The sequence below is a fragment of the Bacillus cereus group sp. N31 genome, from assembly GCF_016483245.1.
Taxonomy (GTDB): Bacteria; Bacillota; Bacilli; order Bacillales; family Bacillaceae_G; genus Bacillus_A; species Bacillus_A toyonensis.
Genome location: NZ_JAEHCH010000023.1, coordinates 1 through 57416 on the forward strand (window position 1 = coordinate 1; position 57416 = coordinate 57416).

Genomic DNA, 57416 nt, shown 5'->3' on the forward strand with positions numbered 1-57416 from the left:
TTCCGCAGTAGCTCAGTGGTAGAGCTATCGGCTGTTAACCGATCGGTCGTAGGTTCGAGTCCTACCTGCGGAGCCATGGCCCGTTGGTCAAGTGGTTAAGACACCGCCCTTTCACGGCGGTAACACGGGTTCGAATCCCGTACGGGTCATAAAGAAAGAGTCAGCAATATGCTGGCTCTTTTTTATTGTGTATAATCCTCTTTTTTATCATCTTATTTTCCTCAAATAAATAAAGGAATTTAGGAAAAACTATGGTATGTATTAAAAGGAGGAGATAAAAAATGACGCAAGTTAGAGACTTTATGAGTACTCATATTGTACATTGTACACCGTTAGATAATGTATATGAGGCTGCTGTAAAAATGAAGGAAGAATCAGTTGGATTGATTCCTGTTCTTGAAAATGAACAAGTCGTTGGGCTTGTTACTGATCGAGATTTAGTTGTTCGAGGGATTGCTGAAAAACATCCTGGGTCTAATAAAATTACAAATGTAATGACGACAAACATTGTTTCGGTTTCTCCAGATGATTCTATTGAAAAAGCTACAGAATTAATGGCACAGTATCAAATTAGACGATTGCCAGTAGTTGAGGGCGGTCAACTTGTCGGGATGCTAGCATTAGGTGATTTAGCTATAAGAGAAGCGGCAGATGATCAAGCTGGATTCGCTTTAAGTGAAATCTCGGAACGTACGGAATAAAGTTAAACTTTAATTAGTGAAAGTGTTATTGTCCACAAATAGTGGGATAAATGATGGATAAAAATCAGATACATTATTCTAGTATATGTGGATTAAACTAATATATTAGCGTGATGTATCTGAGACATTATATAATAAGTACATAGTTCAGGTTTTCGACAGTTTATTTAAATTTTTCATTCCTAATTTTAAATAAGAGAAAAAGTGATATACTGATAGATATAAGTATTATGATAGGTTTTGAATATAACAATATTTATTTTTAGCGTTGTAATAATGAATTAATATTTCCTACGTAGATAAAGTGAAACTTTAATTATTGGGGGTTTTGTCCATCCTCCAATGATTATTCGTTGAACCAATCGGGCTTTTACCGGCAGTTTTATTTCCCACCTAACTTCCTCGCATTCACTGGATTTTGAGGTGGGCGTCTTACTGCGCGGCAAATAGCGGGATAAAAAGGGAAGGGGAATTATATGAGGGCTGTACAGGGCGATCCAAATTGGAATTTGGTTACAGATACATATATAGAACCAAATAATTTTGCTGAATTATTATCTTTACTTGTACCTTGCCACCCAAAAGGTGAAGGAAAAGAGCGAACTATATTAGCATGGAAAGAAAAAGAATTTTATAAAGAAGAAAATTTAGCAGCAGTTATCGTTTATGGAATGAATAGAGTAAAGAATTTACCACAGTTTCATAAAGATGAAATTCCAACCTTAGTACGTATTCTTCGTTTATGTCAAGAGATTGGTTGGTATGAAGAGGCAAATACTTTTATGGTAACACAAGGGCTAGCTGAATTTGTCCAAACTTCATTGGAATATGAAACATGGGATCTTTTGACACAAGCAGTTGCTTTAAACTATTTAGTTATTAAATATCGTGTCGGGGAATTAACAGATGGGGATGTAGAAATTTGGGATAGAGTTAAATTTAATGAGAAATGTATAACAAATTGTAAACATCTATTATCTCAAAAAGAAATATTAGAGTTTACATTCTTCTATATGTGTAAGAGGGCTAAAGCACAGTCAAAAGAGCAGCTGAATAGTGATATGATGAGTCTAGCGATGTATTGTAATACTTTTGTGTATGATTTATATACACATGACTTATTACGAAAGTATCGTAAGTGTACAGATTTTCTATCATATTATGGACCTAGTCAAGTAGTTTTAGCTTGTCAAAGAGCTGTACTTTCTCAAATTTCAGATCGATTAGACCCACTAAAGACAACTCATGTAGATGATTATTTATATGTGATGAAAGAAATGATGGAACATATGACAATAGGGATAATGGATCGATATAACCATTTTATCGGAAAGTTATTATCATACGTGCCATTTTTCGAAATGATTCAAGTTCCACAGCATGCATATTATTGTGAAGAATTACTGTATATTTGTAAGGGCATTGAATATAAAGAGGAAATACTACGCAATTATATATTTATACAATTACATGATTGTTTACCGTCATTCTTTAAACTATTTCTTAAAAATAAGCGTTATGCGACGATTCATGATATTCTTTTCTATTGGTGTGACGATGAACAAAGAATGGGTTTAGAGAAAAAATATAATCTTAGTTTTATTTATGAAAAATATGCTTGTGGCTAAACAGTATTTTACATATGAAAAATTAATATAAATTAAAAAGGATCTCAATGTTATGTGAGATCCTTTTTTGTTAGTAAAACAAGGAGAAAGTGATTAAGATGAGAAATAACATTCCATATAGGAGAAGTTGTGCAGTATAACTTCCTTGTATACCAAAAAAAGTATTTAGTTTTTCGTATAAATTCAATATATATTTCATTGTGTTATCTTTGAAAGATTGGTACACAGTGTCTCCTCTTTCTAAGCTTCTTGTTCATGTTTTTTATTATTAGGGACATTAATGTATCTAGCTATGAATAATAAAACAGCCATAAAGAATACGGGAATTATAGTAGATAAATAAAAGCCATTACTAATAACATTTGTTATAAGGGCACTTAATAGAAAAATAGCATTATAAACATGGGCAACTTTTTGCTTTAGTCGCACTTGAAATGACTCCATCATAATTTCTAGAGCAACAAAAGCAATGATAATAGATAAAAATACAGTGTTTGTATTGTAAATTATTAAACAACAGATTAAACCTAAAAAGGCTAAGTATTCAATGAAGAGAGGTATATTGCGTGGCATACAATTTACCTAACTAAATACGGCAGTGGATTTACTGCATTTGTTTTTTCAAAATTCCATTCTCCATTATGTAATTCAAAATGGAGGTGTTGTCCGTATGAATGACCTGTGTTACCCATATGACCTAGTAATTGTCCAGTTTGTATTTGATCACCAGCTTGTACAGTGCGATCTTTCATATGAGCATAAACTGTTGTATATAATTTCCCGTTTATTTGATGGGCGATGAACACTACATTGCCATAACTAGCTGAATAATATGATTTAATAACTTTACCTGCAGCGGCAGCTTGAATGGAGACGTTACCTTGTGCTGCAATATCTATTCCATAATGCATTTGTTCCCAGCGTATATCAAAGGTTGAGCTGATTTTTCCTTGAGTAGGGAATTTGAAAACTGCTGGAATAGCTGAAGATTGAGCTGTTTGAGCTTGTGATTGCTGTTGATTTTGTACCACATAGTGTTTGGCCACATACCCGTATCCTGTGCCAAAACGAATTTTATACCAAGTTCCTACTGTTTCTACTACTTGTACCTGTGTACCGTTTTGTAAAGAACCAAGTAGAGTGCCATTTGTGCTAGCATTGCTACGTACATTTAATTTAGGTGTTGCAACAGTATATTTCGTATCATTTTGAACTGTGATTCCTTTTACTAAGGGCTGCGAACCATTAGATACGAATGCTTTTTGTACATAACCTGTTTGACCGTTATGTGAAATTTTATACCATTCGCCTTGTTCTCCTTGAATAGTCACGAACTTACCATTTGGTAATACATCTAAAATGGAAGATTCTAAATTAGGTTCAGAGCGAACGTTCAATGCATTAGCATTGACGATGTATTGATTAGTAGATTGAAGTTTGTTTTTTTGCAGAATAGCATCTTTTTGTACATAGCCTACTTTATTATTAACAGATACTTTATACCAATCCTTCGTTGTTTTAAGTATGTTAACTTTCGTATTAAAGCGAATTGTATCAAGGGATGTGCTATTTGTATTATCTTCTTTATGTAAGGCTACTTGATCGACTTTGACATATCCAGTTTTGACATTAGATAATTGTTCAGCGTTTGCTTTTTGTACATTTGTTTCGCCCATAGAAGGAAGTAATGAGGCGATTGCGACAGTAGTTGCTGTTAGAGCTGTAGCTTTCATATTCATATAATAGAGACCTCCTCTAGTTGTATAGTTAGTTGTAATTTTATTATAGTATAAAGATATAATATAGTGGGTGTATTCACATAAATGTAATATGAAATCAATATAAAAATAAATTTTTTCAGGATAATGATTCCTTTTTATAGAATTAATTGGGATTTTATTTTACGAAATAGAATAATAAGTATTATATAACTCTGTAATTTTGTTGACAATTGGGAAAATTAAAATAGTTGATGATGTCTTATTAGGGTGTTATACTGACAGTGATAATTTTATAGTTTGCTAGGAGAGCTGGTGTTGCCAGCTGAGAGTAAGACCTTAAGTCTTTGATCCTTTTCATTACCTGATCTAGATTATGCTAGCGTAGGGAAGCAATTCGGACACTAATGATGAGTCCCCGTTTCTTTGCGTATAGAAACGGGGCTTTTTTATTTGAAAATTTTATATTGAAACCACTAGGGGTGCTTTTCGTGCTGAGAGAGGAATAATCCTTAACCCTTACAACACCTGATCTAGGTAATACTAGCGAAGGGAAGTGGAACAACGAATAAGCTATAATTTTATTTGTTGTAACCACTTCTGATTATAGAAGTGGTTTTTTATTTAGATACATATATTGAAGGGGGAAATAGAAATGAAATTTTGTAATAGATTGTTAGAAACTGTACAACCAGTTTGGGAGATGAGTCATAATCATCCATTTGTAGTAGGGATGGGGGATGGCACGTTAGAAAAAGATAAGTTTCAGTATTACATTATTCAAGATTATTTATATTTGTTAGATTATGCAAAGCTATATGCCATCGGTGTTGTAAAGGCAACGAACCCACAAGTAATGGGAAAATTTGCTGAACAAATTGATGGAATATTAAATGGAGAAATGACGATCCATAAACAGTATGCAAAAAGGCTTGGAATTTCTATAGAGGAGATAGAATCAGCAAAACCATCTGCTAAAAATTTAGCTTATACAAATTACATGATGTCTGTATCTCAAAATGGCACACTTGCGGAATTAATAGCAGCACTTCTTCCATGTATGTGGAGTTATTGGGAAATTGGAAAGCGTTTAAATGATATTCCTGGAGCGAGAGATCATGAGTTCTTTGGTGAGTGGATTCAAGGATATAGTTCTGAAGAATACGGTAACCTTTGTATTTGGTTAATAGATTTATTAGATGAAATGGCAATTGGAAAGTCAGAGCGAGAGCTAGAAAGATTAGAGGAGATTTTCTTATATTCCAGTCGATTTGAATATTTATTCTGGGATATGTCCTATCGTAAGGAGATGTGGGGATTTGAGGAGCAAGAACATACTACAGTTTCATAATGTTTCTTTTCATTATGATGAGAAGCCAATCATCGATGAATTAAATGCTTCTATACAAGAGAAAGAGTTTGTAAGCATTATTGGGCCAAGTGGCTGCGGGAAAAGTACTCTATTTCGTCTTATTACAGGCTTAGAAGAAGTCAGTACTGGACGGATAGAGCTGACAGAAACAAAAAGTCATCCTGTAGGGTATATGCCTCAAAAAGATATGCTCCTGCCGTGGAGAACAATTATTGAGAATGCTGCTTTGCCACTAGAATGTCAGGGTGTACAGAAGAAAGAAGCACAAGTAAAGGCAAAGGAACTGTTACATAAATTTGGTTTACAAGGATACGAGGGAAAATACCCGAAAGATTTATCTGGCGGTATGAGGCAGCGCGTATCTTTTATCCGAACATTATTAACAGGAGGAGAGATATTATTGCTAGATGAACCGTTTAGCGCATTGGACGCTTTAACGAAGGCATCTTTGCAAGAATGGTTGTTTGAACAATGGAAAGAGTGGGAAAAAACAATTTTATTTATCACTCATGATGTGGAAGAAGCATTGTTTCTTTCGAATCGAATTTTAGTGGTGGAACAGCAGCCGATAACTACTTTGACTGAACGGATTGTGCCGCTTGATCATAACAGAACACGAAAAGATTTATATAAACCGGATGTGTTAGCGCTGAAAGATGAGCTTCTTAGTATGTTACAAAGGCAGGTACTCGTATGATGAACCGATTGAAAGAATTAGTTCCTGCCATTACACTTTCTAGCATTTTACTCGTTATGTGGGAAATAGGAGCAAGAATTGTAGATGAAATGTACATTTTACCGTCACCGTCAGCAATTGTAATGAAGATATGGAAACTAAAAGACATATTATTTACGGTTCATTTACCGGCAACGTTATACGTCGTTTTAATAGGTGTTGTTATTTCTATCGTATTAGGTGTAGGGCTAGCGATGTTAATGAATGCGAGTACATGGATGGAAAGGGCATTTTATCCATTATTAGTTGCCTCACAAACGATTCCTATTACAGCGCTTGCTCCGCTTTTCGTTTTATGGTTTGGATATACCATCTGGAGTAAGGTTGTTGTTACAGTTTTAATTACGTTTTTCCCTATTGCGGTCAATACGTATGACGGACTGCGTAGTACGAAAAAAGAATGGGAGGAGCTCTTAGTTACATATGGAGCAACGAAGAAAGATGTTTTTCTTAAGTTAAAGTTACCGTCTGCTCTTCCTTATTTTTTTTCAGCTTTAAAAATTGCAGTTCCGCTTAGTGTAATTGGGGCAGCAATAGGTGAATGGCTCGGTGCACAAGCTGGGCTTGGTTATTTCAGTAAGAGAATGATGACACAGTTAGATGGAGCTGGTGTATTTGCACCCATTGTATTGTTATCATTATTAGCTATTTTCTTCGTCATACTTATTTCCATATTAGAAAAGAAATTCATTAGTTGGAGGAAGCATTCATGAAATTTTTAAAACGCATCTTTGTGTTTACATTATTAGTTGCAATGATTGCAGGGTGTTCGAGTAATTCAGCATCAGATAAAAGTAAAAAAGAGAAAGAAATAACGGTTATGCTCGATTGGTACCCAAATGCGGTACATAGCTTTATTTATGCAGCAATTGAAAAAGGCTACTTTAAAGAAGAAGGAATAAAGGTAAATATAAAATTCCCTTCTAATCCAACTGATCCATTAACTTTAGCTGCAGCAGGGAAAGTAACAGTTGGTTTGTATTATCAGCCAGATGTTGTTATGGCCAGAGCAAATGAACAAATTCCAGTGAAATCAATTGGAGCTGTCGTACGTTCACCGTTAAATCATGTCGTATCGCTGAAATCAGCAGGTATTCAATCACCGAAAGATTTAGAAGGAAAAACAGTAGGATATTCTGGAACTCCTTTAAGTGAAGCATATTTAAAAACGATGATAAAAGAAGCTGGTGGTAATCCTGATACGGTGAAAGTAGTTGATGTTGGCTTTGATTTAGTACCAGCGTTAATTACGAAAAAAGTGGATGCTGTAACAGGAGCATACATTAACCATGAAGTACCTGTTATGCGTCATGAAGGCCATGAACCAGCGTACTTTAATCCAGCAGAATATGGTGTGCCGAATTATCATGAACTTGTTTTCGTAACAGGTGATAAAACGTTGAAAAAAGATAAAGAAGCATTGCAAGCCTTTTTACGTGGGGCAAAAAAAGGGTATGACTTTATGAAGAAAAGCCCTGATGAAGCATTAAATATTTTATTAAATCATCAAGAAAAAGAAAACTTCCCGCTTGTACCAGAAGTTGAAAAAGAAAGCATGAAAATTTTATTAGAGAAGATGGAAACGAAAGATGAGCCATTTTTATCAGATTCAAAAGATTCATGGGAGAAACAAAACAAATGGTTGAAAGACAAAGGAATGACGAAAGAAATTGTTCCTGCCGATGAATTATTCGAAAACATTTTAAAGTAGGCGAATGAATATGAAAAATGAGCTCCATGTAATCTCAAATGGCCATATGCCATTCGAAGAGTTAGTGAATGTAGCGATGCAAATTGAGAGTGAGATTGATTATTTGCATATTCGTGAGCGTGAGAAAAGTACGAAGGAATTATATGAAGGGGTGGAAGGTCTTTTGAAAAAAGGCTTTCCAGCATCTAAGCTTGTTATAAATGATCGAATTGATATCGCCATTTTATTAAACATTCCGCGTGTTCAATTAGGATACCGAAGCGCAGATGTAAGGTTAGTGAAAGAAAAGTTTTCTTATTTGCATGTCGGTTATTCAGTACACTCGTTAGAGGAAGCGATAGTAGCATTTAAAAATGGAGCGGATTCACTCGTTTATGGTCATGTATTTCCGACAGATTGTAAAAAAGGTGTGCCAGCGAGAGGACTTGAAGAAATTTCAGACATTGCAAGCTGTTTATCTATACCGATTACAGCGATTGGAGGAATTACCCCAGAAAACACAGTAGATGTTCTTACTAACGGTGTAAGCGGTATAGCAGTTATGTCCGGAATTGTAAGTAGTAGTAACCCATATAGCAAAGCGAAATCTTATAAGGAATCAATAAGAAAGTGGGCGGAAAAACATGTGTGAGAAGTATGATGTAGCGATTATTGGCGGTGGTGTAATTGGTAGCTCAGTTGCACATTTTCTAGCAGAAAGAGGACATAAAGTAGCAATTATAGAGAAGCAAAAAATTGCATCGGAAGCTTCTAAAGCAGCTGCTGGCCTGCTTGGTGTTCAAGCAGAATGGGATGCGTATGACCCGCTATTTGAACTTGCTAGAGAAAGCCGAGCTATATTTCCACAACTTGCAACAGTTTTACGTGAAAAGACGGGTATTGATATTGGATATGAGGAGAAAGGGATATATCGTATTGCACAAAACGAAGATGAGAAGGAAAGAATTCTTCACATTATGGATTGGCAACAGAAAACAGGTGAAGATTCATATTTTCTAACGGGAGACCATTTACGGGAAAAAGAGCCATTTCTATCCGAATCCATTATAGGAGCGGTATATTATCCGAAAGATGGTCACGTTATTGCACCAGAGCTTACGAAAGCATTCGTGCATTCTGCATCAATTTCCGGTGCGGATATATATGAACAGACAGAAGTGTTTGATATTCGTATTGAAAATAATAAAGTGACTGGTATTGTTACGAGCGAAGGTATAATCACATGCGAAAAAGTGGTGATTGCCGGTGGCTCATGGAGCACGAAGTTACTAGGTCATTTTCACCGCGAATGGGGTACATATCCAGTTAAAGGAGAAGTAGTAGCGGTAAGAAGTAGAAAACCACTTTTAAAGGCACCTATTTTCCAAGAAAGATTTTATATTGCTCCAAAGCGCGGCGGACGTTACGTAATTGGAGCAACGATGAAGCCGCATACGTTTAATAAAACTGTACAACCGGAAAGCATTACTTCTATATTAGAGCGTGCTTATACAATATTGCCAGCTTTAAAAGAAGCAGAGTGGGAAAGCGCATGGGCAGGATTAAGACCACAATCGAATCACGAAGCTCCTTATATGGGAGAACATGAAGAAATAAAAGGTTTATATGCCTGTACGGGCCATTATCGAAACGGCATTTTATTAAGCCCTGTTTCTGGTCAATATATGGCGGATTTAATAGAAGGAAAGCAGGAGAATCACTTGCTAGATTCATTGCTTTCTAAAACGGTTTAGAAAGGGGATGGAAGTTTGAATTTAAAAATTAATGGTAACCAAATTGAAGTACCAGAGAGTGTAAAAACAGTAGCTGAGTTACTTACACATTTAGAGTTAGATAACAGAATTGTAGTAGTAGAGCGTAATAAAGATATTTTACAAAAAGATGATCATACAGATACATCTGTTTTTGATGGAGACCAAATTGAGATTGTAACTTTCGTAGGAGGCGGTTGATTATGTTAAACATTGGACCATTGTCATTTCAGTCTAGACTTTTATTAGGAACAGGGAAATTCCCTGATTTTGACGTACAGCAAAAAGCAATTGACGCTTCTGAAGCTGAAATTTTAACGTTTGCAGTACGTCGTATGGATATATTTGATGCAAAGCAACCTAATTTATTAGAGAAGCTTGATGTGAAAAAATATACGTTATTACCAAATACAGCTGGAGCAAAAAATGCTGAAGAAGCTGTTCGTATTGCAAAATTAGCAAAAGCTTCAGGGCTTTGTGACATGATCAAAGTTGAAGTTATTGGTGATGATAGAACGTTGTTACCTGATCCAGTAGAAACGTTAAAGGCATCTGAAATGTTACTAGAAGAAGGGTTTATCGTACTTCCGTACACATCTGATGATGTTGTATTAGCACGTAAATTACAAGAACTAGGTGTGCATGCAATTATGCCAGGAGCATCACCAATCGGTTCAGGGCTTGGTATTGTAAATCCGTTAAATTTAAGCTTCATTATTGAACAAGCGACAGTACCGGTTATCGTTGATGCAGGTATTGGTAGCCCAGCTGATGCAGCGTTTGCGATGGAATTAGGAGCAGATGGTGTGTTATTAAATACGGCTGTATCAGGAGCAAAAGATCCTATTAAGATGGCATACGCAATGAAGTTAGGTATTGAGGCAGGTCGCATAGGCTTTGAAGCGGGGCGTATTGCACGTAAACGTTGTGCAACTGCAAGCAGTCCTTTAGAAGGAATGAGTGTAGTTGAATAATCGATATTCTCGCCAAGAACTATTTTCTCCAATTGGGGAAGAAGGACAGCAAAAGATAAGAGAAAAGCATGTGCTTATTATCGGCGCAGGCGCACTTGGTAGTGCAAATGCAGAAATGTTTGTAAGAGCTGGTGTTGGGAAGATAACAATTGTTGACCGTGATTATGTCGATTGGAGTAATTTACAAAGACAACAATTGTATGCAGAGAGCGACGTGAAAAATAATCTTCCGAAGGCTATAGCGGCTAAAAAGCGTTTAGAAGAGATTAATAGTGATGTAACAATAGAGGCCCTCGTTCAAGATGTAACAGCTGAGGAGCTAGAAGAACTTGTTACAAACGTTGATGTAATAATTGATGCGACTGATAATTTTGAAACACGTTTTATTGTGAATGATATAGCACAAAAATATTCTATTCCATGGATTTATGGTGCATGTGTAGGCAGTTACGGTCTTTCTTACACAATTCTTCCTAGTAAAACACCATGTTTATCATGTTTATTACAATCGATTCCGCTTGGCGGGGCGACATGTGATACAGCGGGTATTATATCACCTGCTGTATCTCTTGTCGTTTCTCATCAAGTAACAGAAGCTCTTAAACTGTTAGTAGAAGATTATAAATCACTTCGAGATGGACTTGTATCGTTTGATATGTGGAAGAATGAGTATTCATGTATGAATGTGCAAAAACTTCGCAAACATAATTGTCCTTCGTGCGGAGAGAATGCATTATATCCGTATTTAAATAAAGAGAATACATCGAAAACAGCAGTTTTATGCGGGAGAAATACAGTTCAAATTAGACCACCTCATAAAGAAGAAATGGATTTTGAACAATATAAACAGCTACTAGAAGGCCGTGTGAATGATTTAAATGTAAATCCATATTTACTATCTTTCTCTGTTGAAGAAAAGAGGTTAGTTGCCTTCAAAGATGGCCGTGTACTTGTACATGGAACGAAAGATATAAGCGAAGCAAAGACGATTTATCATCGCTATTTTGGATAGAAAAGGATGAGTGAGATGGAAGTGAATAAAGCTTTAACAATTGCAGGATCTGATAGCGGCGGTGGTGCTGGTATTCAAGCGGATTTAAAAACATTCCAAGAGCTTGGTGTGTATGGGATGACGGCTATTACGGCAATTACTGCTCAAAATACGCTTGGCGTTCAAGGGGTATATCCTGTTCCATTAGAAGGTATTACGGAACAGCTGAATTCAATTGGTACGGATTTAACACCAGATGCAGTGAAACTAGGAATGTTATTTAGTAGTGAAATTATTCAAATTGTGGCAGAACAGATTAAGAAATTTGGTTGGAATAATATTGTGCTAGATCCTGTTATGATTGCAAAGGGCGGAGCATCATTATTACAGCAAGAAGCAGTTCAAGCATTAAAGGAATATTTATTACCAGTAGCAACAGTTATTACACCGAATGTTCCAGAAGCTGAAGTGTTAACTGGGATGGAGATTCATAATATAGAAGATAGTAAGAAAGCTGCGAAAGTATTGCACGAATTAGGTGCTAAATATGTGCTTATGAAGGGCGGACATGCGGAATATCAAGGTAATGAAGTAATTGATTTACTCTTTGATGGAGAAGAGTTTATTGAATTTAGAAGTGAACGAATTCCTTCGAAACAAACGCACGGAAGTGGCTGTACATTTGCTTCAGCAGTTACAGCTGGACTTGCGAAAGGATACTCAATGGACGAAGCAGTTCAAGAGGCAAAACGATTTATTAGTATAGCAATTGAAGAGCCATTGAATATTGGTAGTGGTCATGGACCGACGAATCATTTTGCGTATAAATTGAATAAAGCATAAGCATGAAGAATGAAAAGGCCAGTTTTACAACTGGCTTTTTTTGTTTACTTTTTCCAAATACAAGAGTAATATATCAGCCAGAATACATTTTTTGTAATACGCTGAGTCCAAATATATGGAGCGGAGGAACCAATTTTGTGCATCGTCACTTGGGGTGAATCTTTCAGTTTTGAAAGTAGGGCTACTCTCAAAGCCCGAATCCGACAGCTAACTTCGTAAGCGTTTTGAGAGAGGACGGTGCCATGATGGATACATCACTTCATCGATCCGATTAGTATAGGGGAATATCAATCTACGTTTGAATTCTTTTATGCTAAGGAGGATGAGGTACATGGAACTAACACTTATTTGTGTTGGAGAAAAAAACAAGGTAAAGAGTTTAAGAGAGCTAGTAGCATTTCAGCATGAGTTAATTATTTTTACAGCCAATGAAGAGATAGCGGCTGAAGTTAGAGATTATGGGTTTGAATCAGCTTATAGCTGTAATAAGGAGAAAGATTTTACTAGTATGTGCACACGAATTAAGAAGGTGATTTTACTAGGGGATGAGCTTCCAACAGTTAGTTTCTTCACAGAACACATTCGTTTTTCTTTTCAAGCGCCTATTACTGTTGTTACAAGGAATAAACGATATCCAGCGCGGCTCTATGAAACAATTGGAGCTAAATTTGTCGTGTTTACGAACTGTGATAATATTTCGTTTTTATTTTTTGAATAGGGCGGGGGAAGAAATGATGAAGGTACTATTACTTGGAGATATAGCAAATCGTTGGGCAGTATCGGTAGAGCGAGTTCAAGAATTGATTCAGATTGATCCCCTTTTTCCAGGGCCATATATTATATTACCATCAAAAGATGCTTTGTATTTAGAGATGGATATTACCGAGTATGAGCAGCTACATGCAGAATTGACACAAGTTTATATTCGCGGGAGAAATTTACGTGCATTTTTACGTGGTAAATAAATTCTGAATGAAAACGAGAGCGAATGTTAAGTGTGCCTAAGTGGGGTGCTTATATACATCCGCTCTTTTTTTATATATAAAAGGTCATTTCTATGAAAAAGAAAGAAAAGACAAGAAAACAGATGAAAGAATATTAATAATACTCAATGTAAGCGTTTAAATAGCGTAATATTTTCTTATTTTAAGTAATTTACCTCTTTACAAGTGAAATATAGAGGAGTATATTTACTCTCATAAATCATTTATCAAATTTCCAAAAAAAACCTAAAATCGCTGAGTTCCAGAAATGGAGCGGGGGAACCAATTTTGTGCATCGTCACTTGGGGTGAATCTTTCAGTTTTGAAAGTAGGGCTACTCTTTAGGCCCGAATCCGACAGCTAACCTCGTAAGCGTTTAGAGAGGAGGTTTACTTTTTGTTGTTCATTTTTTGAACACTGAGTAGAGCTCAGTGTTCTTTTTTAATATTTTAATGGTAAATTTTAACATTTAAAGTGAGGGATTGTTATGTTAGATGTTGTGATGATCGGGATTTTTGTTGTATTAGTAGCATCGATGGCAAGTCTTGCAAGTTGGTCAGATAAAGTTGTGAAAGAAGGGAAGCAATCATGATGATTGCCTTATCGGTTATTGTTGCAGCGATTACGGTGTACTTAGTATACGCATTATTAAATCCAGAAAAGTTTTAATTAGGGGGAATCATTCATTATGATTTGGGTTGCAGTCATTATTACAATGCTCTTGTTTATTTTAGTAGCAAAGCCAACGGGGATTTATTTAGAGAAAGCCTTTCAAGGTAGCAAAATGCTAGATAAAGTATTCGGGCCTTTTGAGAAACTTATTTTTAAAATTACAGGTGTAAAAGGATACAATCAAACGTGGAAACAGTATGCATTATCATTAGTTCTACTCAACGGATTTATGATTGTCGTTGTATATTTCATTTTTAGATTACAAGGTGTATTGCCATTAAATCCAGCGCATATTGAAGGGATGGAGCCTACGCTCGCTTTTAATACAGCGATTAGTTTTATGGCTGATACAAACTTACAACATTACAGCGGTGAAAATGGTTTATCTTATTTATCACAATTAATCGGGATTACATTTTTAATGTTTGCGGCACCAGCAACGACGTTAGCGATTGTTATGGCTTTTATAAGAGGACTTGCTGGAAAAGAACTTGGTAACTTTTTCGTTGATTTTACGAGGGCGTTAACGAGAGTGTTTCTTCCTATCGCATTTATTGCAGCGTTAGTCTTTGTCGCACTTGGTGTACCACAAACGTTAGATGGGGCGGTTACAGCACAAACGATTGATGGAGCAAAACAAAGTATTTTACGCGGGCCTGTTGCATCATTCGTTTCTATTAAGGAACTTGGGAATAACGGCGGTGGATTTTTCGGGGCAAACTCTACACATCCTTTTGAAAATCCAGGACAAATGAGTAATATTTTGCAAATGATGCTTATGATGTTATTACCAACAGCACTGCCATTTACGTACGGACGAATGGTAGGAAATAAAAAACAAGGGCGTATCCTTTTCGTTTCACTATTCATGGTGTTTTTACTAGGATTTATAACGATTACGACATCTGAACTAAACGGGAATCCGGCATTAAATGGAATGGGTATCGAACATGTACAAGGAAGTACAGAAGGGAAAGAAGTACGATTTGGAACAGTATTTTCTTCACTATACGCAACAGTAACGACAGCTGCTGAAACAGGGGCCGTTAATACGATGCATGATACGTTAACGCCAATTGGCGGTTTAGTTCCACTCGTAAATATGATGTTGAATACAGTATACGGCGGTGTTGGAGCGGGCTTTATTAATATTATTATGTATGCAATTATTGCAGTTTTTATATCTGGGTTAATGGTCGGAAGAACACCAGAGTTTTTAGGTAAAAAGATTGAAGGTAAGGAAATGAAATTAATTGCAGTAACGATTCTATTTCATCCATTACTTATCTTAGGATTTTCTGCATTAGCTCTTTCAACAAGTTTAGGAACGGATGCGATTTCTCATTCCGGTTTTCACGGTTTAACGCAAGTTGTATATGAATACACATCGTCAGCTGCGAATAATGGATCTGGATTTGAAGGATTAGCAGATAATACACCGTTTTGGAATATTACGACTGGTTTAGTTATGTTTTTAGGACGCTATTTCAGTTTAATTACGATGCTAGCTGTAGCAGCTTCATTGAAAGAGAAGACGGTAGTACCAGAAACAGTCGGAACGTTCCGTACGGATAATGGTTTATTTGGAGGAATCTTTATTGGAACGATTGTAATTGTTGGTGCATTAACATTTTTCCCGATGTTAGTACTTGGCCCAATTGCAGAATTTCTTACATTGAAGTAATGGAGGGTAAATAATGAGACCGGTAGTAGTAAAAGAAAAACAATTGAACGATTCACAAATACATGCTGTAGAAGATGAAGTTAGACAAGCGAAAACGTTGGATCGTGATATCGTGACGCATGCGATGAAACAATCCTTTGCGAAATTGAATCCGAAAGTAATGATAAAGAATCCGATTATGTTCATTGTGGAAATTGGGTTTATCATTACGTTCATTTTATCTTTTCTCCCAAGCAGTTCTAGTAGTGTACCAGGATGGTTTAATATAACAGTTTCTCTTATTCTATTATTTACAGTTTTATTTGCTAACTTTGCAGAAGCGTTAGCTGAAGGCCGTGGTAAAGCGCAAGCCGATTCTTTAAAACAATCGAAGAAAGATGTGTTTGCAAATGTCGTAAAAGAAAATGGAGACATTGTTCAAGTTTCAGCAACTGATCTGAGAAAAGGTGACGTTGTTATCGTAAAACAAGGGGAAATGATTCCAAATGATGGTGAAGTAATAAAAGGGTTAGCGTCTGTCGATGAATCTGCAATAACAGGAGAATCAGCCCCTGTTATAAAAGAAGCGGGTGGCGATTTTTGTTCCGTAACAGGCGGAACGATGGTCGTAAGTGATGAGATTACAATTGTTATTACAAGTAATCCTGGAGAATCATTTATTGATAAAATGATTTCATTAGTAGAAGGGGCTGCTCGTCAAAAAACGCCGAATGAGATTGCTTTAAATACAGTATTAACGAGTTTAACGCTTATTTTCTTAATCGTTGTTGTGACGTTGCCAATTTTCACGAATTATTTAGGGTTTCAAATTGATACAGCTGTACTTGTAGCATTGTTAGTTTGTTTAATTCCAACGACAATTGGTGGGTTATTATCGGCAATTGGTATAGCTGGGATGGACCGCGTGACAAAGTTTAACGTGTTAGCAATGTCAGGGAAAGCAGTAGAAGCTGCGGGCGATATTAATACAATTATTTTAGATAAAACAGGTACGATTACTTTCGGGAACCGAATGGCACATACACTGCTTCCAGTAGGAAATGAAACGATTGAGCAAGTTGGAAAGTGGGCTGCTATTAGTTCTGTTTTAGATGAAACACCAGAAGGTCGATCTGTTATAGAATATGTGCAAACGAAATCTATATCATATAATCGAGAACTTGCAGAACAAGGGGAGTTCGTTCCGTTTAAAGCAGAAACAAGAATGAGTGGTGTCGATTTACAGGACGGAACGAAAGTGAGAAAAGGTGCTGTAGGTAGCGTGATTGAATGGGTTCGATCACAAGGTGGAAAGATTCCAAAAGATGTGAATCAAAAAGCAGATTTCATTTCAAAAGAGGGTGGAACACCACTTGTAGTGGCAGTAGATGATCGTATTTACGGTTTAATTTATTTAAAGGATACGGTAAAACCTGGTATGCGTGAGCGTTTTGAACAATTACGTCAGATGGGGATTAAAACGGTTATGTGTACAGGGGATAACCCATTAACAGCAGCAACAATTGCAAAAGAAGCAGGTGTAGATGAATTCGTTGCCGAGTGTAAACCAGAAGATAAAATTGCAGTTATTAAAGCAGAGCAAGATAAAGGGAAGCTTGTAGCGATGACAGGTGATGGTACAAATGATGCGCCGGCGTTAGCGCAAGCCGACGTTGGATTAGCGATGAATAGCGGTACGACAGCTGCAAAAGAAGCAGCAAATATGATTGATTTAGACTCGAATCCAACGAAAATTATTGAGGTTGTAGGAATTGGTAAGCAATTGTTAATGACGCGCGGGGCGTTAACGACGTTTAGTATTGCGAATGATATAGCAAAATATTTTGCAATTATTCCAGCGATGTTCACACTTGCGATTCCGCAAATGGAAGCATTGAACATTATGAAATTAACGTCACCACTGTCAGCAATTTTATCAGCATTAATATTTAACGCTGTTATTATTCCATTACTTATTCCATTAGCGATGAAAGGAATCGCATATAAACCGATGAGCTCTAATGCATTGCTTAGCAGAAACTTACTCATTTACGGGCTTGGCGGGGTTATCGTTCCGTTCATTGGAATTAAGGTAATTGATATGATTGTCGGCTTGTTCATATAAGGAAGAGGGGAAAAAGATGGCGAAGAAACAAAGTATACTATCACCAATTATTCGTATTACTTTTACATTTTTAGTTTTGTGCGGCCTCGTATACCCGCTTATTGTAACTGGTATTGCACAAGCGGTAATGAAGGATAATGCGGATGGAAGTCTTATATATAATGATAAGGATGAAATAGTTGGTTCGAAATTAATCGGTCAAAATTTCACAGATCCACGTTATTTTCATGGACGTGTCTCTAGTATAGAATATAAAGCAGAAGCATCTGGTTCAAATAACTATGCACCGTCTAATCCAGATTTAGAGAAACGAGTAGAGAAAAGTATGGAAGACTGGAAGAAACAAAATCCAACCGTTCCAGTTACAGAAGTACCGATAGACTTAGTGACGAATTCAGGTTCAGGGCTTGATCCTGACATTAGTCCAAAGGCAGCGTCTGTGCAGGTAGATCGTATCTCTAAAATAACGAATATTCCGAAAGAAAAGTTAAATCAATTGATTAAGGAACAAACAGAAGGTGCTACCCTCGGTTTATTTGGAGAAGATCGCGTAAACGTCTTAAAGTTAAACTTAGAATTACAGAAATTAATGAAATAGTAACAGTACTACCTCAATCTAACGGATTGAGGTAGTGTTGTTTCGCAAGAAGGGTTGTGAGTGTTTTGTATGCGGATGATTATAAACCGACGTTTCAAAGGCGAACGCCAGAGGAATATTTAGAATACATTCGTCAACAAAATCGTGGGAAATTAAAGCTATACGTAGGGGCTGCCCCAGGCGTAGGGAAAAGTTATAAAATGCTTTTTGATGCACGAGAGATGAAAAAAGACGGCATTGATATTGTAATTGGTTTAATTGAAACACATGGTAGAAAAGAGACGGAAGAAGCAATTGCTGATTTAGAAAAAGTTCCTTTAAAAGAAATAGAGTATAAAGGAAAAGTATTTTATGAACTTGATGTAGCAGGAATTATAAAGCGTGGCCCGCAAGTAGTTGTAGTGGATGAACTTGCACATAGTAACATTCCTGGGTCTAAAAATAAGAAGCGTTACATGGATGTGCAAGAATTGTTAGATGCCGGTATATCTGTATTATCTGCGTTTAATATTCAACATTTAGAAAGCGTTCATGACATTGTAGCTCAAATTACGAATGTAAAAGTACGGGAACGTATTCCAGACTTTATTTTACAAAAAGCAAATGAAATTCAGCTCGTTGATGCAACGCCCGAGGTATTAAGGAAGAGATTAATAGATGGAAAGATATATAAGGAAGAAAAAATTCAGCAAAGCTTACAAAATTTCTTTACGCTTAATAATCTAGGGGCACTCAGAGAGTTATCGCTTCGTGAAGTTGCCGATGATATGGACGAGAAAATTAGCCAAACATTAATAGAACCGATTGGCGTAAAAGAAAAAATTCTCGTTTGTGTACAATACAGTTCAACAGCAGAGAAATTAATAAGACGGGGATGGCGCATGGCTGATCGGTTAAACGCTGAATTGTATGTGCTAAACGTTGAGAGGGAAAATGTAGATTCTCTTTCAGCAAGGAAAAAGCAAACAATTGAAGAGTGGAAGTTGCTAACGAATCAATTTGATGCGAGTTTTGTATTAGAAGAAGCAAAAGGAAGAAAACCAGCTGATGTTATTATCGAAGTTGCCCAGAGACTACAAGTAACACAAGTTTTACTCGGACAATCAGCGAGAACAAGATGGGAGGAAATACGAAAAGGGTCTATTGTAAATGAAATTATGAGACAAACGAAGCATATTGATATTCATATTGTTGCGGATCAAAGAGCTTAAATAGAGCCCACCTTTCGGGGGCTCTATTTTGCCTTTTGTGCGGTAGAGAAACGTAACATTTTTATTGCGTATAAAACTATAAGTAGAAATGTAACTGCTCCTATAAAGAAAATCCAAAAGTAATTTTGATTAAATAAAAGAAACCCACCTACAATAGGCCCTGTACCCATACCAAGATAGCGAATGAAGTTGTACATACCGATAGCTGTTGCGCGTTCTTGTACGAATTCTTCCGTTAATAAAGTAGTGTGAGTTGGCATAGAAAGTCCCATGCTAAAACCGTATAAAGAGGTAACGATAATGACGGTTGGGATATTGTTGCTATATGCGAAAGAGAATAAAGTGATACATATAATATTGAAGAAACTAGTGATGAATAAAGCTTGCTTTGTTGTGAACTGTTTTTGCAAAAATTTGTAGCAATAACTTCCTAACATAATAGAAAGGGACATTGGTACAAACATAAGACCAATTTCACTTGCGTGTAGATGATATATATTTGTTAATATGCTAGGCAAAAAAACGAGGAAACAGAAATACATACAAAATTGAATAAAGCCAATAAGTGTAATAGAAAATCCAGTTTTATTTTTTAAGATAAGCCAGTAATTCTTTTTTGCTTTAGGTTGTTTAATTACATTTGGTTTTGTTTCTGGAAGTAGTGAAATGTTTATAATTAATAAGATGATGCCAATTGTAGATAAAAACAGAAATACAGATAAGTGGCCGTGTATACTGCCGAGATAACCACCTATAAGAGGGCCGATCGCAGGTGCGAGAGCAAGTAACATTTGATAAAGGCTCATCGCTTTTCCGCGTTCTTTTCCTTCAAATAAATCACCGATAATCGTTGCTGCAACTACAGGTATAGCCGCTATTCCTATAGCTTGAACAGCTCTAAAAAATAGAAATAAGTAAATGTTTGGTGAGAAAGCACAACCAATTGAGCCGATTGTACTAATAATTAAACTAGGGATAAGGACAAATTTTCTTCCTTTTGTATCAATTAAAGGTCCGTATATGAGCTGCATAATCGCAAGAATGAATGTGAAAAGTGAAACGGTTAAACTTACAAGATAAAGAGAAGTATGAAACGAATTTTGAATCATCGGTAAGATCGGTGTGTAAATATTTTGAGCGAAGGAACTGAGTAAGGCACTCATACAGACAACATATAAAATGAAATTCAGTTTGGTTTTTTCCATAATTGCTAACCTCCTTATTTTTAGTTTCTTAGGAAACTAAATTTATTTTAACATGATTTTCTCACTTGTAAAGATGGAGAAATGATTTTAAAATGGTATATAGTTAAATTGTTTCTTTGGAAACTTAGGAGGCGAACGGATTGGAACGTACAGCGAAACAAATGGAAATAATTTCGGATATTCGTACACTTTTTCATAAAAAAGAAGAGCATTTGAAAGAAAAAAATGAGAAGTTTCTTCGTGAGACAGGTGTAAGTGGTATGTCTTTATCTGAGTTACATGTTATCGAGTGTATCGGACAAAATGGTCTCATGAATGTAACGGCTATTACGACAGAAATGGGAATGACGAAGGGCGCGATCTCTAAAATTTGTACAAAGTTATTTCAAAAGCAGTTCGTTGAGAAGATGCAAATGTTAGATAATCAAAAAGAAATTTTCTTCCGCTTAACGGAAAGAGGAAATGAAATATATAAAGCTCATGAAAAGTTGCATAAACAAGCGGAAGAAAAGTGGCTGTTACTTTTAGATGGATATACGAAAGAAGAGCAAGATTTTATTCAAAGGTTTATAAAGGATGTCTCTGATCATTTGGAAATATAATTGGAAGAAAAAATACTTTTTTCTCAAGCCTTTTGAATATAATTTCTGAAAGAACTCATATATAATAGAAAAAGATACTTAACATAGTGAATAATTAAAGAGTCAATATATATAGAGGAGAGAGTAACATGCTTGAAAATACGGGGTTAGTATTAGAAGGCGGCGGTATGCGTGGTGTATATACGGGCGGGATATTAGAATATTTTATGGAACAAGATTTATATTTTCCATATGTGATTGGTGTATCAGCTGGTGCTTGTCATGCAGCGTCGTATCTTTCCAGACAAAGAAATAGAAATAAAACAGTCAATATTGATTATGCATCACATCCACAATATTTATCGTATAAAAACTTGTGGAAAAAACGTCAACTATTTGATATGGATTTCATTTTTCATGAAATTCCAGAAAAGCATGTGCCGTTTGATTTTGAAACATATTTCAATAGTCCAGAGCGTTTCCTTGTAGGGACAACAGATTGTGAAACAGGACAATCTATTTACTTTGAAAAAGAGGGAACGAATGATGATGCGCTAAATTTATTACAAGCATCTAGTTCATTACCTTTCATTGCACCAGTAGTAAATTACCGTGGTAAGCAATTGTTAGATGGCGGGATTTCTGATCCGATTCCAGTTCGTAAAGCGCAAGAAGACGGATTTAAAAAATCAGTCGTTATTTTAACGAGAAATCATGGTTACGCAAAGAAAAAATCAAAATTTGGTTGGGTTGCTGCGAAAGCTTATAAAAAATATCCGAACCTTGTTAACACAATGCTGAATCGTTATGAGGTGTATAACGAAACGCTGCACTACATTGAAAAAGAAGAGCAAGCGGGTAATTTATTTGTGATCCGCCCAGAAGTGCCGCTTCAAGTAGATCGTATGGAAAAAGATACAGCAAAACTACAAAGTTTATATGAGCAAGGCTATGAGGATGCAAAGAGACAATTTGCAGATTTGCAGGCGTTTTTGCAAAAATAAATTTTAGGCTGCGGAGAAGAATTTCTCTGCAGTCTTTTTTATTATTGATTTCAATACCGAATGTTGGTTATACACATTTTTGGGAATATGGTAAAAACGTGTAGAGAGGTGATACATATGGAAAATGTATATAAAGGACTTAGACATACTGGATTTACTATGTTGCTTATTTTTGGTGGTGTATTTTTATTTCGTTTGCTCATGCATGATGAAATGTTATTAGATCAGCTTATTGGTTTTAGTATAGGAATGGTAATGATTATTTCATCAGTGTTCATTCAAAAGTATAGTAAAGAATTACAGGTAAATGAGAAATATTAAAGGTTTCTAACCTCTTTTAAGTAGTTTGGTCGTAGAGGAGGTTTTCATTTCTTCTATTATTTATGTATTTAATAATGGAATGGGAGAGCTGATGATAGCAATCTTCTTAGGTGTTACAGCAATAGCAAACGGTCTTCTGCTCCTTGCGTTGAAGTAGTTCGTGTGATTGTTGCAAAAGGAAAGTAGCGCATTAACGGGCAGTAAGACCCCCACCTCAAAATTCGGCGAAAGCAAAGAAGTTAGGTGGGGGATCAACTGCCCGTAAATGCCCGATTGGTGAAGCCTAATAATAAGTGGGGGGAAGAAAACCCCCACTTATTAAAGTTTCACTTTATTTACGTTTCTTTTTAATAAATGAAAAGGCTAAAGCAGCAATTAAAATACTGCCCTTAATGATATCTTGTGCATAATAAGGAACGTTCATCATTGTAAGGCCGTTTAATATGATTCCAATTAATACGGAACCAAGAAATGTTCCGATGACATTTGGTTTCTTAGCACCGAACATTGCATAACCGATATAGGCAGCTGCAACTGCATCCATTAATAATGGAGCGCCAGCTGAAACTTGTCCTGTGCCAACACGGCTACATAGAATAATACCGCCAATAGAGGCAAGTAAACCGCTAATCATATAAGCATATACACGGTAACGATCAGTAGGAATACCAGCTAGTCTAGCAGCTTCTCGATTCCCACCTGTCATATAAAAGAAACGACCGTACGTTGTTTTTTCTAAAAATACATATGCAATCAAAACGACAATAAGCATGATAATGACAGGGACTGGAATTCCTAAGATAGAACCTTGACCGATAAATAAAAAGGATGGAATAAAATGTCCTTTGGCACCAGACATTCCTTCATAAATAGAAGATCCTTTTGAAAATGTTAAGTGTAGTCCATTCACGATATACATGATACTTAATGTAGCTAGTAAATCTGGTAGTTTAATTCGGATAACGAGTAGTGCATTTAATAATCCAACTAATAGCCCACAAAGAATAGGAACAAGGAGTGTGACTAATAGTTCTTGTCGATATAAAATGAGACAGGAAGCAGTGGCAATGGTTGCTAAACTAGCGGTAGAGCCGACCGATAAATCAAACCCATCTACAATTAATGTAAAGGTAACACCAATTGCAAGTAACGTTACGATAGAAATGGAGCGTAAAACATCACTAATATTGTTGTATGTTAAAAAAGAATCGTTGGCGATAGAGAAGAAAATTGTAACACCTATAATGATAGCAATCGTACTGAATTGATAAAAAAGATGAGTAGGTAAATATAGTTTCTTAGTTTTTGTTTTATGAACGAGATTCAATGGAATAACTCCCTTCAGATAAATGTAAAAGCTGTTCAGGAGATAGTTCGTTTGGTAAGTATTCACCTACAAATTCTCCGTTTGCCAGTATAAGAATGCGATCAGCGATATGTAGTGCTTCATCTTGTTCTCCTGTGAAGTAAATTACGGAACTTCCGTTTTCAGTAATGTTACGAATGAATTGAAAAATGTCTTGTTTTGCAGCTATGTCTACACCTTTAGTTGGCTCGTCTAAAAGAAATAGATTCGGTTTGAATCCATGCCACTTTGCAATCGAGACTTTTTGTTGATTTCCACCGCTAAGTGAATGAATAAAGGCTTTTGGGTCATTCGGTGAAATGCTGAAAGAAGAAATTGCCGTAGTAGCATTATTTAATTCGGTTTGTTTTCGTCTCCAACCTGATTGGTGTAAATTAGTGTGGCTTATAATATTTTCCGAAAGAAACACGCCTTGTTTTCTTCTTTCTTCTGGTACAAGTGCGATTTTCGCTTTAATCGCATCCCGCGGTGTTTTAATCGTTATATTTTGACCGTTTATTTCTGCGTGATAAGTATGATGAGCACCAAATAACGTTTCAGCAAGTGTTGTTTTGCCACTGCCAATTAATCCGTATATCACAACAGTTTCACCTTTCCGTACGGTGAGAGAAAGGGGAGAATGGTTTTTGTGTAATGGAAGTTCTTGTGCTTTAAATAATTCTTCGTTCCCTTGTTTTGGTGCTGCATTAATAGGAAGTGTCAGTTGTTTTCCAGTCATCGATTCCACAATTTGTTGATCTGTAACCTTTGTAATCGCTTTAGAAAGTGCGACTTTACCGTTATGTAATACAGTTACATCATCCGCAAAATTTCGAATCTCTGATAAACGATGAGAAATTAAGATGATGCCAATTCCTTTTGATGTTAAATCTTTTAATAGTTGTCCGAAGGTTTCAACTTCTTTCGGTCCAAGAGAAGAAGTAGGCTCATCTAATAAAAGATAATTTGTATTGTTGGATAAAGCTCTTGCGATAAGAAGTAATTGTTTTTCATGTAATGAGCAGTTTGAAACATCTTCCGAAACATTTAAATCTACCTGTACAGTTTGCAAATGTTGTTTAGCGAGTGCGACTAATTTTGACTTTGAAAATAGTACTTTATTTTGCATTGCTAAATGATCGATAAGTACATTTTCTAATACAGATAATCCCGGAATAAGTCCATGATCTACTTCTTGTGTTACGAAAGAAACACCGTGCTTTTTTGCATCGCGTGGCGAAGTAAAGGAAACAGACTGATTATCAATTTTTATATCGCCAGCAACTGGTTGAATTTCACCAGTTGCTATTTTCAGTAGAGTACTTTTCCCAGCACCGTTCATTCCTAGTAGGGCATGAACTTTTCCTTTTTGAATATGGATAGAAACATCTTCTAGAACAGGTGTAGCGGCATGATAAGAATGTGTAATGTGTTGAAGAGAGAATGTCATCATTTTTTCTCCTTCTCTAATTTTTTCATCCAAGGAGAATACGCATCTTTCGAGTCTCCCCAACCGTTTATATGTTTTGATAATTGATCCATTGTTATATTTTCTTTTGGTAAACTATTTTTCTTTACTAAATAAGGTTCTAGTGAATAAATATCTGGCGTTTGTTCACCGGCAATTTTTTTGTATAAGAATCGTACTTGAACTTTCCCTACTTCAGCTGGATCCGTTGCAGCCGTAGCAGACCAAGGTGAGTTTTCTTTTTGCATAAGTTGTAAATCTTCATTACTTAAGTCAATGCTGTATACTTTTATATCTGTACGACCAGCTTGTTCAAGTGCTTTAACAGCTCCTTTAGCAAACTCATCCCACGAAGCGAAAATGGCTTGTAAATCTCCTTCTTTCGGATATTTTTTTAGTAAAGCTTCTACTTGTGTTTGTGTATCAAGTGGTGTGTTATTACTAGCAGTACCGAATCGCGCAATTTCTTTTATATTTGGATACCGTTTATAAAAAGCATCAATGATAACGTTACGACGTTCCATTGGAGCAAATCCGCCAACCCATACGACTGCGATATTTCCTTGTCCATTCAAATCTTCTGCTAACGTTTTTAATGATTTCCATGCAAGACTATAGTCATCTTGATCAATAATCGTTACACCTGGTAAGCGTAGATCGTTATCAAACGCGACTACGGGAATGTTCGCCTGTAACGCTTTTTCTATCCCAGGTTTTAATGCTTCAGATCGGCCATGATCAATTAAAATACCATCCACTTTTGAATTAATAGCAGTATCTAAATTTGCAGCCATTTTTGCTAAATCGTTATCAGAATTGTAGACTTGTACACTACCGCCAAATAGCTCGACTTGTTTTTTGACGCCCTCAATATATTGAGAGGAAAAAGTTCCGATAGACATTTGCATAATTAATGCGATTTTTAATGGCTTTTTTATTTGCTTTGGAATTTCTGTTTGTAAATGATTTTCAACTGTTGTAGTTACTTTTTTCACCGTTTGTTGCTTTTGTGAAGAGATAGCATCTTGTTCATTTGTACAAGCCGTCAATGTAAGTAATAGAAAAATAAGTACGATGGAACACAATTTTTTCATAAAAAAATCCCTCCTAAACTAAGAAGAGAGGGGAGGGAGTGAAAATAAAAAACGCCTTTTCATATAGAAAAGACGTCTTATCATATTACTCTTATCTTTCAACACAACGTGTTGTAAGAATTAGCACCGTGCCCATAAATGGGTCGGTTGCCGGGCTTCGTAGGGCTCATCCCTCCACCTGCTCTTGATAAGACATCGAATATTTAACTATTTTGAATTATTCCATGATTCTGTACAGTTGTCAAATGTTTTTTGAAAATAAAAAATCCCTCAGAAAGAGGGATTTTAATGTGGTAAGAATATCAATTGATAAGCGAACAAGATTCCGAATACATACACAAGCGGGTGAACAGAACGGAATTTACCTTTTGCCACTTTCATAAGTGGGTATGAAATAAATCCAAGTGCGATACCTGTTGCGATACTTGATGTAAGTGGCATGCTTAAGATTACTAAGAATGCTGGGAATGCTTCATCAAATGAATCCCAATCGATGTGGCGAACTGAACCCATCATAAGACTACCAACGATAATTAGTGATGGTGCAGTAATAGCTGATACACCAGATACAGCGCTCACTAATGGTCCAAAGAAAGCTGCTAATGCGAATAGAACAGCTACTGTAACTGTTGTTAAACCAGTACGGCCACCAGCTGCAACACCAGCAGAAGATTCAATGTAAGCTGTTGATGGTGTTGTTCCGAACATAGAACCGATTGTTGCTGAGAATGAGTCAGATAGAAGAGCTCGTCCTGCTTTTGGAAGCTTTCCGTCTTTCATAAATCCACCTTGTTGCGCAACGCCAAGTAGTGTACCTGTTGTATCGAATAGTGTAACAAGGAAGAATGAGAATACAACGCCGTACAATCCGTAGTTAATTACATCAGATACAGCAGTAATTGGATTTGATACGATAATTCCTTCTGGTAATCCAGGCATTGATGTAACACCGTTTGAGAACGTTAATTGTCCTGTGAAGAAAGCGATAAGACCAGTTAATAGCATGCCGATAAATAGCGCACCATTTACATTTAAAGACATAAGGACAATTGTAATTCCAAGTCCAGCTAATGCTAGTAAAACTGGAGCAGAGTGAAGATCACCAAGTCCAACTAAGTTTGCATCGTTTTTTGTAACGATACCTGTTAAACGTAAACCGATAAAGGCGATAAATAGTCCGATACCAGCAGTAATTGCGTGTTTTAAGTTTTCAGGAATGGCTTCCATTAATTTTGTACGGAAAGATGTGAATGATAACAAAATTAAAATCATACCTGCTACGAATACAGCAGAGAATGCAATTGCGAAAGTCATGCCTTCATGAGCTTTTACAACAGAGTAAGAGAAGTAAGCATTTAATCCCATACCTGGTGCAATTGCGATTGGTAAGTTTGTAAAGATCGCCATAAATAATGTTCCGACAACAGCAGCGATAATTGTTGCTGTAAATGCTTGTTCAAATGGAACACCTGCATCCCCAAGGATGACAGGGTTTACGACAATGATATATGCCATTGTTAAGAAGGTAATAATACCTGCCATAATTTCAGTTTTAATAGAAGTTTTATGTTTTGAAAGGTTAAACATATAAACATCCTTTCTGTTTACGAATAATTTTCACAACAGTTATATATAATATTCGTTTTTTAACTATTTTGCAATAGTTTTGTATAAAAAGTTTACAACAATTCATATTTTGTGTCTTAAATTCGAATATTAATCGTAAAACTATGTGTGAATTGTAGTTTTTTATTGTGCACATGATAAGGAAAAGGAGCTGAAGGAAGTTATGCCACAGCAAAAAAGCTTTTTAACAATGCCAGCCCAACATCAAAATAAACAGCCTGGTATTGAATCATTAATGAATCCACTTCCGCAGTTTGAAGATCCCAATTATAAGGGAAGTGAAAAGTTAAAGGGGAAGAATGTGTTAATTACAGGGGGAGATAGCGGGATTGGACGAGCTGTTTCCATCGCTTTTGCAAAAGAGGGTGCAAATATTGCAATTGCTTATTTAGATGAGGAGGGGGATGCGAATGAGACGAAACAACGTGTTGAAAAAGAAGGTGTAAAGTGTGTATTACTACCGGGAGATCTAAGTAATGAACAACATTGTAAAGATATTGTGGAAGAGACTGTTTCACAGTTAGGCGGTTTAAATATTGTTGTGAATAACGTCGCACAGCAATATCCGCAGCAAGGACTAGAATATATTACAGCAGAACAGCTAGAAAAAACATTCCGTATTAATATTTTTTCTTATTTTCACGTTACGAAAGCAGCACTTTCTCACTTCAAACAAGGGGATGTCATTATAAATACGGCGTCTATCGTTGCATATGAAGGAAATGAAACTTTAATTGATTATTCTGCAACGAAAGGAGCTATCGTTGCTTTTACAAGATCTCTCTCTCAATCGTTAGTGCAAAAAGGAATTCGTGTAAATGGTGTTGCGCCAGGCCCGATTTGGACACCTCTTATTCCATCGAGCTTTGATGAGAAGAAAGTGTCACAGTTTGGAAGCAATGTTCCGATGCAAAGACCTGGTCAGCCATATGAATTAGCACCAGCATACGTATACTTAGCATCTGACGATTCATCTTATGTTACGGGGCAAATGATACATGTAAACGGAGGCGTTATCGTAAATGGATAGTTTTCATTTATAAGAGCAAAGTAAAGCTAATTGCATTTATTATGATGTTAGTGCTAGGGAGGATTTAGATGAAAAAAGTATTGTTTATCGTAATCCTATTTTTCTGCCTACCAGCTAGCGTTTTTGCTAATACAGATCATTTAATATTAGTTAATCTTACGACGAATCAGCTGTCTTTCTTTGAAGAAGGAAACTATACGAGAACGTTTCCGATAACGACTGGAAGAGATCGTACACCTACGCCAGAAGGTAATTTTTGTATTATAACTAAATATAAAAATAAAGAATACCATCGAAAAAAGATACGTGGTGGTGCACCAAACAACCCTCTCGGTACGAGGTGGCTTGGACTAGATAAAAAGGAATATGCGATTCACGGGACAAATCGGGAATGGACGATTGGAAGTAGGGAATCAAATGGTTGTATTCGCATGCATGACAAGGATATACAATGGTTATATGACCGAGTACAATTACAAACAAAAGTAATCATTTCTCGTTTTCATACGAGTCCGGAATATGAGGCAAATACACTTGGTTATCGTGTTGTGAGTTGGAATGGTCGTAAAGTAGAAGAAGAGCAAATTGGAATACTTACGTTAGTAGACCGCGCGGATATATATTGGCAAGAACCGAATGGGCAGTTAACAAAAGTGAAAACGGTATTGCCGAATGAAAGATATACGGTGTACTCAAAACGAAAAAATGGAATATATTATATAGGAAACAATTTGTATATTGTAGATGAAACAGGAGAAAAAATTCGTTACGAGCAAATTCCTACTTCGACTTTAAGTAATATATATAAACGGAAATACAATGTTCCGTAATAGCTACCGTTTTATAGGCGGTAGCTTATTTCTACTTGGAGTTTAACTGCAACTATTGTATTTTGCTGAATATAATACAATACAGATAGGGGGCGGTTACATTATGAAAAGTGAATTTGCATTTAAAGTTTTCTTAGTAACGACCTGTTTATTCATTGTGTATTTGTATGCGTTTCTCGTCTTTTCTTTTTATGTTCCATATGTTGATTTAATATTGTTCTTCGGATTTATTTGGGCTTTTGTAAAAGCAAGGGAAGGAGAAAAGAGTATATATAGGCGCATTACCCTATGTGGGACTGTCGTCCTCGTTATTTTGTACTTTTTTATCATGCATGATTTTTGGAGGGGAATGTAAAAAAGCATACGATTCATCGTATGCTTTTTATGTTTAATATTTTGGTTTAAATGTATGGCAACAAGTTTCTACACTCGTTGCTACAGAGTTTTCTAGCGTCTCGTTTGTTAAAACCGCGCTTGTATACGAATCATTTTCAGTTTGACCAGCTTCATCTGCATCAGGCTGAACGATGATAGCACTTGCTTGACAAAAGTTACCTTGTCCCCAAAATGAGCAATTGGAAACAGAGCATTTTACTTCTGGCATAAAACCCCCTCCTTATACATTAGTGTGAGGTTTTACGCCCATTTCATGTGTAGAAGGAGTTTCCTTTTCTCGTTATTTCTTCGTTTGCTCAAGCCATTCTTTTAATTTGTCTTTCGATTGTTCGCCGCTAATACGGCTCACTTCTTTACCATCTTTAAAATGAATGATTGTTGGTGTACCTTGAATTTTATATTCATCCCAAGGAGCATCTAATTTTTCAATATCCATAACTTTCATATCAACATTCAAGTCTTTAGCCATCGGTACTACGACAGGAGATAATTTTTGGCAATGAACGCAAGATGTTTGATAAAAGTATACTGTTTCTTCTTTTTTCTCTTTTAAATTCTTTTGGAGATCTGAAAGAGAGATTTTATTTGTGTAGTAGTCAGCACCATCTGTTTGACTACCAGTAGCATTATCAATTTTTTGGCTAGTTGAAGCATTTTTTTCTTCCATTTGTGTGACAGCAAAAATTGCTGCAAACAAGGCGATAATAATACCGCCAAATATAAGCATTTTTTTCATTCTTTCATCTCCTTATTTGTTTTTGATTACGATAAAGCTACAAACAGCGATTGTGATAAAGCCGATAAGTGCTAAAAACGGGATGGTCACAAAGCCGAACCAGTTTATGTATTCTCCCGTACAAGGTACGCGGCCGCAAGCTGCCCCAGCAGCTGAAAATGCTGCGATTTTTTGAATTGCATAGTGATATAAAGAAATACAAGCACCAATACTTGCGATTGGTAAAGAATAACTTGCAATGCGATAGTCTTTCTTTACTACAGCGATACCAAGCCATAAAACAAATGGATACATAAAAATACGCTGATACCAACAAAGGACACAAGGCTCAAATTTCATGATTTCGGAAAAGTATAGACTTCCTAATGTAGCAATAAATGAAGCTCCCCATGCAGTAAGTAAAGCATATTCTTGCTTTTTTTCTCGTCCCATATTTTATACCTCACTTATAATAGTTACATACTAAATTATAGTATGAAGTAGTAGGGAAAAGAAAGAAAAAATATGTTTATCAATAAAAGTTTTATAAGGAGAAACATTTATTGATATCAACATTTTAAAAAGCGCCATTCTCATAAAGAGAATAGCGCTATATTTTACATTTGAATTTGCTCTACTTCTTCTACATGTGACTTTTGAGATGCGTGGTCAATATATTGAAATAGGAGCTGCAATTGTTTATCAACTTCTGGTAGTTCTTTACTGTATTGATAAGCGTGTAAAAAATGCTCAATACGCTTAGAAAATAATTGATCGTTCGTCTGAACCATGAGAACGAGTAATTTATCCCAATTACAGCAATACGTGTAATAGAGAGCTTTATCATAGTCGTTATATGTTTGCACTGTGTACCCTCCTTACCGAGAGTTATATATAGTGTGTGATAAGTAAAGAGAAATACACTTGAAAGAATTTGTTAAGAAAAAAAGTGAATGAAAAAAAACGAGGTATTTCCTCGTTTTTTAAGCTTTTGGCATTGGCGTAGGTGTTGGTTTGCCATAGCCTTCTTTGTATTTATTGTCAATATAGTTACGAATTTCAAGCGTTGATTTTCCTTTTTGCTTCATCGCAGCCGATTCAACTGCGATTTCTAGGCAATTGACGCAAGTCGTTGCATGGGAATCCCAAACAACTTCACCATTCTTCTTAATTTCACGAATAAAGCAATTTTTATTATTTTTATGTCCTACACTTTCACCGCAACCGCAGTAACATGGGATCCAATCTAATAGCTCTGCATTTTGTCCAGCGACAGTGTAAATGTCTTTCATTTGTGGATCAAGCTTGTCTAGGAAGGCCGGAAGTGTGTCGACTCCTTTTGTTTTTTCTTGAATGTCAGCTTGCTGCGTGTGCGATGCATGGTCATGCTCTTCTTTTGATTCAGATGATTTTTTTTCATTTGTACTAGTAGCTCCGCATCCAGCAAGAATTAAGCTCAGTACTGCAAGTAAAGAAAATACATATTTCTTCATACGCTTGTCCCCTTTACACATGTATTAATCAAATTGTATCAAATATCATGGTGTGTCGGGTGAAGATTCTTTCGACTTATTTTTGAAGCGCCACCGCAATGAATGGAATAGAAATAAGACTGGGATATAAGCGTATACAATATATAAACCAGCTTGAGACAGTACTGTATTCAATGTATTGATACTTTCGCGGTTTGTGAAATACAAGGATGAAATAAATATAGTTGCGATAAAAAATGGCAGTGTAATGTTAAATGGTATGCGAAAAGATTTCTTAGTAATGCAACAAGAAGACCAAATCGTTAAACAAAGATTAGGTAAAATAATAAGATACCATAAGAAAATAATGATATACTCAAACCTTTGGATAAAAGGAACTTTAATGATTTTTAGCATCGTTAATGTTGGCCAAATTGTATGATGTAGTTGCCCTTGGCTATAGTACATAATGGACACAATCGCTAATATTACGTATAGAATGGTTGTAAAAGCAATACCGCTATGTGCCCATTTATTTAACGATTTTCCTTTTTTAATAAATGGATAAAAGATAAGGATTGCTTCAAATCCAAGAAATTCTAATGCAGATGCTTTCGCTGAAGTTAAAATGTCTAAAGGTGAATGAGCGAGAATTGGGAAAATGTTACGGACATGTGCGTATTTCATTGGGAAAACTAAGAAAAATAGTACGAAAATCGGGATTATGACGCCCCAAAAGCATATTCCTCCCACAGAACGAAAGCCACCCCTAATTATGTAATAAGCCACAAGTAAAAATAGTAAAGTTAATTTCCACGGTTTAATTGTAGGAAAGACCCAAACTTGAATGACTTCAATATATGAACGAAGAACAGTAAGGCAAAATAATAGAAGGTATGCAGCAAAGCATACGGAAAAAAATGTTCCAATCCACTTTCCGAAACATGTCGTATGAATATTCATTAAATCATTATCTTTTTCTAACATTTTCAGCATACAAAATAACACGATGTGAGTTGCAATACCAGCGATAATAAGAGAAATCCAAGCATCATAACCGGCAAATTGCGCAATAATCCTTTGGTATCCTAACACACCTACTCCAATTTGAAGGGAGTGTAATAGAAGGAATGTGAAATAAGGGGAAACAGTATGTGTTTTATCTTGTCCAGCCATGATAGCACCTCACTATTCTCCGATACCAGATTGTACGACATTAATCTTCACACTAACAGCAACGTCTACGCTAGGATACATGTCTTGAATTTGTTTTATGTTCCATTTTCTTGAATGACTACGAATTTCTTCACGTATACCAATTGGATCGATTTTATTTTCTTGGAATTGTTTTATTAATTCGTTTAAATCCTTCTCAAGTGTTTTTTCTACATGTCTTTTTACGTAAGTTACATTTTTACTCTTTGATAAATCAAGCCAGCTGGGAGCATTTTTTACGAGTCCATTTAATTTTAAGTGTATGTTAATTTTCGGAATTTCACCGTTTGGCGAAAGAGAACATACACTTTTTCCAGATAAGTTTTGAGTAGCAATTAATCCTTTATGTTTACCTTGGCGTATCGGAACTTCGTAACGCCCATTTTTCGTTGGATTAATGAGTAATTTAAATAAAAAAGACTTTTCCTTATCTGTATACATAGCCACTTTATCCTTTTTTAAAAAAGCTAGTCCTTTAATGGAAGCAGATTTGTCTTCTGATACTTGAATGTAAGGAAGAAATGGATCGCATCCAGATGAATAGAAGTTATATAAAAAAATATTTAAAGCTGTCCGCGGGATTGTCTCGTTTTTTATATTTTGCTCCAGTAAATCAGATAGATAAAGTGATCCATTTGTTTTGACATGTTTCAGTAATTCTTCTGCTGAACCATCTACAAGTGCTAGCTGCACATCACGGCCAATGTTAGGATCACGTTGTAAGTTGTTAATAACATCTCCAAGTCCATGTTCACCAAATGCTTTTCCAAATAGGACAACACGCATTTGACCTACAGCGATCGTATGTGGAGATTTGGCGTTTAGAAGGGAAGAGATTGTTTCAATTGTACCTGCATGAGTTGATTGAGTTTCTGGTTTCGATTGTACGCCCTTTGTGTAATCGGGATATAAAATGGTTCCGCGAAATTTTTTATCTTTTATTATATCGAATCCACCTACGTGAATCATTCGCTGTGTATCAACTATATGTGCTTCTGTACAACCAGATTGAACAATTAAAATGATAATGGAAAAGCATAATAAAATATTTTTCATTTCTCTTCACCGTCACGTTTTTCTTTCGCTTTGTTTGGGTCATAGCGCCATTTCTTTTTTGGTCTCAGAAAAGAGGCACGTCCAGCAGTTTGACTAAACGGCAAACGAAGGAGTCCTTCTGCTGTCCCTAAACCGCGAAATGGATATAGAGGTAATAAATAAGGTGATCCAAGTGATTTTAAGCGAATTAAATGAGCTAATATGAGTACGAATCCTACAATGAGACCTAAGCCCCCAAATGCACCAGCTAAAAGAATAAGTGGAAATCGTAGTATCCGGATAGTAGAAGACATTTTTACAGTTGGTGTTGTAAAAGAAGCGAGTGCTGATAAAGCAACTGCAATTAATAAAATGTTACTCGTTAAAGCAGCTTGAACAGATGCTTGGCCAATTACAATCCCGCCAACGATGCCGATTGTTTGTCCAACTTTTGTAGGTAATCGTGCTCCAGCTTCACGGAGCAATTCGATTGTGATTTCTAAAAAAAGTGCTTCTAAAATGGGCGGAAAGGGTACATTAGCTCTTGAAAAAATAATCGGACCTAGTAAATCCGCAGGAATCATTTGATAGTGATACGTTAATACAGCTGTATAAATAGCTGATGAAAATAGCGAGAATGCTGCTCCGAAAAAGCGAACCATTCGAAGAAATGAGCCTGCTATCCATGGTAAATAATAATCTTCTGGCGAGACGAAGAAATCAAGTAACGTCGCTGGTCCAGCTAATGCGTAAGGTGAACCGTCTGTTAAAATAACAACGCCTCCATTCAGTAATGCGTACACAGAACGGTCTAGCCGCTCTGTAGGTAGTAAAACAGGGAAGGGTGAGTTACTATTATCGCTAATAAACTGTTCAATCATAGTTGCATCAAAAGGAACATCAAAGTCAACATCTTGTAAGCGCTGCATTGCGGTATTGATGTGTTGTTCATTTGTAATGCCTTCGATGTAAGCAACTATCACCTTTGTTTTTGATATAGAGCCAACTATAACTTCTTTGAAAACTAATTGCTCTGTTACTATATTTCGGCGAAGTAAGTGTGTATTTGTATCAATATTTTCAACAAATCCGACTTTTGGACCGATTACACTATATTCATTTTCGGTATCGTTATATAATCGTGTACCTAAAACTGAACTTTCAGCACGAATAAGTACATATTCTGCTGCTTGAGAATCGTTTTTAAGCTGTATGAGTACATACCCAACTAATAATTTTTCACGAATATCATCAATAGAAGGGTTGGTAATAATCCCTTCGAGTGTGACGATATTTGCTATATCATTTATAGTTTCAATGTGATCCAATTCTCTTTTTATAGGTGTTAAAATGAATCGATTAATGAGGAGTGATTCAGCTGTAGATTTATAATAAAACAAACATAGCGTCCCATCTTCTACGATGTTATAAGAAACGAAATCACTAGATTCTTTCATAGTTTGGATAAAATCTGGAATGGAACAGATTGTTTTTTTCTTCTTTTTAGACGATAAACGAAACACTTTCTCACCCCTTACTACATCATTTGTTTATGTTAGTTTTTGGGAAAGACGGGAATTTATACTTCAAAGTTGAAAGTTCATAAAGAAAAGGAAGAGCAGTGAATACCTCTTCCTTTTTTGCGTGTTAATTTGTTTGCTTCTCTTTAATAGACTTCACTAATTTAATCATCTCTGCTCGTATATCTTCTCTTTTAACATTTAATTTTTCCGCGATTTGTTTAATATCCATACCGTCTTTTTTCATTTTTAGTACATCATCAAGAGGGGTATTACTTTTTTGAGAGATGATTGTTAATACCGTGAGCTGACGTAAGCCGATATTATATTCTTTCATTTTTTGTTTGAGTCCATCGGGTGTGGATTTTTGCATCATTGCTAATTGTTGCAGTAATGCTTTTTTTGTTTCCTTATTCATATGATGCTTTTTAAGCTTACTTGGATCTACACCGAAATGTTGTGCGGTTTTCTCCCAAGATTTATTTTGCTTATAGTAAGCTAAAACGTCCTTAGTTTCTTTTTTGCTGATTCTTGCAATGTGGGCAGCTTTCCAAATTTCATGTTTATTATAGCCGAGTTTTTCGAGCGACTGCATTTCTTCTTCTGAAATAGGTTTATGATGATGCATTGCAACTTCCTTTGGCGTGGTAGCAGAAGCAGGGAAGGTAGATACCCCGCATAATAATGCGGCCATAGTCATACTTACTGCGATTTTTTTGTACATGTAAACTCCTCCTAGATGGATAATGTGGAAAACTTTACACATATCATTTCCATAAAATGTGAAAAACTTGTGAACAAGCTAAGTTTTTTTATTCACAGTAGAAAAAGAAGTTTTTTATATGTTTTCCAACATAAAACATTGATTAATAGTGAAAAATTAGGTTATAATCGAAATTGAAAATCAATATCAATAACAAACTTATACATATAGATGAAAAATAAGGGAGAGAAAAATATGACTACATATACTTCCATCGCAAATGTTATTAAAGAAAGACGATCTGTTCGTACATTTACAGATAAAGCAGTAGACAAAGAATTATTAATTGAACTATTAAACGATGCAACGTGGGCACCAAATCATAAACACCGTGAGCCATGGAATTGTAAATTATACATTGGGGACGGCCGTAAGAAATTAGTAGATGCGGTATTAAACTCTTTCACAGAAGAAGAAAGAGCGAAACGCGGTAAAATTTTATCTGATCGTTTCTTAAGCACACCTGCACAAATCGTTGTATATATGAATGAAGATCCGCGTCAAATTCAGCGTGACGAAGATTACGCTGCAACATGCGCATTTATGCAAAACTTCCAATTGCTTGCTTGGGAACGCGGCTTAGGCTGTGTTTGGAAATCAGGCGGATTAAACTACAATCCATTATTTATAGAAGGAATCGGTTTAACAAGAGGCCAACGTATCGTTGGAATCCTTCATATTGGTTATTTCGAAAAAGCGCCAGAAGGAAAAGCTCGTACACCGATTACGGAGAAGATGGAAATTATTGAAGGTTAATAGATGAGACATTCTCGTTTTTACGGGGGTGTCTTTTTATTATGCAATCAATCCTCATGAAAGCTTGTTCCCCATCATACACTTTCTTAAGGGAAAGTGTAAGGAGGGAAAATAATGAGAGCAAGTGACGATAAAGCACTGCAATATGCGATTGCGGAAATTACGGAAATTGCGACTGGATTTGGGCTTGATTTTTATCCGATGCGTTATGAAATATGTCCAGCGGAAATTATTTATACATTTGGTGCATATGGGATGCCGACAAGGTTTTCACATTGGAGTTTTGGAAAACAATTTTTCAGAATGAAATTACAATACGATTTAGGACTTAGTAAAATATACGAACTCGTTATTAACTCTGATCCATGTTACGCCTTTTTATTAGATACGAATTCTTTAATTCAAAACAAATTAATTGTAGCACACGTTTTAGCACACTGTGATTTCTTCAAAAATAATATTCGTTTTTCAAATACGAAGCGAGATATGGTAGAGAGTATGGCGGCAACAGCGGACCGTGTGAAAGCGTATGAGCATAAGTATGGAAAGGCAGAGGTAGAAACATTTTTAGATGCCGTACTTGCCATTCAAGAGCATATTGATCCGTCGCTTATGCGTCCGAAACTTGCATGGAGTATTGATGATTTAGAAGAGGAAGAAGTGGAAAAGAAAAAAGCATCACAATACGATGATTTATGGAATTTAGATGATCGAAATAAAAAGAGGGAACGATCGAATATACGCAAAAAGAAGAAGATTCCACCGCAACCAGAGAAAGATTTACTACTCTTTATTGAAGAATATAGTCGTGAGCTTGAAGATTGGCAGCGAGACATATTAACGATGATGCGCGAGGAAATGTTATATTTCTGGCCACAGCTTGAAACGAAGATCATGAACGAAGGCTGGGCTTCTTACTGGCATCAACGTATACTGCGTGAAATGGACTTAACATCTGATGAAGCAATCGAATTTGCGAAATTAAATGCAGGTGTCGTTCAGCCATCAAAAACAAGCATTAATCCATACTACCTCGGTATTAAAATGTTTGAAGATATTGAAGAACGCTACAACAACCCGACAGAAGAAATGAAAAGGCGTGGTGTGAAGCCTGGTTCTGGTCGAGAGAAAATGTTTGAAGTACGCGAAATTGAATGGGACGTATCGTTCCTAAGAAACTACTTAAATAAAAATCTTGTTATGCGAGAAGATATGTACTTATTCCAGCGCCAAGGAAAAGAATATAAAGTAATTGATAAAGAATGGGAACATGTACGTGATCAACTCGTAAATATGCGGACAAATGGTGGATTCCCGTACTTAGTAGTAGAAGATGGAGACTACTTAAAGAACGGAGAATTATACATTAAACATAGTTACGAAGGAATCGAGCTCGATTTAAAATACTTAGAAAAAGTATTGCCATATCTTCATCAGTTGTGGGGAAGAACGGTGCATATGGAGTCGATTGTGGAGAGTAAGGGCGTTGTGTTTTCTTATGATGGGAAGATGGTGCATCGGAAATATGTGTGATGGAAAGAACGGACATAGCATGCTATGTCCGTTCTTTTTTATATAGAGTTTTTGTTTACCAAACAGGTCGTATGTTGGATGATAATTTTCCTGCATCTTTTGTAGTAACGAATGTTGTCAAATCTTCTTTTAGCAATTGCATTCGATCCGCACCGATATTTTCAATCCATCGCTGTTCTATTTCAGCTACTATTTCTTCTTTTGCTTTCATTACTGACAAACCACGTTCGGTTAAAACGATGATTTTACCTCTTTTATCAGTAGGGTGCGTTTTGCGCGTGACATAACCACTGTTTTCAAGAGAATCCACCATTTTACTTACAGCTTGTTTGGAAACCCCTAAATATTCAGCTAGTTCAATACCTGTTGCTCCACTAGGAAGGATGCGTTTGAACATAAAACCGTGTGCGGGCCTAATATCTTCAAATCCCAATTTACTTAACCTGTCATGTAGTTCAGTAATTAATGTACTGAACGATAATGATAAAAGTGATGTCAGATCTAATTCGTTAAATTTTTGATGATTCATGTATATAACCTCCTCACTTATAGTCAATTAAATTGACTATAAGTGCAATTCATTGTACTATACACAATGCAGTCAATCAAGTTGACTAAATTATAGTGATAAAACAAATTATGATGTATTTAAATAGAATTAATGGAGGTTTCATATGACTAATATCGTAAAAATTAGAGCGAGTGTATTTATTCCAATGCCTTGGACGGAAGCTAAGAAGGATATGGAAACAGGAAAAGTAATCCAATTTGAAGGTGATTCACGTGAATTTACACCACATGCGGTAAATACTATGCGCTCTAGAGTGGAGCAAGAGGTTGTAGTGGATTTTTATAAAGAAGAAGTGTTTTCATATGCAAATACGGGTATTACGACAGAGAAGGTTACTAATCCAGACGGTTCTGTGAATAAAAGAACAGGAAAAGCGAGTACTGAAAATATTGTGTGTACTCATATTGTATGGAGTTCTAACGGTGTGCAATTCAAAATGAGTGCAAGTGCTAGTAATCCGCTAAATATGTATGCCCCTCCTGTGGACTATGTATTAACTGTATGTGTGAAAAGGGATGGTAGTATCGATATTCAAGGAGAACATGATGGATTCCCTTGTTTTGAATTTTATAAGCAAGTAGATTTCGGTTCATTTGAGAAAATTTATACACATGATTTTAGAGAAACTGGTGATACAGCTGCAGCGTTAGGTGGCGATATGGATTATAATTTTGCAAAGAGATTATAAGAATTATAACAATGGAACGATAGGTTATTTCATTCGTAAATGAAATTCAGCCGCCAAAAATAAGTCAGAACTCATACTATGCTGCCTTTAGGCATTGACTTAATCATATAGAAAGGAACTTGGAGATATCTAGGTTCTTTTTTATTTGTTTCGAATTTGTGAAAGAAAGATATATGTATTGAAATTAAATTTTTTATATTTTATCATATACCCATACAGGTATAGGTTTTATGTGTGATGGATGAGGAAATTGAATAATAAATAATATGGAGGTTTGAAATATGTCTAGAAAAATTGTAGTAGTAGGCGGAGTTGCGGGCGGGGCATCAGTAGCTGCAAGGCTTCGTCGTTTAAGTGAAGAAGATGAAATTATTATGGTGGAGCGCGGTGAATATATTTCATTTGCAAATTGTGGATTACCGTACTATATTGGCGGTGTCATTACAGAAAGACAAAAATTATTAGTACAAACTGTTGAAAAGATGTCAAAGCGTTTTAATTTAGATATACGTGTATTGAGTGAAGTGGTAAAGATTAATAAAGAAGAGAAAACAATTACTATAAAGAATGTAACTACAAATGAAACATATAACGAGGAATATGATGTGTTAATCCTTTCACCAGGGGCGAAACCAATTGTTCCACCTATTCCGGGTATTGAAGAAGCGAAGGTGCTGTTTACGTTACGAAATGTACCTGATACAGATCGTATAAAAGCGTATATTGATGAGAAGAAACCGCGTCATGCGACGGTTATTGGTGGCGGATTTATTGGCGTTGAAATGGTTGAAAACTTAAGAGAACGAGGGATTGATGTTACTCTTGTAGAGATGGCAAATCAAGTGATGCCACCGATCGATTATGAAATGGCAGCATATGTACATGAGCTTATGAAAAATCACAATGTTGAGCTTGTTTTTGAAGATGGTGTAGATGCTTTAGAAGAGGGCGGGACTGTTGTACGTTTAAAAAGTGGTTCAATCATAAAGACAGATATGATTATTTTAGCAATTGGTGTGCAACCAGAGAGTAGTTTAGCAAAGGATGCAGAATTAGAACTAGGAGTTAGAGGAACGATAAAGGTAAATGAGAAATTCCAAACATCGGACCGCCATATATATGCAATTGGTGATGCAATTGAAGTGAAAGATTTTGTTACAGAAGCAGAAACGATGATTCCTTTAGCGTGGCCAGCTAATCGTCAAGGTCGCATGTTAGCAGATATTATTCATGGTCATACGGATTCTTTATATAAAGGTACGATGGGAACTTCTGTAGCTAAAGTTTTTGATTTAACAGTTGCTTCGACTGGAGTAAATGAGAAAATATTAAAACGATTAAATATACCCTATGAGGTAGTACATGTACAGGCAAATTCTCATGCAGGGTACTATCCGAATGCTACGCCAGTGCTAATAAAATTAATCTTTAATGAAGAAAGCGGAAAAATTTATGGGGCACAGGCTTTAGGGCGTGATGGAGTGGATAAGCGTATAGATGTTATTGCAACGGCAATGAAGGCAAATTTAACTGTAATCGATTTACCAGATTTAGAATTATCATATGCTCCGCCCTATTCTTCTGCAAAAGACCCAGTAAACATGGTGGGGTATGCGGCAAGTAATATAGTAGACGGTTTTGTAGAAACGATTCAATGGTATGAAATAGATCGTATTGTTGAAAATGGTGGATATCTCATTGATGTTCGAGAGCCAAATGAACTAAAACAGGGAATGATTAAAGGCTCTATTAATATTCCGTTAGATGAATTACGAGATCGTTTGGACGAAGTTCCGGTAGATAAAGATATATATATTACTTGTCAACTTGGTATGAGAGGGTATGTTGCAGCGCGCATGTTAATGGAAAAAGGATATAAGGTAAAGAATGTAGATGGTGGCTTTAAATTATACGGGACAGTATTACCAGACCGTATTGTATATTGAAATTTATCTTAATAGTTACAGGCAGTGAGTCTCCCATTTTAAAAATTGGTGGGAGATTGCTGCTCGTGAAATTCAGTTTTGTATAGGCTACAAAAAATAAGGATAGAAGTCTCCCTTTATGTCTTTTTTCACATGTAGGTTAAAAATTTTAAATTAAGGGGTTTACAAGATACCCTATAGGGTATAATATATTGTTATAAGATATAAGTAGTAACATAATGGTAATGAGGTGATTATAGAATGGAATACAATCAAGATATGAAAAATAGATTAAAACGTATTGAAGGCCAAGTGCGCGGTGTGCTTCGTATGATGGAAGAAGGAAAAGATTGCCGAGAGGTTATTACACAGTTAACGGCATCTCGTTCTGCATTAGATCGTACAATTGGATTAGTTGTTGGAACAAATTTAGAGCAATGTTTACGTGAACAGTTTGAAAGTGGCAATGGTTCAAATGAAGAGTTAATTAAAGAAGCCGTTCAATTACTTGTAAAAAGCCGATAATCTGTCAAACATAAGTGTTGACAGATTTTCAAAAACGTTTTTATATACCCCTACAGGTATGTGTATATAAAATATGGAGGAATCGATAATGAGTATAAAAGTGGATATGAGTTTAGATTGTAAAGGTTTGGCTTGTCCGATGCCTATTGTAAAGACGAAGAAGGCGATGGAAGGATTGGCATCAGGGCAAGTGATTGAAATTGAGGCAACAGATAAAGGATCTACGGTAGATATACAAAGTTGGGCGAATAAAATAGGGCATCAATATATCGGGACGAAACACGAGGGTGCTATATTGATGCATTATGTGAGGAAAGCGCATGAACATGAAGTGAATGAAGTTGTGAAATATCCTCATACAATTACGAATGCGGAATTACAGGATATATTATCTCACGGAGAAGAGTGCATTGTATTAGATGTTCGTGAAGCAGCAGAATTTGCTTTTGGTCATATTCCATCTGCTATTTCGGTGCCACTAGGTGAACTAGACAGTACATCGTTAGATCAGACGAAGCAAATTTATGTTGTTTGCCGAACTGGTAACCGCAGTGATGTAGCTTGCCAAATGTTGAAAGAGAAAGGTTTTTCAAATGTGAAAAATGTCATTCCTGGTATGTTAGGGTGGCAAGGAAATGTGGAGAAATAAAATTTTTTAAACGAAAATATACCTATGGGGGTAATTGAATGGACATTAAGATGTTACAAGCAAAAGATGTTGCAGAGAAAGTTTTATTCGGAGAGTTGTTTATTTTAGATGTTCGTAATGAGACGGATTATGAAGATTGGAAAATTGAAGGGAAACAAGTATCTTCTATTAATAAACCTTATTTTGACTTGTTAGATGGTGTAGACCATATTGTAGATGAATTACCGAGAGAGAAAGAGATTTTAGTCGTATGTGCAAAAGAAGGTTCTTCGCAGTTTGTCGCGGAGCAATTGTTGGATGCTGGCTTCAACGATGTTTCCTATTTAGCTGGTGGGATGAAAGCTTGGAGTGAATATGTAAAGCCGCTCAAAGTAGGAGATGTACAGGGCGGAGGGAGTATATATCAATTTAATCGTCTTGGAAAAGGCTGTTTATCTTATATGGTCGTTTCTAACGGTGAAGCAGCAGTTATTGATGCAGTAAGAACGATTGAATCATATGAGGAGTTTGCGAAAGAGCATGGAGTTACTATTACGAATGTAATGGATACACATTTACATGCAGACCATATTTCTGGCGGTCGTAAGTTAGCTGAAAAAGTAGGTGGTACGTATTGGTTACCTCCAAAAGATGCGGAGGAAGTCGTTTTCTTATACGAACCACTTGTAGAAGGATCTGTTATTACGGTAGGGGGTACCAAAATCGAAATTGATGCGCTATACTCACCGGGGCATACGATTGGGAGTACATCATTTATTGTAGATAATTCCTATTTATTATCGGGCGATATTTTATTTGTAGATTCAATCGGGCGTCCAGATCTTGCTGGTAAGGCTGAAGATTGGGTGAGCGATTTACGAAATACATTATATAAGCGCTATAAGGAATTATCTCAAGAGTTAATTGTTTTACCAGCTCATTATTCAAAAATAAGTGAAATGGATGAAAATGGGGTTGTGAGTGCTAATTTAAAAGAATTGTTTGAAGTGAATGCAGGGTTAAATATGAAAGATGAGAATGAATTTCGCAAAATTGTAACGGAGAATCTACCACCTCAGCCGAATGCTTATCAAGAAATTCGTCAAACGAATATGGGGAAAATTCATCCGAGTGTGGAAGAAGAACGTGAAATGGAGATTGGTCCAAACCGCTGTGCAGTTCATAATTAATAACAAATTGGAGGAATAGATGATGAATATAAAACAAGTTTTAGATGCGAAAGATTTAGCATGTCCAATGCCAATTGTAAGAACGAAAAGAGCGATGGATACTTTACAATCGGGCGAAGTGTTAGAAGTACATGTAACGGATAAAGGGTCAATTAAGGATATTCCAGCGTGGGCAAACAAAACTGGTCATGACATCGTAAAGCATGCAGAAGAAAGCGATGTACTAAAGTTTTGGATTAAGAAGGCGTAGTAAAGAAATAATTTTATAAATGTAGAGGGGGAGTTATATGAACACAATAGTAAGTACGCTTTTCGTTGTATTGGCTGCATGGTTTGTTATTTCACGGTTCTTACCGGTGAAAGGTGTTCAAAATATAAATGGAAAAGAATTAAAAAGTATAGTGGGAAAACAGGGGAAGTACTTTATCGATGTTCGTACAGTAGGCGAATATAGAGGGAACCATATGAAGGGCTTTCAGAATATCCCGCTAAATGAGTTAGTTAGTAAGGCAAATCAATTAAATAAGAATAAGGAAGTAATCGTTATTTGTCAGAGCGGGATGAGAAGTAAGCAAGCAGCAAAAGTATTAAAGAAATTAGGATTTCAGCGCATTATAAATGTTTCAGGTGGTATGAACGCTTTGTAAGGAAAGGAATATTAAGATGAAAGAAATTACAGCGAGAGAAGTAGAGGAAAGATTGTTACGAAATGAAGAGATACATGTAATTGATGTTCGTGAAGTGGAAGAAGTGAGGGAAGGGAAAATTCCAGGCGTGCTTCATATTAGGTTAGGCTTACTAGAGTTTCGAATGCAGGAGCTTGATAAAAATAATGAATACATTATCGTTTGTCGCTCGGGAGGAAGAAGTGCAAGAGCAGTTCAATTTTTAGAAGGTTACGGTTTTCAAGCGATCAATATGGTAGGAGGTATGTTAGCTTGGGAAGGTAAAGTCTTATAGCATAGAGATAAAAGATTTGAGCCTTTTTATAAACAATTTAATACCCCTATAGGTAATTTAGAGGAGGAACAACATGGAACAACAGAAGAAAACGACAATCGTGTTATTTAGCGGAGATTATGATAAAGCGATGGCTGCCTATATTATTGCAAATGGTGCAGCGGCTTATGATCAAGAAGTGACTATATTTCATACTTTTTGGGGGTTGAATGCTCTTAGAAAAGATGAGCATGTGAAAGTAAAGAAGACTTTTATAGAGAAAGTATTTGGGAAGATGATGCCGCGTGGTGCCGATAAGATGGGATTATCCAAAATGAATTTTGCTGGCATGGGGCCGAAGATGATTAAAGGCATTATGAAAAAACATAACGCAATGCCTTTGCCGGATTTAATTGATTTGGCGAAAGAACAAGGAATTAAACTTGTAGCTTGTCAAATGACAGTAGATTTATTAGGGTTAAAAGAGGAAGAGATTATGGAAGGGGTAGAGTTTGCTGGGGTAGGAGCATATTTAGCAGATGCTTCGGATGGGAATGTAAACTTATTCATTTAAATCACCTTCTTTTAAGAAGGCGGGGGATGTAAGGTGAGCTTAGTCGTATTACTTTTTATAATTGGGTTTATAGGATCGTTTATATCAGGAATGGTTGGGATTGGCGGCGCGATTATTAATTATCCGATGATCTTATACATTCCAGTATTGCTAGGGTTTACTAGTTATACTGCACATGAGGTGAGCGGTATTACAGCGGTACAAGTATTCTTTGCAACTTTTGCAGGTGCGTGGGCATACCGAAAAAGTAATGACATGAATAAAACGTTAGTTATGTATATGGGAGCTAGTATATTAATAGGAAGCTTCATAGGGAGTTTCGGTGCTAACATATTAGAGGAACATACAGTGAATGTTGTTTATGCAGCATTAGCTACAATTGCAGCTATTATGATGTTTGTACCGAAACAAAATAATAGTGGAGACGTGAAGTATAATAAATGGTTAGCGAGCTTGTTAGCGTTCGTTGTAGGGGGAGCTTCAGGCATTATAGGAGCTGGAGGTTCGTTCCTTTTAGTTCCCATTATGCTAGTTATTTTAAAATTACCACTGCGCATGACGATCGCAACATCTATCGCTATTACGTTTATTTCCTCAATAGGGATTACTACAGGAAAAGTGATTACTGGGCAAGTAGTTATCATTCCAGCTCTAATTATTGCGGTTGCAAGTATATTTGCAGCGCCACTTGGAGCACGAGTCGGGAAGAGGCTAAATCAAAAAGTACTGCAATATGTATTGTCCACTTTAATTGTAGGAACTGCTGTTAAAATGTGGGTTGATATGATATCGAAGTAAAAGGATGGTGCTGCTTGCAGCCCATCCTTTTGTTTATCCCGCTAATTGTGGGTAGTAAAACGTCACTGATTATAGTTTTACTTTATGCCCAAATAACTTTCATTAAGTTTTTATATTCGTCGTTCGCTAATTTATACAGCATTCTCGTATGCTCAAAAACAAGTGCCGGATTAAAGTTTGGTTCTGAGAATGCAAGAGATGTTGAAATATCAATTGCATTTTGCTTATTTAGTGTGAATTTTGCAAATCGGTAAGATGTGTTTAATTCATTGATGACATGTAAAATGTCATTTGTTGATGTTTCGTCAGGTACGTGAGCAACATTGAAGCAGTATATATCCACAGTCGGATTTTCATTTTCGAAAGCAGCGATAAGTTGAATTTTTGCGCCAGCTTCTGTTTCTAATCCTACTGAAAAATGCACCGAACCATCATTTTCATCTATATTTTCTTCCATGTATATATCGTTGGATTTTAAGTAGTCTTTAAAATCTGAAATGTTATGTTTTACTGCAGCTTTCATATGTATGAGCCCCCTGGTAATTGGAATAGATTACTATTATTTATTATAATTTAAAAATATTAAAAAAGATAGTTGGAAAGTTCTGATTTTTTATGTTTGAAAAAAGAAGCCGCACTCTACCTCCATAGAGTACGGTTTCTTTTTATTCATTGTTATTAGATGATGTTTTTATATCTTCATTGTTATTATCATTATGGTTGTTGTTACTTGACTCACGTTTGTTTGTATTTTCAGAGTCAGTGTCTTTTATTCTCTCAGAGTTAGTGTCTTTTGTTCTCTCAGAGTCAGTGTCTTTTGTTCTCTCAGAGTCAGTGTCTTTTATTCTCTCAGAGTTAGTGTCTTTTGTTTTCTCAGAGTTAGTGTCTTTCGTTTTCTCTGAATCTGTTTTTTTCGAATCAAAGTCAGTTTTTGTATAGGCAGGTAGTCCAAGGTGAGTACGAAGTTCATTCGTAACATTTGCTAGTGCTTTTTTATCTGGATTGTAGTAATATGTTCGACCGCCACCAGCAGATTTGCTACATGTGTCATCACCTTTTTCCATATAGCAGTCATCACCTTGAATTTGTAATTTTTCAACTGAAGAATCTGCGCCATATTTATAGAATGAAAGCATATCATCGAATGTTAAGTTTGTAACGAATTGTCCGTTAATATCATCAATGATGTTGCCAACTTTTGTTACAGATCCAACGTTTGTTATTTTCTTTAAAATAGCTTCAATAACGAGTTGTTGACGTTGCCCACGCATTGCATCACTATCGATGTGTCGCGTTCTAGCAAGAGCAAGAGCCTCTTCGCCATTTAACTTTTGGACACCTTTTTTCAGGTGAATTGCATCGGCATTATCATTACTATCTTGTTCTGAAAATTCAACAGGTACATCGACTTCAATGCCGCCTAAATCATCGACAATTTTTATAAATGATTTAAAGTTAAATTTTACAAAGTAATCGACAGGAACATTCATTAATTTTTCAACTGCATCGATACTTGCTTGTGGTCCACCCTTTTTACCGTTTTTAGCAGAACCGAATGCATGAGCGTGTGTAATTTTATCTTTTTTCTTTTCTACTGGAATGTAAGTATATGTGTCACGTGGAATACTTAATAGTTTAACAGTTTTGCTGTCTTTATTAAAAGTTGCAAGCAACAGCGCATCTGTTCTTATAGCTTCACCATATTCTTTTCCTCGGACATCGCTTTCATCAACACCCATTATTAAGACAGAGACATTGTTCGTAATAGGTTTTACAGCTTTATCACGTAAATCAGATTTATCACCGCGTGCTAAATCGTGTGCGGCATTTCGAACAGCAGAAGATGCTTTATTTACTAAAAACCACGTATAACCGCCTCCTACTATTAAAAAGAATAGAATGACGCTTATAATAATTTTTGTTTTTTTCTTACTTTTTTTCGGTTTATTGCGTGTATTTTCTTGCAAAGATGGGTTTTGCTCCATTTCTTGTACTCCTTCATTTGGATTGAAATACGACACTCACATCCACTTATTATAATGAAATTTGACGAAAAAAAACATTACAAATCATTTACATTTCGTAAAAATTCAATTTATTTATAAAAAGTCAGATTTTCTATATGTTATTTTTCAGATGTAGGATAAGTATATGTTTTTTTAGTAGAAATGAAAATATATATTGTGAGAAAGTGAGAGAGAAGTAAGATTTGTTGAAATATAGCCAATAAGAAATTGGTAGTACTACTTATTTTTTCTATATAATAAAGAAGAATTTTACGGATGAAGGAGAGAGCATAATGGGTCATACATCATTCCGAGCAATCGTCGTGAAAGAAAAAGAAAATAATCAATTTGAAAGAAAGCTTGTCGAGAGAGAAATCAATCGTTTACCTGAAGGAGATGTGCTAATACGAGTTCATTACTCTTCATTAAATTATAAAGATGCGCTTTCAGCTACTGGTAATAAAGGTGTAACGAGAACATATCCTCATACGCCAGGAATCGATGCTGCAGGAGAAGTTGTGAGTAGTGAAGATGGTTCCTTTAAGGTAGGGGATCAAGTTATTGTAACGGGGTATGATTTAGGTATGAATATTTCTGGTGGATTCGGAGAATATATTCGCGTGCCATCATCTTGGATTGTTTCTTTACCAGAAGGAATGTCTTTGAATGAAAGTATGATGTATGGGACAGCTGGTTTTACAGCTGCACTATCGGTATATAAGCTCATTGGAGCAGGAATTATGCCTAATATGGGAGATGTTTTAGTAACGGGTGCTACGGGCGGTGTAGGTAGTGTAGCGGTTAGTATTTTAAGTAAGTTAGGATATAACGTAGTCGGAGCAACAGGGAAATTGGAAGAAGAAGAGATGTTACTACGTTTAGGAGCAAAGAAGGTAATTCAGCGTGAAGAGTTGAGTGATGAATCAGGAAGGCCAATGCTTAAAGGAATATACGCCGGGGTTATCGATACTGTGGGCGGAAAGATGTTAGAAACAGCATTGAAATTGGTACGATATGCCGGTTGTGTAACGACATGTGGTAATGTGGCAGGGCATGAATTACACACAACAGTATATCCGTTTATTTTGCGAGGTATTAGCCTTGTAGGAATAGATTCCGTACAATGTCCAGTAGATATGAGAAGAGAAGTGTGGGCATTGTTAGCGACAGAGTGGAAAAACTTAGAACTATTATCTTATACAGAAGAATGTACATTAGAAAAATTAGATGAGAAGTTTTCGCTCATATTGCAAGGAAAGTTAAAAGGAAGAACAGTTGTAAATATGAAATAAAAAAGAGACGCTAACTTGAGCGTCTCTTTCCTATTATAATGATTGTTTTAAATTGATTTTTCCTTGTTCACCTAAAACACCGTCAGCGATATTTACAGCGTGATCACCGATACGCTCTAAGTTACTTACCATGTCAACGAAGATGATGCTTGCATCGCCTGAACAGCTGCGTTCGTTTAGACGTATTACGTGACGTTTGCGAAGAACACGTTCCATTTGGTCGATTTTACGTTCTTTTGCAATAACAGTTTGAGCTAGTTCAGTGTCAAAGTTTGTTAAAGCATTGATTGCATCTTGTAATGTTGAAATTGTTAATTCAAGCATTTCATTTAATTCAGTTAGTGCGTCGTCTGATAGTGAAACGCGGTTTGAAATTTGGAAATCTACAAGTTCTACAAGGTTTTCTACATGATCACCGACACGTTCAATATCTCCAACAACACCAGCTAAAACAGAATGCTTCTCAGAATCTGCTGATGAAAGTGGTTTTTCTGATAGTAAAACTAAATACTCGGTAATTTTTTTATCTAAATTGTTAATAGCTCCTTCTAATTGAGTAGCCATATTAGCGTGTTTTTTGTCTTGTGTATTTAAAAACTGGTTTGCTTCTTTTAATCCATCTAATGAAAACTCCGCCATACGGATAATCTCTTTTTGAGCTTCTGTTAAAGCAATAGCTGGAGATTGTTCAATAAAGATTGGATTTAAATGTTGTGGTTTGAAGTTAATAGATGCATCTTCACCACGAATAATTTTTGTTACAATCCAGGCTAATACTGCAATGAATGGGAACTGAATGATTGTATTCGTTACGTTAAATGTTCCATGTGCAAATGCAATTGTCATTTCTGGATTCAAGTTTAATGACGTTTGGAAATATTGAATTAAATTTGTAAATGGTATCAATATAATCGTAAAGATAATGGTACCGATAATATTAAAGATAACGTGAACTAATGCTGCACGTCTTGCTGCAATTGAAGTACCGATTGCTGCTAATACTGCTGTAATTGTCGTACCGATGTTATCACCGAATAATACAGGAAGGGCAGCTTGTAAATCGATTGCACCTTGACCGAATAATTCTTGTAAAATACCGATTGTTGCGCTTGAGCTTTGTACAATTAAAGTGAAGACTGTACCGACAATAATTCCTAAAATTGGATTATCACTCATGCTAATCATTAAATCTTGGAATGCCTCTAATGAACGAAGAGGTTTCATACCTGCGCTCATTAATTCTAAACCGAAGAATAACATACCAAAACCGAATACAACTTGACCTACAGAATGTACTTTTTTATTTTTAAAGAAGAATAGTAAAATCGCTCCAACTGCCATAACTGGGAGAGCGTATTCTCCGATTTTAATCCCGATAATAAATGCAGTAACTGTCGTACCGATGTTCGCACCCATAATAACACCAATTGCTTGTCTTAATGTCATAAATCCGGCACTTACAAGTCCGACTGTTAAAGCGGTTGTTCCTGAACTTGATTGAATTAATACAGTAACTAACATACCTGCTAGTACACCCATAAGTGGGTTCGTTGTAAAACGATCTAAAATATCGCGAAGACGATCTCCAGCTGCTTGTTGCAGTCCATCGCCCATGTATTTAATCCCGAATAAGAAAATACCTAATCCACCAATGAATTGGAAGATCATTTCTTGAACATTATATTCCACGCATTCCACTCCTTAAATTTCATGTACGATGTAATTATTAACTAAACCTTGAGGCACTGTAAACGGTTTGCTAGTAAAATTTACACTAAATTTACAAAGAGGTGAAAAGTTTACAATTCTTTAAAAAAACAGCTGTATTTTAATGGTTTTCGTCTTTTGTAAATAGTGTTTTTGTAAAGAAATCACACTTTTTAGAATAGTATTATTCAATTGTATATCAAAGAAATCTTCTACAAGTTCATTGTATATTTTTTGATGATAGTTAAAAAAATATGTAGGGAAATGCATGTAGTTTTATAAAGCCAACATGAGGTTTAATATTTATTAAGTAGTCTTTTTTTGCAAGAAAAAAAGCTGCTAAATTATCCAGCAGCTTTTTCTGTATTTTTATCTCCGTGCTTTTGTTTTCTTATACTTGTAATGTAAATGAACAGAAAAGCAATAAGTAATAGGGAAGAATAACGATATACAGTCGCATAGTTTGTAAAATGTGCAATGAATCCGAAAATAATCGCTCCCGCACCAATTCCAAGGTCAAATGCTGAGAAGAATGTAGCTGTTGCGACTCCTCGTCGGTGCGGTGCTACTCGGTCGATCATCCATGCTTGTAGCGCAGGCTGAATCGCTCCGAAGCCACTTCCGTAACAGGCTGCCGCAATAACTAAGCTCGGAATTGTCGTTGTATACGACAATAAAATAATACCTGCGAACGTTATAATAACCCCTGGAATGATGACGAATGTATGGCCTTTCGCATCATATAACTTTCCGGAAAATGGACGAGTTACAGCGATTGCTAGCGCGTTACATAAAAAGAAGAGACTAATATCAGCAATGCCAACTTCGGTAGCAAATAGTGTGATAAAGCTGCCGATTCCTCCGTACATTAATGTAATACATAATATTAATAATGAAGGAAGTAAAGCTTTGCGCTCAATAAATCCATCGAGAAAAGTACCAGATGATTGTTTTGGTGGTTGTTTCGTTTTTTGGATTTGAAGTAGTTTCGTTAAAATTAATGAAACGATTGTGCATGAAAGTGCACATAAAAAAAGAACGTTGAAATTATATGCTTGCATAAGCCATAATCCGATTAGTGGGCCGAGAGCCATTGCAATGGTTCCAGAAAGTCCGAAATATCCCATGCCTTCTCCGCGGCGAGCTGCTGGAATTAAATCAGAAACGACAGTTCCATATGTAGTCGTTGTAATACCGAAGCCAGCTCCGTGTAAAATACGAACGGCAAGCAAGAGAAAAATGGTAGAGGCGAAAAGGTAACTGCCCATAGCGAGTAAACAAATAGCAGTACCGATCATTAAAATGATTTTTTTATTAAATTTCTGTAAGGCGTTTCCAGTTAGCGGTCTAACAAAAAGTGCCGCAACGGTAAACATACCGACGACCAATCCGATATTTGAACTTGTGCCACCGATTTCTTTCACATAAACAGGTAAAGTTGGAATTAACATTTGAAACCCTAAAAACATACATAAGTTTGCAAAAATTAAAGCAACAAACTCTTTTGTCCATAACGGTTCTCGTTTTACGAGTATTGCCTCTCCCATATATTCATCCCCTATATACATTTTTTCCGCTATTTGCGGACAGTAAAATTCCCACCTCAAAATCTGGCTGGAGCAAAGAAGTTAGGTGGAAGCCCTGCTGCCCGCAAACGCCCGATTGGTGAAGGCTAATAATCGGTGGGGGATGAACAAAACCCCCACTGATTAAAGTTTCACTTTATCTCTTTTCTTTTGAGTATATGTATTGGTCAATGTAGCAGTCAAGGAAGGTGTCTTGAAAGCGGATAACAATTTTTAAAATGAAAAACTGACAAATTTGTGTAAACGCTACACAACTATGAAAAAAAGATGTAAAGTATAGATGTATAGACTTGTAGTTGTTATGAATGATAGAAATTGTTTTTTCTTTAAAGAAAGCGGATTCAAAAGGTAGTGAATGAGAAGGGGATATGTACTTTTTTACTACATATATTTGAAAAGGTTTACAAAACAATGAAGAAAGAGGCGTGTACATATGAGACGATTAGGTATTTCTATTTATCCAGAACATTCAACGGTAGAGAAAGATAAGGAATATGTAACATTAGCAAGTAAATACGGATTTACACGTGTGTTCACATGTTTACTATCTGTGGATGGAGAAAAAGAGAAAATTATTGAAGAATTTAAAGAAACGATCTCTCATGCGAATGCATTAGGGTTCCAAGTATTAGTTGATATTAGTCCATCTGTTTTTGAACAATTAGGTATTTCGTATAATGATTTATCATTCTTCCATGAATTAGGTGCGTACGGTATTCGTTTAGATGTTGGTTTCTCAGGATTAGAAGAATCAATTATGACTTATAATCCGTATGGTTTGAAAATTGAGATTAATATGAGTAATGGTACGAAGTATGTAGATAACATTATGAGTCATAGACCAAACCGTGAGAATTTAATTGGCTGTCATAATTTTTATCCGCACCGCTATTCGGGGTTATCATACGATCATTTCATTACATGCTCGAAACAATTTAAAGATTACGGCATGAGAACAGCTGCATTTATTTCATCATTTGATGCAACATACGGACCTTGGCCAGTAACAGAAGGTTTATGTACGTTAGAAGAGCATCGTGAATTACCGATGACAACGCAAGCGAAGCATTTATTTGCGACAGAATTAATTAATGATGTTATCATTGCAAACGCTTATGCTTCAGAAGAAGAATTACAAGCACTAGGTGCGTTAAATAAAGAGAAACAAACATTTGATATAGAACTATACGATACAACGACAAATTTAGAAAGAATTATCGTATTAGAAGAACCTCATTTTTATCGCGGGGATGTATCTGAATATATGATTCGTTCTACACAAAGTCGTGTGAAATATAAAAAAGAAGAGTTTAAACCTCATAATACGCGTGAAATTAAGCGTGGCGATCTTTTAATTGATAATGAGCAATATGGCCAGTATAAAGGTGAATTACAAATTGCATTAAAAGATATGGTGAATACAGGAAAAACAAATGTAGTTGGTCGAATTATAGAAGAAGAGATTTTCTTACTAGATTATTTACATGCTTGGGATAAATTCGGATTTACATTAAAGAAATAGAGAGAATATAAAGGGGAAAAACTACTGATTTCAGCAGCTTTTCCCCCTTTATATATAAAGAGCGAGAGGAAGAGCTATGACAAAGGTGCATCAGCGATTAATTTCTATTTTAGAGGAGTTTTTAGAAGAGAAATCGATGTTAAATCGAGCTTTTTTAGCGAACCGATTACATGTATCAACGAAGACGATTCAAAAAGATATAAAATTATTAAATGATATATTGGAAGAAAACGGAGCGAAAATCGAATCGCAAAGAGGGACTGGATATGAACTAGAAATTATACAAACGAAGATATTTGAAGAGTTTTGTGTGAGTCTATTTCAAAAACAGACGGAAAAGATCCCAACTTCTTATGAAGAAAGAGTTGCGTATATTTTACAACGTGTTTTAACGACAGAAGGATATGTGAAGCTTTCGCAGTTAGCAGAAGAAATTTACGTGAGTAAATCAACTGTAAATTTAATTATGAAAGATGTTACAGATATATGCGGTCGCTATACATTGCAAATTGAAAAGAGACCGTATTATGGTATACGTATTGTGGGAGAGGAATTTAATATTCGTTCTTGTTTATCACAATATGGTTTACCACGTTATGAACATACTCCGTTTCATGAGCAATTTGAGCAGACGGATACATATGTATCGTTACCTCATATATCACTCATTCGTTCAATTATATTAAAGTATATTGAGGGTGGAACAATATATTTATCTGATATAGAAATTGATAATCTAGTTATTCATATTGCAATCGCATTAAAGCGTTGTCAAAGTCAACATTATATGACAGGACTGCATGTGGAGCAATCAGAACTTATAATAAAGAAAGAATATACAATTGCGAAGCAGATTTTAGGAGATTTAGAGAAAGAGTTAAAACTTTTATTTCCAGAAGAAGAAGTATTATATGTGACGGTGCATTTGTTAAGTACTGCTGTTACAGCGAGAGATCGCTATGAAAATGTAGAAGAGCTATTAGGAAAAGATATATATGCATTTATGCAACATATTCTTTTTAAAGTAGCGGAAGAACGGAATCTTATTTTTTATTATGATGAAGAATTATTATTTGGATTTGGTGTTCATTTAAAAACGTTATTAAATCGTTTGAAGTATAAGTTAAATACGAGAAATCCTCTTTTGGCAGAAGTGAAAAAGAATTATCCGTATGCTTTTGAAATTGCGGTTCTCGTTGGAGATATAATTGGTGAATATACGGGTGAATCGATCCCTGAAAGTGAAATTGGTTATATTGCTATTCATTTCGGCGGAGCGATGAGCCGTTTGCAGGAGCAGAATCAAAAGAAAAGATGTTTATTAGTTTGTGCGACTGGTCAAGGGAGTGCACAACTATTAAAATATAAAATTTTATCACAGTTTCGAGATAAATTAGAGATTGTAGGTATTACAGGCTATTATCAATTGAAAGTAGAAGACCTTTATAAAGACAAAATAGATTGTATTATTAGTACGATTCATATACCTAGTGGTTTGCCTGTTCCAGTTATAAAAGTGAACTCAATATTTGATGATAAAGAGATTAAATCGATTGGTCAGCAATTGTTTACGCATGTGAATAATAGTGTGCAGCAATATATAAAAGAAGATTTAATCTTTTTAAATCGTAGCGCTTCTACGAAAGAAGAAGTTATTCAATTTTTATGTGAGAAAGCCGCTGAGAAAAACTATGTGCCAGAAAATTTTTATGCTTCTGTTATGGAAAGAGAAAATACATCTCCGACAGCGGTTGGAAATTTAGTGGCGATTCCGCATCCGATGCAGTTATTAAGTGAGGAAACATTTTTGATATTTTGTACACTTGATAAGGCTGTTGAGTGGGGAGATAAAAAAGTACAATTGATTATTTTATTTAGT

Annotated in this window: 62 protein-coding genes, 2 tRNA genes and 5 riboswitches (1 of these 69 running past the window's edge); of the genes, 43 read left to right on the forward strand and 21 right to left on the reverse strand. The window is 35.9% G+C overall.

The window, feature by feature from the left end; translation table 11 throughout:
- The first annotated feature begins 1 nt into the window (after window position 1).
- From JDS81_RS22805 to JDS81_RS22820, 4 genes are all read left to right on the forward strand, one after another.
- A tRNA-Asn gene (locus tag JDS81_RS22805) sits at window positions 2-76 on the forward strand.
- 1 nt (window position 77) lies between these two features.
- Window positions 78-149, forward strand: a tRNA-Glu gene (locus tag JDS81_RS22810).
- 132 nt (window positions 150-281) lie between these two features.
- Complete coding sequence (locus JDS81_RS22815) at window positions 282-701, forward strand: CBS domain-containing protein (protein ID WP_000195540.1); 420 nt, start codon at window positions 282-284, stop codon at window positions 699-701.
- A 476-nt stretch (window positions 702-1177) separates the two neighbouring features.
- Complete coding sequence (locus JDS81_RS22820) at window positions 1178-2329, forward strand: DUF3965 domain-containing protein (protein WP_001203043.1); 1152 nt, start codon at window positions 1178-1180, stop codon at window positions 2327-2329.
- 240 nt (window positions 2330-2569) lie between these two features.
- On the opposite strand, the gene JDS81_RS22825 is transcribed toward JDS81_RS22820, so the two are convergent.
- Together JDS81_RS22825 and JDS81_RS22830 are read right to left on the reverse strand one after the other, a co-directional pair.
- A complete protein-coding gene (locus JDS81_RS22825; protein ID WP_001137815.1) occupies window positions 2570-2902 on the reverse strand; it encodes a hypothetical protein in 333 nt (110 codons plus the stop codon).
- Between the two features lie 5 nt (window positions 2903-2907).
- Window positions 2908-4068: an SH3 domain-containing protein gene (locus JDS81_RS22830; protein WP_001056044.1), complete on the reverse strand. Its 1161-nt coding sequence runs from the start codon at window positions 4066-4068 to the stop codon at window positions 2908-2910.
- A 274-nt stretch (window positions 4069-4342) separates the two neighbouring features.
- Window positions 4343-4455, forward strand: a riboswitch (TPP riboswitch).
- Between the two features lie 60 nt (window positions 4456-4515).
- A riboswitch (TPP riboswitch) is annotated at window positions 4516-4619 on the forward strand.
- 83 nt (window positions 4620-4702) lie between these two features.
- On the opposite strand from JDS81_RS22830, the gene tenA reads away from it, so the two are divergent.
- The 18 genes from tenA to kdpDN all read left to right on the forward strand — a co-directional run bounded on the left by tenA (window position 4703) and on the right by kdpDN (window position 19677).
- Window positions 4703-5398, forward strand: a complete 696-nt coding sequence (gene tenA / locus JDS81_RS22835) for a thiaminase II (RefSeq protein ID WP_000666918.1) — start codon at window positions 4703-4705, stop codon at window positions 5396-5398.
- On the forward strand, window positions 5367-6116 hold the full coding sequence (locus tag JDS81_RS22840) for an ABC transporter ATP-binding protein (RefSeq protein WP_001256784.1): 750 nt from the start codon (window positions 5367-5369) through the stop codon (window positions 6114-6116). The genes tenA and JDS81_RS22840 overlap by 32 nt, the downstream gene beginning before the upstream one ends.
- Window positions 6116-6868, forward strand: a complete 753-nt coding sequence (locus JDS81_RS22845; protein WP_002059286.1) for an ABC transporter permease — start codon at window positions 6116-6118, stop codon at window positions 6866-6868. The genes JDS81_RS22840 and JDS81_RS22845 overlap by 1 nt, the downstream gene beginning before the upstream one ends.
- Window positions 6865-7866 carry an ABC transporter substrate-binding protein gene (locus JDS81_RS22850; protein ID WP_097953281.1) on the forward strand — a complete coding sequence of 334 codons (1002 nt, stop codon included), beginning with the start codon at window positions 6865-6867 and terminating at the stop codon, window positions 7864-7866. Before JDS81_RS22845 ends, JDS81_RS22850 begins: the two co-directional genes overlap by 4 nt.
- 10 nt (window positions 7867-7876) lie before the next feature.
- Window positions 7877-8497 (forward strand): thiazole tautomerase TenI, encoded by a 621-nt coding sequence (gene tenI / locus JDS81_RS22855; RefSeq protein ID WP_097953280.1) that lies wholly within the window; start codon window positions 7877-7879, stop codon window positions 8495-8497.
- A complete protein-coding gene (thiO, locus tag JDS81_RS22860; protein ID WP_097953279.1) occupies window positions 8490-9599 on the forward strand; it encodes a glycine oxidase ThiO in 1110 nt (369 codons plus the stop codon). The genes tenI and thiO overlap by 8 nt, the downstream gene beginning before the upstream one ends.
- A 15-nt stretch (window positions 9600-9614) precedes the next feature.
- Window positions 9615-9818, forward strand: a complete 204-nt coding sequence (gene thiS, locus JDS81_RS22865) for a sulfur carrier protein ThiS (protein WP_001049505.1) — start codon at window positions 9615-9617, stop codon at window positions 9816-9818.
- Between the two features lie 2 nt (window positions 9819-9820).
- Window positions 9821-10591, forward strand: a complete 771-nt coding sequence (gene thiG, locus JDS81_RS22870) for a thiazole synthase (RefSeq protein WP_000932007.1) — start codon at window positions 9821-9823, stop codon at window positions 10589-10591.
- Window positions 10584-11603 (forward strand): thiazole biosynthesis adenylyltransferase ThiF, encoded by a 1020-nt coding sequence (gene thiF, locus JDS81_RS22875; RefSeq protein WP_001065426.1) that lies wholly within the window; start codon window positions 10584-10586, stop codon window positions 11601-11603. Before thiG ends, thiF begins: the two co-directional genes overlap by 8 nt.
- A gap of 15 nt (window positions 11604-11618) precedes the next feature.
- Window positions 11619-12425 carry a bifunctional hydroxymethylpyrimidine kinase/phosphomethylpyrimidine kinase gene (thiD, locus tag JDS81_RS22880; RefSeq protein WP_000453550.1) on the forward strand — a complete coding sequence of 269 codons (807 nt, stop codon included), beginning with the start codon at window positions 11619-11621 and terminating at the stop codon, window positions 12423-12425.
- A gap of 89 nt (window positions 12426-12514) precedes the next feature.
- Window positions 12515-12663, forward strand: a riboswitch (cyclic di-AMP (ydaO/yuaA leader).
- 93 nt (window positions 12664-12756) lie between these two features.
- Window positions 12757-13143 (forward strand): hypothetical protein, encoded by a 387-nt coding sequence (locus tag JDS81_RS22885; protein ID WP_000424095.1) that lies wholly within the window; start codon window positions 12757-12759, stop codon window positions 13141-13143.
- A gap of 13 nt (window positions 13144-13156) precedes the next feature.
- On the forward strand, window positions 13157-13390 hold the full coding sequence (locus JDS81_RS22890; RefSeq protein WP_141499391.1) for a hypothetical protein: 234 nt from the start codon (window positions 13157-13159) through the stop codon (window positions 13388-13390).
- Between the two features lie 261 nt (window positions 13391-13651).
- A riboswitch (cyclic di-AMP (ydaO/yuaA leader) is annotated at window positions 13652-13797 on the forward strand.
- A 98-nt stretch (window positions 13798-13895) separates the two neighbouring features.
- The gene (locus JDS81_RS22895) at window positions 13896-14000 is read left to right on the forward strand and encodes a SipW-dependent-type signal peptide-containing protein (protein WP_000887889.1); all 105 of its coding nucleotides are present in this window, start codon (window positions 13896-13898) and stop codon (window positions 13998-14000) included.
- Window positions 13997-14077 (forward strand): K(+)-transporting ATPase subunit F, encoded by an 81-nt coding sequence (kdpF, locus tag JDS81_RS22900; protein WP_000972378.1) that lies wholly within the window; start codon window positions 13997-13999, stop codon window positions 14075-14077. The genes JDS81_RS22895 and kdpF overlap by 4 nt, the downstream gene beginning before the upstream one ends.
- A 19-nt stretch (window positions 14078-14096) precedes the next feature.
- Entirely contained in the window at window positions 14097-15764 is a 1668-nt protein-coding gene (kdpA, locus tag JDS81_RS22905; RefSeq protein WP_000638325.1) for a potassium-transporting ATPase subunit KdpA, read from the forward strand.
- Between the two features lie 13 nt (window positions 15765-15777).
- Entirely contained in the window at window positions 15778-17868 is a 2091-nt protein-coding gene (kdpB, locus tag JDS81_RS22910; RefSeq protein WP_001247984.1) for a potassium-transporting ATPase subunit KdpB, read from the forward strand.
- A gap of 16 nt (window positions 17869-17884) precedes the next feature.
- Window positions 17885-18466: a K(+)-transporting ATPase subunit C gene (gene kdpC / locus JDS81_RS22915; protein WP_097953276.1), complete on the forward strand. Its 582-nt coding sequence runs from the start codon at window positions 17885-17887 to the stop codon at window positions 18464-18466.
- A gap of 56 nt (window positions 18467-18522) precedes the next feature.
- Window positions 18523-19677 (forward strand): KdpD-like non-kinase potassium sensor, encoded by a 1155-nt coding sequence (kdpDN, locus tag JDS81_RS22920; protein WP_097953275.1) that lies wholly within the window; start codon window positions 18523-18525, stop codon window positions 19675-19677.
- 23 nt (window positions 19678-19700) lie between these two features.
- On the opposite strand, the gene JDS81_RS22925 is transcribed toward kdpDN, so the two are convergent.
- On the reverse strand, window positions 19701-20882 hold the full coding sequence (locus tag JDS81_RS22925; RefSeq protein WP_097953274.1) for an MFS transporter: 1182 nt from the start codon (window positions 20880-20882) through the stop codon (window positions 19701-19703).
- A 140-nt stretch (window positions 20883-21022) separates the two neighbouring features.
- On the opposite strand from JDS81_RS22925, the gene JDS81_RS22930 reads away from it, so the two are divergent.
- From JDS81_RS22930 to JDS81_RS22940, 3 genes are all read left to right on the forward strand, one after another.
- On the forward strand, window positions 21023-21484 hold the full coding sequence (locus tag JDS81_RS22930; protein ID WP_097953273.1) for a MarR family transcriptional regulator: 462 nt from the start codon (window positions 21023-21025) through the stop codon (window positions 21482-21484).
- 128 nt (window positions 21485-21612) lie between these two features.
- Entirely contained in the window at window positions 21613-22467 is an 855-nt protein-coding gene (locus JDS81_RS22935) for a patatin-like phospholipase family protein (RefSeq protein ID WP_000892698.1), read from the forward strand.
- A gap of 117 nt (window positions 22468-22584) precedes the next feature.
- A complete protein-coding gene (locus JDS81_RS22940; protein ID WP_000432816.1) occupies window positions 22585-22788 on the forward strand; it encodes a hypothetical protein in 204 nt (67 codons plus the stop codon).
- Between the two features lie 331 nt (window positions 22789-23119).
- Here JDS81_RS22940 and JDS81_RS22945 read toward each other — a convergent pair whose 3' ends face one another.
- The 4 genes from JDS81_RS22945 to JDS81_RS22960 form a co-directional block, all read right to left on the reverse strand.
- Complete coding sequence (locus JDS81_RS22945) at window positions 23120-24115, reverse strand: ABC transporter permease (protein ID WP_097953272.1); 996 nt, start codon at window positions 24113-24115, stop codon at window positions 23120-23122.
- A complete protein-coding gene (locus JDS81_RS22950; RefSeq protein ID WP_097953284.1) occupies window positions 24099-25586 on the reverse strand; it encodes a sugar ABC transporter ATP-binding protein in 1488 nt (495 codons plus the stop codon). Before JDS81_RS22950 ends, JDS81_RS22945 begins: the two co-directional genes overlap by 17 nt.
- Entirely contained in the window at window positions 25583-26695 is a 1113-nt protein-coding gene (locus JDS81_RS22955; RefSeq protein ID WP_097953271.1) for a sugar ABC transporter substrate-binding protein, read from the reverse strand. Before JDS81_RS22955 ends, JDS81_RS22950 begins: the two co-directional genes overlap by 4 nt.
- Before the next feature lie 88 nt (window positions 26696-26783).
- A riboswitch (SAM riboswitch) is annotated at window positions 26784-26889 on the reverse strand.
- A 91-nt stretch (window positions 26890-26980) separates the two neighbouring features.
- Entirely contained in the window at window positions 26981-28282 is a 1302-nt protein-coding gene (locus JDS81_RS22960; RefSeq protein WP_000482720.1) for an NCS2 family permease, read from the reverse strand.
- 202 nt (window positions 28283-28484) lie between these two features.
- On the opposite strand from JDS81_RS22960, the gene JDS81_RS22965 reads away from it, so the two are divergent.
- The 3 genes from JDS81_RS22965 to JDS81_RS22975 all read left to right on the forward strand — a co-directional run bounded on the left by JDS81_RS22965 (window position 28485) and on the right by JDS81_RS22975 (window position 30536).
- On the forward strand, window positions 28485-29351 hold the full coding sequence (locus JDS81_RS22965) for an SDR family oxidoreductase (RefSeq protein WP_001136299.1): 867 nt from the start codon (window positions 28485-28487) through the stop codon (window positions 29349-29351).
- Between the two features lie 68 nt (window positions 29352-29419).
- Window positions 29420-30181 (forward strand): L,D-transpeptidase, encoded by a 762-nt coding sequence (locus JDS81_RS22970; RefSeq protein ID WP_000756372.1) that lies wholly within the window; start codon window positions 29420-29422, stop codon window positions 30179-30181.
- A gap of 103 nt (window positions 30182-30284) precedes the next feature.
- The gene (locus tag JDS81_RS22975; protein ID WP_000834196.1) at window positions 30285-30536 is read left to right on the forward strand and encodes a hypothetical protein; all 252 of its coding nucleotides are present in this window, start codon (window positions 30285-30287) and stop codon (window positions 30534-30536) included.
- Between the two features lie 33 nt (window positions 30537-30569).
- Here JDS81_RS22975 and JDS81_RS22980 read toward each other — a convergent pair whose 3' ends face one another.
- The 9 genes from JDS81_RS22980 to JDS81_RS23020 all read right to left on the reverse strand — a co-directional run bounded on the left by JDS81_RS22980 (window position 30570) and on the right by JDS81_RS23020 (window position 37258).
- Entirely contained in the window at window positions 30570-30785 is a 216-nt protein-coding gene (locus tag JDS81_RS22980) for a DUF1540 domain-containing protein (protein WP_097953270.1), read from the reverse strand.
- 72 nt (window positions 30786-30857) lie between these two features.
- Entirely contained in the window at window positions 30858-31313 is a 456-nt protein-coding gene (locus JDS81_RS22985) for a thioredoxin family protein (RefSeq protein ID WP_000738433.1), read from the reverse strand.
- A gap of 12 nt (window positions 31314-31325) precedes the next feature.
- Window positions 31326-31745, reverse strand: coding sequence for a disulfide formation protein C (locus tag JDS81_RS22990; protein ID WP_000532269.1), 420 nt, complete (start codon window positions 31743-31745; stop codon window positions 31326-31328).
- Between the two features lie 164 nt (window positions 31746-31909).
- Window positions 31910-32158, reverse strand: a complete 249-nt coding sequence (locus JDS81_RS22995; protein ID WP_001195459.1) for a YhdB family protein — start codon at window positions 32156-32158, stop codon at window positions 31910-31912.
- A gap of 117 nt (window positions 32159-32275) precedes the next feature.
- Window positions 32276-32785, reverse strand: coding sequence for a PCYCGC domain-containing protein (locus JDS81_RS23000; protein ID WP_000761015.1), 510 nt, complete (start codon window positions 32783-32785; stop codon window positions 32276-32278).
- Window positions 32786-32830: 45 nt separating this feature from the next.
- Window positions 32831-33940: a GerAB/ArcD/ProY family transporter gene (locus JDS81_RS23005; RefSeq protein ID WP_097953269.1), complete on the reverse strand. Its 1110-nt coding sequence runs from the start codon at window positions 33938-33940 to the stop codon at window positions 32831-32833.
- Window positions 33941-33952: 12 nt separating this feature from the next.
- Complete coding sequence (gerYC, locus tag JDS81_RS23010; RefSeq protein ID WP_097953268.1) at window positions 33953-35035, reverse strand: spore germination protein GerYC; 1083 nt, start codon at window positions 35033-35035, stop codon at window positions 33953-33955.
- Window positions 35032-36537, reverse strand: coding sequence for a spore germination protein (locus tag JDS81_RS23015; RefSeq protein ID WP_097953267.1), 1506 nt, complete (start codon window positions 36535-36537; stop codon window positions 35032-35034). The genes gerYC and JDS81_RS23015 overlap by 4 nt, the downstream gene beginning before the upstream one ends.
- A gap of 124 nt (window positions 36538-36661) precedes the next feature.
- Window positions 36662-37258 carry a hypothetical protein gene (locus tag JDS81_RS23020; protein ID WP_142316311.1) on the reverse strand — a complete coding sequence of 199 codons (597 nt, stop codon included), beginning with the start codon at window positions 37256-37258 and terminating at the stop codon, window positions 36662-36664.
- 234 nt (window positions 37259-37492) lie between these two features.
- Between JDS81_RS23020 and JDS81_RS23025 the strand changes: the two genes are divergently transcribed.
- Both JDS81_RS23025 and spoVR read left to right on the forward strand, forming a co-directional pair.
- Window positions 37493-38053 (forward strand): nitroreductase family protein, encoded by a 561-nt coding sequence (locus tag JDS81_RS23025; protein ID WP_097879046.1) that lies wholly within the window; start codon window positions 37493-37495, stop codon window positions 38051-38053.
- 114 nt (window positions 38054-38167) lie between these two features.
- Complete coding sequence (gene spoVR, locus JDS81_RS23030; RefSeq protein ID WP_001202698.1) at window positions 38168-39586, forward strand: stage V sporulation protein SpoVR; 1419 nt, start codon at window positions 38168-38170, stop codon at window positions 39584-39586.
- Between the two features lie 55 nt (window positions 39587-39641).
- On the opposite strand, the gene JDS81_RS23035 is transcribed toward spoVR, so the two are convergent.
- A complete protein-coding gene (locus JDS81_RS23035) occupies window positions 39642-40115 on the reverse strand; it encodes a MarR family winged helix-turn-helix transcriptional regulator (RefSeq protein WP_001016383.1) in 474 nt (157 codons plus the stop codon).
- Between the two features lie 145 nt (window positions 40116-40260).
- Between JDS81_RS23035 and JDS81_RS23040 the strand changes: the two genes are divergently transcribed.
- From JDS81_RS23040 to JDS81_RS23085, 10 genes are all read left to right on the forward strand, one after another.
- Window positions 40261-40845 (forward strand): DUF3238 domain-containing protein, encoded by a 585-nt coding sequence (locus JDS81_RS23040; RefSeq protein ID WP_000182096.1) that lies wholly within the window; start codon window positions 40261-40263, stop codon window positions 40843-40845.
- A gap of 281 nt (window positions 40846-41126) precedes the next feature.
- Window positions 41127-42791 (forward strand): CoA-disulfide reductase, encoded by a 1665-nt coding sequence (gene cdr / locus JDS81_RS23045; protein ID WP_097953265.1) that lies wholly within the window; start codon window positions 41127-41129, stop codon window positions 42789-42791.
- A gap of 240 nt (window positions 42792-43031) precedes the next feature.
- Window positions 43032-43295 (forward strand): metal-sensitive transcriptional regulator, encoded by a 264-nt coding sequence (locus tag JDS81_RS23050; protein ID WP_000456206.1) that lies wholly within the window; start codon window positions 43032-43034, stop codon window positions 43293-43295.
- A gap of 73 nt (window positions 43296-43368) precedes the next feature.
- A complete protein-coding gene (locus tag JDS81_RS23055) occupies window positions 43369-43944 on the forward strand; it encodes a sulfurtransferase TusA family protein (protein WP_106081034.1) in 576 nt (191 codons plus the stop codon).
- Between the two features lie 38 nt (window positions 43945-43982).
- Window positions 43983-45113 carry an MBL fold metallo-hydrolase gene (locus JDS81_RS23060; protein ID WP_097953264.1) on the forward strand — a complete coding sequence of 377 codons (1131 nt, stop codon included), beginning with the start codon at window positions 43983-43985 and terminating at the stop codon, window positions 45111-45113.
- 19 nt (window positions 45114-45132) lie between these two features.
- Complete coding sequence (locus JDS81_RS23065; RefSeq protein WP_002038023.1) at window positions 45133-45363, forward strand: sulfurtransferase TusA family protein; 231 nt, start codon at window positions 45133-45135, stop codon at window positions 45361-45363.
- A gap of 37 nt (window positions 45364-45400) precedes the next feature.
- On the forward strand, window positions 45401-45760 hold the full coding sequence (locus tag JDS81_RS23070; protein WP_001092541.1) for a rhodanese-like domain-containing protein: 360 nt from the start codon (window positions 45401-45403) through the stop codon (window positions 45758-45760).
- 16 nt (window positions 45761-45776) lie between these two features.
- A complete protein-coding gene (locus JDS81_RS23075; protein ID WP_097953263.1) occupies window positions 45777-46073 on the forward strand; it encodes a rhodanese-like domain-containing protein in 297 nt (98 codons plus the stop codon).
- 73 nt (window positions 46074-46146) lie between these two features.
- Window positions 46147-46626, forward strand: coding sequence for a DsrE/DsrF/DrsH-like family protein (locus JDS81_RS23080; RefSeq protein WP_000437728.1), 480 nt, complete (start codon window positions 46147-46149; stop codon window positions 46624-46626).
- A 33-nt stretch (window positions 46627-46659) separates the two neighbouring features.
- Window positions 46660-47424 (forward strand): sulfite exporter TauE/SafE family protein, encoded by a 765-nt coding sequence (locus tag JDS81_RS23085; protein ID WP_097953262.1) that lies wholly within the window; start codon window positions 46660-46662, stop codon window positions 47422-47424.
- An 82-nt stretch (window positions 47425-47506) separates the two neighbouring features.
- On the opposite strand, the gene JDS81_RS23090 is transcribed toward JDS81_RS23085, so the two are convergent.
- Together JDS81_RS23090 and JDS81_RS23095 are read right to left on the reverse strand one after the other, a co-directional pair.
- Window positions 47507-47947 (reverse strand): hypothetical protein, encoded by a 441-nt coding sequence (locus tag JDS81_RS23090; RefSeq protein WP_000642358.1) that lies wholly within the window; start codon window positions 47945-47947, stop codon window positions 47507-47509.
- A 142-nt stretch (window positions 47948-48089) separates the two neighbouring features.
- Complete coding sequence (locus JDS81_RS23095; RefSeq protein WP_097953283.1) at window positions 48090-49409, reverse strand: LCP family protein; 1320 nt, start codon at window positions 49407-49409, stop codon at window positions 48090-48092.
- Between the two features lie 248 nt (window positions 49410-49657).
- On the opposite strand from JDS81_RS23095, the gene JDS81_RS23100 reads away from it, so the two are divergent.
- Window positions 49658-50722, forward strand: a complete 1065-nt coding sequence (locus JDS81_RS23100; RefSeq protein ID WP_286675687.1) for a YhdH/YhfP family quinone oxidoreductase — start codon at window positions 49658-49660, stop codon at window positions 50720-50722.
- 33 nt (window positions 50723-50755) lie between these two features.
- On the opposite strand, the gene JDS81_RS23105 is transcribed toward JDS81_RS23100, so the two are convergent.
- Together JDS81_RS23105 and JDS81_RS23110 are read right to left on the reverse strand one after the other, a co-directional pair.
- Complete coding sequence (locus JDS81_RS23105) at window positions 50756-52411, reverse strand: Na/Pi cotransporter family protein (protein ID WP_000456282.1); 1656 nt, start codon at window positions 52409-52411, stop codon at window positions 50756-50758.
- A 362-nt stretch (window positions 52412-52773) separates the two neighbouring features.
- Complete coding sequence (locus tag JDS81_RS23110; RefSeq protein ID WP_000503251.1) at window positions 52774-53976, reverse strand: MFS transporter; 1203 nt, start codon at window positions 53974-53976, stop codon at window positions 52774-52776.
- A gap of 472 nt (window positions 53977-54448) precedes the next feature.
- Here JDS81_RS23110 and JDS81_RS23115 point away from each other — a divergent pair, with 472 nt between their 5' ends.
- Window positions 54449-55537, forward strand: a complete 1089-nt coding sequence (locus JDS81_RS23115; protein WP_001253374.1) for a DUF871 domain-containing protein — start codon at window positions 54449-54451, stop codon at window positions 55535-55537.
- Between the two features lie 76 nt (window positions 55538-55613).
- On the forward strand, window positions 55614-57416 hold the 5' portion of the coding sequence (locus JDS81_RS23120; RefSeq protein WP_000169807.1) for a BglG family transcription antiterminator. Its footprint extends 138 nt past the window's final position; 1803 of the gene's 1941 nt are visible here — the first part of the coding sequence; its start codon is at window positions 55614-55616; its stop codon lies beyond the right edge, outside the window.

Bases quoted from the DNA above. Each gene is read 5' to 3' on its own strand.
- JDS81_RS22815 (WP_000195540.1), top strand. From the start codon at position 282: ATGACGCAAGTTAGAGACTTTATGAGTACTCATATTGTACATTGTACA.
- JDS81_RS22820 (WP_001203043.1), top strand. From the start codon at position 1,178: ATGAGGGCTGTACAGGGCGATCCAAATTGGAATTTGGTTACAGATACA.
- JDS81_RS22825 (WP_001137815.1), bottom strand. From the start codon at position 2,902: ATGCCACGCAATATACCTCTCTTCATTGAATACTTAGCCTTTTTAGGT.
- JDS81_RS22830 (WP_001056044.1), bottom strand. From the start codon at position 4,068: ATGAATATGAAAGCTACAGCTCTAACAGCAACTACTGTCGCAATCGCC.
- tenA (WP_000666918.1), top strand. From the start codon at position 4,703: ATGAAATTTTGTAATAGATTGTTAGAAACTGTACAACCAGTTTGGGAG.
- JDS81_RS22845 (WP_002059286.1), top strand. From the start codon at position 6,116: ATGAACCGATTGAAAGAATTAGTTCCTGCCATTACACTTTCTAGCATT.
- JDS81_RS22850 (WP_097953281.1), top strand. From the start codon at position 6,865: ATGAAATTTTTAAAACGCATCTTTGTGTTTACATTATTAGTTGCAATG.
- tenI (WP_097953280.1), top strand. From the start codon at position 7,877: ATGAAAAATGAGCTCCATGTAATCTCAAATGGCCATATGCCATTCGAA.
- thiO (WP_097953279.1), top strand. From the start codon at position 8,490: ATGTGTGAGAAGTATGATGTAGCGATTATTGGCGGTGGTGTAATTGGT.
- thiG (WP_000932007.1), top strand. From the start codon at position 9,821: ATGTTAAACATTGGACCATTGTCATTTCAGTCTAGACTTTTATTAGGA.
- thiD (WP_000453550.1), top strand. From the start codon at position 11,619: ATGGAAGTGAATAAAGCTTTAACAATTGCAGGATCTGATAGCGGCGGT.
- JDS81_RS22885 (WP_000424095.1), top strand. From the start codon at position 12,757: ATGGAACTAACACTTATTTGTGTTGGAGAAAAAAACAAGGTAAAGAGT.
- JDS81_RS22890 (WP_141499391.1), top strand. From the start codon at position 13,157: ATGATGAAGGTACTATTACTTGGAGATATAGCAAATCGTTGGGCAGTA.
- JDS81_RS22895 (WP_000887889.1), top strand. From the start codon at position 13,896: ATGTTAGATGTTGTGATGATCGGGATTTTTGTTGTATTAGTAGCATCG.
- kdpF (WP_000972378.1), top strand. From the start codon at position 13,997: ATGATGATTGCCTTATCGGTTATTGTTGCAGCGATTACGGTGTACTTA.
- kdpA (WP_000638325.1), top strand. From the start codon at position 14,097: ATGATTTGGGTTGCAGTCATTATTACAATGCTCTTGTTTATTTTAGTA.
- kdpB (WP_001247984.1), top strand. From the start codon at position 15,778: ATGAGACCGGTAGTAGTAAAAGAAAAACAATTGAACGATTCACAAATA.
- kdpC (WP_097953276.1), top strand. From the start codon at position 17,885: ATGGCGAAGAAACAAAGTATACTATCACCAATTATTCGTATTACTTTT.
- JDS81_RS22925 (WP_097953274.1), bottom strand. From the start codon at position 20,882: ATGGAAAAAACCAAACTGAATTTCATTTTATATGTTGTCTGTATGAGT.
- JDS81_RS22935 (WP_000892698.1), top strand. From the start codon at position 21,613: ATGCTTGAAAATACGGGGTTAGTATTAGAAGGCGGCGGTATGCGTGGT.
- JDS81_RS22940 (WP_000432816.1), top strand. From the start codon at position 22,585: ATGGAAAATGTATATAAAGGACTTAGACATACTGGATTTACTATGTTG.
- JDS81_RS22950 (WP_097953284.1), bottom strand. From the start codon at position 25,586: ATGATGACATTCTCTCTTCAACACATTACACATTCTTATCATGCCGCT.
- JDS81_RS22955 (WP_097953271.1), bottom strand. From the start codon at position 26,695: ATGAAAAAATTGTGTTCCATCGTACTTATTTTTCTATTACTTACATTG.
- JDS81_RS22960 (WP_000482720.1), bottom strand. From the start codon at position 28,282: ATGTTTAACCTTTCAAAACATAAAACTTCTATTAAAACTGAAATTATG.
- JDS81_RS22965 (WP_001136299.1), top strand. From the start codon at position 28,485: ATGCCACAGCAAAAAAGCTTTTTAACAATGCCAGCCCAACATCAAAAT.
- JDS81_RS22970 (WP_000756372.1), top strand. From the start codon at position 29,420: ATGAAAAAAGTATTGTTTATCGTAATCCTATTTTTCTGCCTACCAGCT.
- JDS81_RS22975 (WP_000834196.1), top strand. From the start codon at position 30,285: ATGAAAAGTGAATTTGCATTTAAAGTTTTCTTAGTAACGACCTGTTTA.
- JDS81_RS22980 (WP_097953270.1), bottom strand. From the start codon at position 30,785: ATGCCAGAAGTAAAATGCTCTGTTTCCAATTGCTCATTTTGGGGACAA.
- JDS81_RS22985 (WP_000738433.1), bottom strand. From the start codon at position 31,313: ATGAAAAAAATGCTTATATTTGGCGGTATTATTATCGCCTTGTTTGCA.
- JDS81_RS22990 (WP_000532269.1), bottom strand. From the start codon at position 31,745: ATGGGACGAGAAAAAAAGCAAGAATATGCTTTACTTACTGCATGGGGA.
- JDS81_RS23000 (WP_000761015.1), bottom strand. From the start codon at position 32,785: ATGAAGAAATATGTATTTTCTTTACTTGCAGTACTGAGCTTAATTCTT.
- JDS81_RS23005 (WP_097953269.1), bottom strand. From the start codon at position 33,940: ATGGCTGGACAAGATAAAACACATACTGTTTCCCCTTATTTCACATTC.
- gerYC (WP_097953268.1), bottom strand. From the start codon at position 35,035: ATGAAAAATATTTTATTATGCTTTTCCATTATCATTTTAATTGTTCAA.
- JDS81_RS23020 (WP_142316311.1), bottom strand. From the start codon at position 37,258: ATGTACAAAAAAATCGCAGTAAGTATGACTATGGCCGCATTATTATGC.
- JDS81_RS23025 (WP_097879046.1), top strand. From the start codon at position 37,493: ATGACTACATATACTTCCATCGCAAATGTTATTAAAGAAAGACGATCT.
- spoVR (WP_001202698.1), top strand. From the start codon at position 38,168: ATGAGAGCAAGTGACGATAAAGCACTGCAATATGCGATTGCGGAAATT.
- JDS81_RS23035 (WP_001016383.1), bottom strand. From the start codon at position 40,115: ATGAATCATCAAAAATTTAACGAATTAGATCTGACATCACTTTTATCA.
- JDS81_RS23040 (WP_000182096.1), top strand. From the start codon at position 40,261: ATGACTAATATCGTAAAAATTAGAGCGAGTGTATTTATTCCAATGCCT.
- cdr (WP_097953265.1), top strand. From the start codon at position 41,127: ATGTCTAGAAAAATTGTAGTAGTAGGCGGAGTTGCGGGCGGGGCATCA.
- JDS81_RS23050 (WP_000456206.1), top strand. From the start codon at position 43,032: ATGGAATACAATCAAGATATGAAAAATAGATTAAAACGTATTGAAGGC.
- JDS81_RS23055 (WP_106081034.1), top strand. From the start codon at position 43,369: ATGGAGGAATCGATAATGAGTATAAAAGTGGATATGAGTTTAGATTGT.
- JDS81_RS23060 (WP_097953264.1), top strand. From the start codon at position 43,983: ATGGACATTAAGATGTTACAAGCAAAAGATGTTGCAGAGAAAGTTTTA.
- JDS81_RS23065 (WP_002038023.1), top strand. From the start codon at position 45,133: ATGATGAATATAAAACAAGTTTTAGATGCGAAAGATTTAGCATGTCCA.
- JDS81_RS23070 (WP_001092541.1), top strand. From the start codon at position 45,401: ATGAACACAATAGTAAGTACGCTTTTCGTTGTATTGGCTGCATGGTTT.
- JDS81_RS23075 (WP_097953263.1), top strand. From the start codon at position 45,777: ATGAAAGAAATTACAGCGAGAGAAGTAGAGGAAAGATTGTTACGAAAT.
- JDS81_RS23080 (WP_000437728.1), top strand. From the start codon at position 46,147: ATGGAACAACAGAAGAAAACGACAATCGTGTTATTTAGCGGAGATTAT.
- JDS81_RS23090 (WP_000642358.1), bottom strand. From the start codon at position 47,947: ATGAAAGCTGCAGTAAAACATAACATTTCAGATTTTAAAGACTACTTA.
- JDS81_RS23095 (WP_097953283.1), bottom strand. From the start codon at position 49,409: ATGGAGCAAAACCCATCTTTGCAAGAAAATACACGCAATAAACCGAAA.
- JDS81_RS23110 (WP_000503251.1), bottom strand. From the start codon at position 53,976: ATGGGAGAGGCAATACTCGTAAAACGAGAACCGTTATGGACAAAAGAG.
- JDS81_RS23115 (WP_001253374.1), top strand. From the start codon at position 54,449: ATGAGACGATTAGGTATTTCTATTTATCCAGAACATTCAACGGTAGAG.